The sequence below is a fragment of the Shewanella electrica genome (assembly GCF_022321485.1).
Lineage (GTDB): Bacteria > Pseudomonadota > Gammaproteobacteria > Enterobacterales > Shewanellaceae > Shewanella > Shewanella electrica.
The window spans coordinates 346,030-402,409 of record NZ_JAKOGG010000001.1 but is presented as its reverse complement, the minus strand read 5'-3'; the positions used below and the strand labels follow the sequence as shown (position 1 = coordinate 402,409).

Below are 56,380 nucleotides of genomic sequence, written 5' to 3'. Positions count from 1 at the left end.
CGACAATCGATCAACACCGCATTGCCCTGCTGGCCCTGCGCCGAGATTAACTGATCCATGATGCCGCTGTTACACCCCACAAAATGGTTCTCGGCTTGCTGCCCAGTCAGCGCGATCTGCGCTAGGCTCATTGGCTGCTCGGCCAGCGTGGTGAAGGTCAACCCCAGCGACACTTCCAACGCGGCGGATGAGCTAAGGCCCGCCCCCTGCGGCACGTTACCGCTAATCGCCAAATCACAGCCAACCAGCTCGATATTCTGCCGTTGCAAACTCTGCACCACGCCACGGACATAGTTAGCCCATTGATAATCTGCATGATGTTCAATGGCCGCAGTTAGCGGGATTTCGTCCTGTTGATTGTCATAATCGGCGGCCAGCACACGGATCACATTAAGGCCGTTCTTGCGTGCCAGCACATGGGTATCGAAGTCGATGGCACAAGGCAATACAAAGCCGTCGTTATAATCCGTGTGTTCGCCAATCAAATTGACTCGGCCCGGCGCGCGGAAATGGTAATCGGCAGCAGCCTTAAAATGTGCAGAGAATAGCTGATGGAGTTCAGCGACTGTCAGACTCATACGTCACCTTTTTGTACTGATTTATAATGAATTGGAGACTGTTGACGCAAACGTTCAGCCGCTTGCTCAGGGGTCATATCCCGTTGGGTTTCCGCCATCATTTCATAACCCACCATGAACTTTTTCACGGTAGCTGAACGCAGTAGTGGCGGGTAAAAATGGCAATGCATTAACCAGTGTGCACGCGCGGACGCTGCTTGATATTGCGCAGTGTAAGGTGCGACGTGCCAGCCCATTGAATAGGGAAAGGCGCACTGGAATAAATTGTCATAACGGATAGTAAGTTGTTTGAGAATATCGGCCAGCGCTTGCTGCTGCGCGGGCGATAACTCTTCCATACGCGTCACATGTGTTTTGGGCAACAACAAGGTTTCAAACGGCCACGATGCCCAATAAGGAACTACCACTATCCAATGCTCGTTCTCCACCACAGTGCGAGCGCCATCGGCAAGTTCGCGCTCGACATAGGTCAGCAGCAGGTTTTTACCGTGTTCAGCTAAATATTGGCGCTGTGATTCATCGGTTTTTGCTGGCAGCGTTGGCACCGCTGAACAGGCCCAAATCTGACCATGGGGATGCGGATTGGAGCAACCGTTGATGGCGCCTTTGTTTTCAAACACCTGCACCCACGCATACTGCTGCGATAACTCACGATATTGTGCGGTCCACTCGTGGATGACGGCCGCAATTTGCGCATTGGACAACTCAGGCATGGTCAAGCTGTGATCTGGCGAGTAACACACCACGCGGCTGGTGCCGCGCTCAGATTCCAACACAAACAAACCATCATCATTGCGGCTCGCCGCTGGCGTGTCTTGATGCAACGCGGCAAAATCGTTAGTAAACACAAAGGGTTTACTGTAGTTCGGATTAATATCGCCGGTGATCCGCTTGTTGCCGGGACACAAAAAACAACTGCTATCGTAATGGGGAATATCATCGGTGGCAGGTGCTTCGACCTGTCCTTGCCATGGGCGTTTGGCACGGTGCGGCGACACCAATACCCAGTCCCCTGTCAGCGGATTATAACGACGGTGGGGATGATCTTTTACGTCAAACTCTGACATACAAACCTCAACTTCTGTCAATCTTTAGTACTGCTGTAACCTGCTGGATTGGTTGACTGCCAATGCCAACTTGATGCCACCATGTCATTGAGATCGCGCGTCGCTTGCCAGCCCAGCACTTCACGCGCTTTCGTTGGGTCAGCAAAGTACTGCGCCACATCACCAGCACGACGCGCGACAAAACGATAAGGAATGTCACGGCCGCAGGCGGCTGCGTAGGCTTGCACCATCTGCAATACCGATATGCCACTGCCAGTGCCAAGATTGAACACATGGCAGCCATAGTTGCCGTGCAGTTTTTCAACTGCTCTGACATGGCCCTCAGCCAAATCACACACATGGATGTAATCGCGTACGCCGGTACCATCGATAGTGGGATAGTCATCACCAAACACTGACAGCTCAGGGCGGCGTCCAATCGCCACTTGGGCAATGAACGGCATCAGGTTGTTAGGAATGCCGTTAGGGTCTTCACCAATCAGCCCACTGGGATGCGCGCCAACCGGATTGAAGTAACGCAGCACAATGCCGGTAAAACCTTGGGTTTTCGGCGACGCGCAATGGTCGCCAATAATCTGTTCCACCATCAGCTTGCTACGGCCATACGGGTTGGTGGGCAGCAAAGGAAAATCTTCCACAATGGGAACGGTATGCGGATCGCCATAAACGGTCGCAGAAGAGCTAAACACTAGCGTTTTCACGCCGCAGGCAGTCATGGTTTCAATCAGCGTTTGACTGGCAGTCACGTTGTTACGGTAATAGAACAGTGGTAGTTCCACCGATTCACCCACCGCTTTTGCCCCCGCAAAATGGATCACAGCGTCGATCTGTTGTTCAGCAAAAATCTGCTGCAGCAGCGATGCATCGCCCACATCGCCTTGATACAAGCGTACCGATTGGCCGCTAATCTGCTCAACTCGCGCTAATGCCTGAGGCTGGCTATTGCTGAAATTGTCCAGCACCACCACTTGGTGTCCCGCCGCCAATAACGCCACACAGGTATGGGTCCCAATGTAGCCGGCACCGCCAGTCACTAAAATCTGCATTACTGATTCTCCTTTTCTAACATCAATGTCGCTGGCGGTAAGCCTGCTGCCGTTACCGTGACACGGGCGTCCTTGAGGGTGTTACCAATACGGATCAGCAAGGCCGCTTGTCCCATCGAGGTGACAATTGGCTCCTGATTAAGTATTTCAATATCGCCACCAGCGGTTGCTTCCATTGGGATATCATTGTTCCACAATGGATTTCCGGCATTATCACGCAATTGAGCGTAAACAAATAGTACATCGTTGCTGCCGGTTACTGGCGCTACGCCACTGGTATCCAACTGCAAGTCGATGCTAGCCGCTTTACCGGGCGTGGAGACTTGATGAGTCGCCACCACTTTGCCGTCGATAATCGCATCGGCGCGCAGCGTTCCCGGCACAAATTTGCTCAGGTTAAAAATAAACGGCGGATGTGGCAAGTTCGTTGAATAGCTATTGCGTGTAGGCGTTTGCTGAGCGACCAACTGATCATTTAGGTACAGCGCAACTTCGTCGGCATTACTAAAGACGCGGACATCGAGGCTAGAGTCTGGCTGCCATTGGCTAGCAATATGTACCATCGGGCCACTGCTAAATAGCGGGCTGACCTCACTGGCATCACGCTGGCTGGCAAAAAAGTAGTAGCTGTATTTCGGCTGGCGAAACAGGCTCATAATGCCGGAGGCTTCTAAATCGTCGATATAACCACGGTTATAGTCGAACATCACCCAATAGCCATCGGCAAAAGCGGGGACGTTATAGTTATCGTTATGGGCTTCTTCAAGATTAAGCGCTTGCTGCAATAACCGTTTTTCACCGCTGTTCAGCAGTTGACGACTGCTGCGTTCTTCCTCTTTCAGGTCGCCCCAACTGTCTTGGTTAAACCCAGCGTTCTGCGCGTAATATTCCCAGTCACCGTATTCTGACACCGCATAAGGTTGGGTGGGTGTTTCGTAGTGCAATTGGCGATGTTGCCGCGCTTGCAGGAAAATGTCGTATCCCTTAGCCCAGCCCGCCGAATAGCTGCCCGGAAACTCCTGATGCACCGTGTCGTGCAGACGTGCGATCAACTGCGGTGGCATTTCGGTTTCATTGAGTGAGCATTCCCATGCCACCACGCTTGGATGATTACGATCACGACGGATCAGATCGCGGCAGCTTTTCACCACCTGTTCATCAAATGCTGGATCAGGGTTGTAATATTGCCAACCTAACACCGCGTCCAGCAGCACTAACCCGAGTTTATCTGCCGCCGCCATAAACGCGGGCGAATGGGGATAATGCGACAAGCGCACATAGTCGAACCCAGCCTGTTTGATTTTGACCGCATCGCGATAATCCGCCTGTGGCGATAATGCGTACCCCACGAACGGATATTCCTGATGACGGTTCACCCCGCGCAGAAACGCAGGCTCGCCATTAATCAACAACTGGTGCTGGTCGTTGAAAGTGAAACTGCGAATACCTATCTGCCGCTGTTGTTGTTCAATCAACTGATCGCCGCTGAACAATGATGTTTGCAGCGTATATAAATGCGGGGTTTTGGGGCTCCACAGCGCTGGCGTGGTCACGGTCATTTGCTGGGTGAAATCCGCCGTTGTTCCCGCTGCCAAATGATATTGCTGCGTCGCACTGGCAACGGTTTTGCCTTGCCACAATAGCGTTTGTTGCAGTTGTAGGGTTTTATCTTCGGCGTACTGGTTTTGCAGTTGGGTTTTCACCGCTACGCTTGCGTGCTCGGCAGAAACCTGCGGATAGGTCACAAACACACCGCCACCCGCAACATCCTGCGCGAGCATCTCGTCGGTGATCATCAGTTTGTCTTTAACCTGCAACGACACGCCACGATATAAGCCGCCGTAAGTATTAAAGTCGAGCAGATGCAATGGCTTAGGGCCAGTAATGGCATTATCACGGTTATCTAACCGCACTAATAATGTGTTCGTACCGGGGCGTAAGGCCGAACTTAAGTCCAATGTAAATGGCAGATAACCGCCCAGATGGCTGCCCACTTTTTGTTCATTCAGCCACACATCGGCCTGATTCATGGCGGCCTCAAAGCGGATCTGTACCACTTTATTGCGCCAGTCAGCTGCCGCCTCAAATGTTTTTTGATACCACGCAATACCTTGCCACTGGTCATCCACCACGGCTGGCTCAAGTCGCGGCGTATGTGGTAAGCGCACCGACTCCCACGGCGTAGTGATTTGCGCTAATGGCTGGTCATCAGCCGATTTTTTAAATAGCCATTGTTGGTTGAAATTGATGACTTTACTCTCAGCCTCTGGCGCGTTCTGCACCGCTGAAGCAGCGGTTTCAACGTCTTGGCTTAAGCAGGCACTAAGAATAAATGTACTGAAAAAAACGGCTGATAGTTGTTTGTTCAATCGCACCCTGAAAGTCCCTCTTTCCATACTAATGGTTTAACAACATAAAAATTCTTGAAGGAAAACAAGTCGCAGCATTTACCAAGGCAAATGCTGCGACCATGCGTTACATGCTCAACTGGAAGCCAAGCAGATAGCGCCGACCCCACTCTGCGTACCCGCGAGGGCGAGAAGGATCGTTATCAAAGTAGGAAGTTGATGCTTCGTTGGTCAGGTTTTGCCCTTGCAACATTACTTTGAAGTTTTCGGTTAACTGATAGGAGATGCTGGCATCCACTGTCGCTTCCGAGCCAATGGTATACAGCTCTGAAGGGTCCCAACTGCCAACGCGAGTATATTCACTGCGGTAGTTGTAGGAGACTTTGGCATCCACATCATATTTTGAGTACCACAGCGTCAGGTTACCCACATTTTTCGACAACCCGCCCAAAGACAGTGGATTATCTGCTGGTTCGAATTCCTTAACATTGCTGTTGGTATAGCTGTAATTGGCATAAATACCTAAGCCATCGAAAGGTTCTGGCAGCATGGTAAAGGCTTGTTGATACAGCAATTCAAAACCACGAATTTGCCCGCCGTCACCATTGACTGGCGCGGTGAGTTGATAATCAACGCCGGCCACATTCATGGTGCTGGTAGATTGACCGATATGCGTTTTCAGGTCTTTAAAGAACAGCTGCACGGTAAAGGCGGCATCATCGGCGAAATAATATTCGTAGCCTAAATCGACCTGATTGGCGACAAACGGATTCAGCAGCGGGTTACCTTTAGAGGCAGTGTTGACGGTGGAAGATTGGTTCAACCCCAATCCTGAACGCATCTCCACCAGTGGTGGCCGTGACATGGCACGGGACAATCCCAAACGGATCTGCGAATCTTCAGTCACACTAAAACGCAGATTCAACGACGGCAGGATCTCATCGTAATCATGGTCAAACGAGACAGGTACCACAGATTCGGTGCCGGGAACTTGGTCAAAACCGCTGGAGGTGGATTCAGTTCTGACATAGCGCACGCCAATATTACCGGTGTACGGGATATAGCCCAGTTCACCACTCAGCCCAAACATCAAATACAGGGCACTATTGGTTTCTTTAACGTTCCAATTGTCCAGATAATCGCTGGTCTGCTTATCGTGTTGATTGCGGTTGTCGATGCCACCAAAGGCGTTGTCCACGACTTGCGACCAGTTTTTGAAGGTGTACATCACTGGCACATTGTAGCCGCTGCCTAAGCTGTAGGTGTTAGCGTCAACATTGGCATCGCCATCAAGCACCGCTTGTTGCCAACTGACCACATCGTTATCTTTTTCGCGGTCAGCCCAGCGACCACCAAAGCTCAGCTTATCTATGATGCCGAAATCGACGATGCGCGAGAAATCCAACCGAGCATTAATCATGTCGTCTTTCAGGTCACGATCGCTGTTAACTTGCAGATAATCCATCTGATAATCGGCAGTATTGCCAATATCATAGGCGGAACCGATAGCGAGTTTTTCACCGCGAGCATCCCAGCTGTAATCCATACCATTGGCGACGGCGTCTGCATTTTGGTAGGAGGAAGAGATATTGACCCACTTGGATTTGATGGTAGCTTGGGAATAACCGACATCAGCAACAATGGTCCAATCATCGCCCTGCCATTCGGCATTTAACCCGGTACTGATCAAGGCGTTTTTCTGAAACCAAGTGGAGTTGTTAGCGGTATGGCTGCCGCCGTATAACATGCCGCCAGCGACAATCTGCTCACTGCCATCGGGCTTGGTAATAATCTGTGCAGGGTTGCTGGCGTTTTGATAGTTCCAGTTACTCTCGCCACTCCAGTTGCCCCAACCGTCAAACCACAGTTGGTCTTCACGCTCTTCAATATCGAACTTGGAGTAAAACAGGTCATATTTCAGTTGTAACCGATCGGTTGGCAGCCACTGCAACACGGTCATGGCACCAATACGCTTGTTGGTGCCACCTTTAGTGGCGGTTTGTGCGCCCCAAGGTGCCGCTTCCGTCACGCCGTTGCCGTTCACATCGCCCTGCTCTGCCGCCAGTTTGTTGTAGGACCACGAGGTCACATCACGCTGAATGGAAGGCTGATCTTGATAGGCCACACCAAAGGCCACCCCAAATTTGTCAGTAATTGGGTCAACGTAACTAAAGCTTGTGCGATAACCATCATGGTCAGCGGTAGGAATATCATCGGCCAGCGGGTAATCCATCACATGCCCGCTGATGTTGACTTGCCGTTTATCTCTATCCAGTGGATCGACAAACTTCATGTTCACCAACCCGGCAATGCCACCTTCGATATTGCTGGCCAGCGGACTTTTATACACTTCTACCCCATTGATCAGTTCCGCTGGGAACTGCTCAAAACGCACGCTACGGCTAGGTTCACCACTGACAATCTCACGACCATTCATGGTCGCCAAATTGAGTCGTTCGCCCAAACCACGGATAGAGATAGTACTGGCATTACCGCGATCACGCTCGGCAGCAATCCCCGGTAGCCGCGCCAGTGTGTCAGTGATGGTCACGTCGGGTAGTTGACCAATATCATCGACAGAAATCACCTCGACGGTGGAGTCTGCCAATTTTTTATTTTGCAGTGAACGCTGTAGGGTGGCTGCAAAACCTTGGACGGTCAGTACTTCGATATCCTGCAGCTTTTTCGCCTCTTCGGGCTGTTTTACCTCAGCGCTCTTGGTGGTGTTATCTTGTTGTTCTTTTTCTGTTTCCTGTGCTTGTGCAGATGCCAGCGACAAGCATTGAGCGATTGCAAATGCAGTCAAACTCAACTTGAATTGTCGTTTCATTTTGACCCCTTTTATTAAGCAGGCAATGGTTCTTATTTTCTAGGGGCTGTTGCTCTTTCGCGCTTCATTTTTGTTCAATACAAACGCGTGAACAACAAGGCGCAGCCAGTGCGACTTAGTGAACTAAGCCAACTAGCTACAACAACGTTCAACAGTCCCAGAAATGTAAATACTTGGCGAAAATTCCCCAACCACGCCAAATATGGTGTTTTTTATTTATAAAGGTATGAGCGAGTTCAACACCGGAAACAAATCTACAACAACATTAGGTAAACGTTTACTATACAATGGTCTAAACAACTATCACTTATAATTTATCTTATTGATTTATCGACTATTTTAAAAAGAAAACGATTACAATTTATATGGTAAACACATTAAATAAACGTCGTTTATTTGTACTAACCACAAGATAGTGAGTTCGCCATATCTAAAAAAATTAACAATCGCAACCGCTGTAACTGCCTGTGCTAGGCAGCACCGAGTATGAGGAAAGGCGCAAATACGCGCAGTGAGAATTGACTTAAGTATTCAACGTCATAACCTAGTGGATGTGTACAACCAAGTACGGTATTGATCTCATGAAGGACGACGATCAGATTCTCCCAGGGAAGTTACTTAAGAATGTTGCCAACGAACTCCTCAGACACTACGAGGCTATTCTTCGTCCTTATGGGCTCGGTGCGGCGGGGGCGCCGGTGTTGTATTACCTCAGTATGGGCATCGCTAATACCCAGTCCGCCTTAGCGGAACTCACACATGTTGAACAGCCATCGATGGCGCAATGTTTGGCGCGACTCGAACGCGATGGTCTGATTGTGCGGGTCGCTAGCCATCAGGATAAACGTGTCAGAGAGATCCAACTGACGGATACCGCCAAAGCGATAGTCCCCGACGTTGCCATAAAGTTGAGTCACTTGAATGACCGCATCCTTGCAGGATTTTCACCGCAAGAAACCACTCAGCTTCGTCACCTGTTAAAACGTATCTTGCATAATTTGCTGTTAGAACAAAGCAACAGTTCTACGACAAATGAAACACCTTAAATAAGCGCGTATAACACTTTGTTATCAGCAACAACGACCGCAACGCTTTATTTTTTAGGCTACTCACAACACCGTGTACTTTATCGTTCTGTCTTTTGTATAGTGTGCTCTTCGCAGCAGATGAGGGATAATCAATGAATAAACCGTCGGTACTAAGTGGCGCTTTGCTGGGCATATTTGTCGCCACAGGTCTCTATCTTTTAGGGCATACCATCAGCCGTGGTTTGCTGGACTTTCGCGCGCTCGACCGCGTGGTCACTGTTAAAGGGTTAGCCGAAGAGGAAGTGAAAGCCAACGCCGCCATTTGGCCTATCACCTTCAATCAAGTCGATAACAATCTCAATAACCTCTACAGCGCGGTGCAAGGAAAAACCGACACTGTTATTAAGTTTTTGAAAAAACAAGGTTTTACTGAAGACGAAATCAGCGTTTCGCAACCTGCAATTGATGACCGCCAAGCACAAGGTTATGTCGACCCAAACATTAAGTTTCGCTACATCGCTAGCGTCACCGTGTCGGTCTACACCAACAAGGTCGACAACGTGCTGCAAAGCCGCAATCAGTTGCTGGAGCTAGTCAAAGATGACATCGCGGTAGCTCAAAATTATCAAAATCGTACCGAGTTTATCTACACCGATTTAAACACCATCAAGCCAAAAATGGTGCAGCAAGCCACTGAAAATGCACGCGAAGTGGCCGAGAAATTTGCGCATGATTCCAACTCTTCTATCGGCAAGATCAAAAACGCCAGCCAAGGCACCTTTTCGATTGAAGACCGCGATAGCACTACGCCATACATCAAGAAAATCCGAGTGGTATCGACAATCAGCTACTATTTGAAAGATTAAACCAACACATGGGGCGATGGACGCATGTTGCTTATTTGGCGCTAAGCCAACACAGCAAATGTTCAACGCCCCTGTCATTGTCCTCATCACCAACCACCTTTTGCACGGCGCCTATTCTAATGGCGAATAACCACTCAAAACCTATGTAAAGAGCCATGCTCTTGTGCATACAACTATGTTACCGTGCAATCCTGAAATACTGAGTGGCAGCCCCTAGCGACCGCAACCACTCAGAAGACGTATTCACGGAAGAACATGGATGACATCACCAACGCTACTTTACCCGCATCTTCTGCGGCATTGTGCCCGCTCATTACGCCCTCGTGGTACAGCAACTCACTTGCATATGTGGTAAGCCGATGCCGACCATAGACGAGTTACTACAAGCACTCAGTGCTAACCAACTGCTTAACAGCGAACTGTTTGCGGTGCAGGATCTTGATGCCGTGCTCGACCTACGTGATAGCGAGCCGTTTGATAGTGCGTGGATGACCAGTTTTAACACCATTGCCAGCCAATGGCAGGCCGCCGATATGCCGCTAACCGCGATAGATGCACTGCGACAGCAAGCGTTTTTGCATGCTAGTCGTCACACCCAACAACACGAAATTGCCAGCTATATCAGCGATGACTTTGAGCTAATTGGCAAAATGTTGCTACTGCAACTTGATGAGCCGTTTATCGCGCATCTGCTCCATGAATATCAGCAGCACCGCCTGCCAACTAGCATCGCCACAGCACAGTAAGAGGTACACCATGTTTGACACACTATTTATCGTCCCTTGTCAGAATATCGATAGCAAGGCGCTGATGACACTGAAAAAACTTACCGGTGCCAGCCTTGGCGACATCAAACACGCCTGCGCTAATCAGCAACCCATTTGGCAACTAGCGGAAGCATTTAGCGGCAGTTGGGAGGATGACAAATTGATACTCGCCCAATGTTATCAAGCGCTGAACGATGGCAGTTTGCAGGTTTTTGAAGGTGATGAGTTTGCCGAGGCGCAACCGCTGGATGCCGAGCAGTTTTATCAAGGATTGGCCCAATGGCGCGAGATAGAACTCGAACAAGCCCAGCAAACAGCACTGGAAATGGGTGAAATAGACAGCCCCGATGAGTTCGAGGCGGATGAAGCTGACAACTGGTTACCCGCCAGATAAACACGACCACTGAGGCAATATTCCGTATGAAGCTCGCAGCGTAATTACGGCCGCAACTTGATGAAAAAGTACCTATTTAGCTCGCTACTGTTTGCCGCTGTCGGTTATCTGTTTAGCTGTTTTCTGGTCAAAATCGGCGGCGAATTGCCATTAGCCATGCATGCCGCCGACTATCGTTTTGTGTTTCTCAATCCGCTGGCGTTGCCCTACGCTTTGATGGGATTAGGATTTGGTGCGTTGCTCACCTTGATACTGAATAGCTTGTTGCGGAAGTTTATCTTTATCGCCGAATAAGCTCGCGATCAATAAGGCTGCCAAGCGGCAGCCTTATGAGCGGTTATCCATTGCATGCTAACTGTCGACCATGCTCGCCTATGACTAACTGGTAATGGCTCTCTTCCGCCTGCGGCCACTGTAGTTTGGCTAACTGTTGCTGCAACACCTCATCACTCACGGCATAAGGCCGGTTGCGATTCTGCCGTTTGAGCGTGGCGCTATCCAGATGAAAAATTACCATGGTAATTAATGCACCGTAATTCACCGCAAGACTGGTGAGCGGTTCGCGAAAATCCTGCCGAAGATTAGTTGCGTCCCACACCACATCTTGCCCCGCCGCCAGCGCCTGCTTGAGCCGCTGTTTTGCCAGTTGCAGCATCTGGCCGCGATTTTTTTGATTACCGCGCTGGCCGTTAATTTCAGCGCGGATCTCATCCAGTGAAATCACCAGCCAATCATCGCGACGCTGCTGCTCAATCCAACTGGATTTGCCACTGCCACTAGCACCAAACAACATATAGAACTGGCTGTAATGCTGGCAGCGTTGATAGGTCCGCGCCAATGCTTCCACCGGCATGGCAATATCGCCTGTCAGCAACTCGCGCAGCGCGTAACCATCGACATAACGCTGCGCTGCGGTGGAATCCTTCTGTTGAATATCCGCCAACAAATGCTGTCGAAAATCGCTTTCCCAGACGCCATATTCCTGCGCGAATAAACGAAATTCGGCTAACAGTGACAACTGTTGTGGTAAATCGTCACAAATCCGCCCCTGCATATCGGCGCGTTCTAACCAGTAAAGCAGTTGCATATCAGCATTCAGTGCGAGTTTCAGATACTCGGCATAATCTGCATTGCGCACCACCAGCAATTTAGGTAACTGATGGTAACCCACCAGCCCCATAATGGTTTGCACCACGGAATACGCCAGCGGTAACGACATTAACGGCAGCGCGATCAGATTACGACCTAATGCTTCATGCCCCGGCGCAACGATACGGATGTCGCCGTCTCGCTCACGCGGCTGAGTGGTTAGCGGTTTGCCAATATCGTGCAGCACTGCACCAAGGATTAATGCCTGCCGCTGCTCACCGGTAATATGCTGCGCTTCACTAGCTAATAACTGATACAGCTCCGTTAGCACCAGTTGCGTATGAATGGCGACATCGCCTTCTGCATGCCAGCGCGTATCCTGCGGCGTGGCGGCAAATTGATGCAGCAATGGGAATAGCTCGCCCAGATACTGCACAGCTTCGGCAAAATCAGGCGTGCCAGTGGTTTTTAAGGATTCAAGCCACACGTTAATGTTCATCTTGCCCTCCTAAACCATTGACGACCATCTCGGCGTTCATCCAATGTTTATCGGTATTCACATGGCCTTTACGCACCCATTTACCCATGCTGTTAGCAAAATCCGCGAAAGCAAATGCATCGGCTCGTCGCACCACATAACCTTCTTGGGTTTGGGTATCCAACGGCAATTGGCGGATCAGCGTTTCATGCCACGGGCCGCGATACAGTTCAGGCACTACGGTTAGTCCAAGGCGTTGGGCAAAGGTCTGGGTATCGTCCCAGCTCAAGCAGCGGTTTTGCTCATCCCACACCGAAAACACCATAAAATAGTCCGGTAGGTTGTGGTAGCTGATGGAGTGCCGCGCATATAAGTTTTCGCCACAAATGCGCCAGCCTTCGGGGATCTGCCAGCCAATCTGGCCTTGCAATGCTTTGATGACCGCACGAGATGGATGATAACGGCTGTCGATAGAACGGGCATGGCTGCCATCGCGATACAGCGTGGTATTTTCGCCGTCCATTTTTTCGGTCACCACCACCTCTACGCCAGCAAAATTAGCGGTATCCAGCAAGCGTACATCATCGCTGCTGACACCTTCTGACCAAGGCAGATGTGGGGTACGGGGATATTTGGTTCTCATAGTCATTCCCTCTGTTAACTTAACAAAAAATCCAAGTAAACAGGCACCAGCAAACCTCCCGCCAAGAGGCAAGATTCATACTGATGCGAAGCGAGGGATTACATAACCATTCCTTTGATGCAGCGTGAGGAGCGCAGAGAAAGCGGCTCATCCATGACTAAAAACGGCCACAGAGTGCCGATATCGAGGCCAAAAGTCAATCAAGTTAGCTAAGGGCTGTGGACTTTTCATGCCTGATTTTTTGTTCAAATTAGCGACGCATAGTCAACTAAGCAAGCTGGGGTCAACAAGGTTTAGGAGGCGTTTAAATGAACCCTTCGGGCAGCGGCAAAAACAACCAGCAAAGATAAACCGCCCTTAGGGTTGCAGTCGTTAGCCACTCTTATACAATAGCGGCCCTGCGCACCGAACAGTCAGCCACACTGGTCAGACTCAAATTAGGCTGTGGTATTGAAAACGCGCCGTTTAACCACCACATCGCGTAAGTAGCACCAAGAATAACAATGGATTTTGACGCCGTATTTCACCACGGCGAGACCACTTTTTACCGCAGCCAACGCGAGTAATCAGCGGTCAAACATTTAGGGACATGGATGCAAACCCAACGAATAAGCGACCCGGTCAGCGTTAACCCGGACGACGTCGCGGCATTGATTAACGCCAATATCACCCCCATTATTCAGTTCAGCGAAGCGCCAAGCAGCAATGCACTGTTAGCGCAGGTCAATCAGCTCTGCCAACGCTTTGGTGTACAACTTGAAATCCGTTTTTATGGTTTCTATCGGCAACCACAGGGCTTTGATGGCCGCCTGTTACAACACTTACCTGATGTCGCCAACCTGTCGCTAGATTGCTTGCAACAAGCGACTCAGTTGGAGCAACTGCAGCAGCTATCAAAGCTGACTAAGTTACGGCTGGGCATCTATCATTTTGACCAGCACGAACTGCTTAACCGCCTCAATCTGAGCCAACTCACATCGTTGTCGCTGACGGAGAATCGCCAGCGTAATATTGATTTAGCCTTCATCGACCAGTGCGACCAGCTCAAGCAGTTATTCATTCAAGGCCACAGCAAAAATATTGACGCAATTAGCCAATTGCCGCAGTTGCAGTCGTTGGCGCTCAGCGGCATTGGCAATAAGCAATCATTGGCGTTTATCAATGCTCTCAACAGCTTGCAATCGCTGTGGCTGATGCTTGGCAGTCGCGATTCCGTCGCCGAAATCACCCTGCCAGCGCTACAACAGCTTGAACTTGTCCGCATAAAACAGTTAACCGATGTGGGCGATTTAAGCCGCTTTAGCCAACTGCAACAACTCAAAATTGAAGACCAAGCCAAGCTCAGTCAACTTAGCTTCAGCCAACCTAATCACACGCTGACAGCAATGCGGCTGTGGAATGTTAAACAGTTACAAGCCATCAACGGTCTGTCCCAGTTATCCGCGTTAACTGCACTGGATATCGATACCAGTCAGCTTGAGTTAACCGACCTGATGGCAGCCTTACCGCCATCACTACGCCAGTTCGACTTTAGCACCAGCAGTGTCAAGCAGAACCGTCTGCTACAAACACAGCTGCGAACAATGGGATATCAATCCAACCGTCCGCAATACCAAGAGGCAGCATGCAGCAACTAACCCTTATCGAGCGCTACTTTGAGCACCTACTGCCAGCCAGCTACCGTACATTTCTCGCAAGCAATAGCAGCAGCCCTAACGACGATATTTTGCTCTACAACGCCAGCAACGTTATCGAACGTAACCATTGCTATGAAACCAAAACCTACGCGCCCGGCTTTATTAACATCGGCGATGATGGTGGCGGTATGGCATTTATCCTATCGTTAACAGCGGCCGATCCTATGGTCTACCGTGTTGACCATGGTTCGATGGACCCACAGTATGCGGAATTGGTGGCGCACAGCTTTAGCCAGTGGCTGGCGGACGGTTGTCCGGTGGTAGAGGAGTAGGAATCACGAGTCACGAACGGCGAGTGTCGAGTGTCGAGTGTCGAGTGTCGAGTGTCGAGTAGCGAGTAGCGAGTAGCGAGTAGCGAGTAGCGAGTAGCGAGTAGCGAGTAGCGAGTAGCGAGTAGCGAGTAGAATGATGAGCAAAACGGAATTGTTTGTCGATGCCTCAGGCATCTGGTGTATGGGCGCGCAGCCATATGGCATTGCATGGGCCGACCTGTATCAAGTGTGGGGTTACACGCTGAACTATCCAGAAATCGGGCCACAGCTCGAACTGGAACTGACCACCAAACATGGCGCTAATTTGATTGTTAACGCGACTTGGCCGGGGTTTGATAAGGCACTAGCCGCGATCAGCGAATATCTATTTTTACCAAATAATGACTGGCAACAACGCGCCAAAGCCGTCACAGCGAATGAAGCGCCCTATCTGATTTGGAGCCAGAATGCCCAGCACTGAACCCCAAGCAGCACAGTTGCCCGCCATCCCCGCTAGCGACGTTAACGCTGCCGTAGCGCATTTTATTCCAGGGAGTGCTTACTGCATTGCCCAAAGCTTTAGCGATAGTCACGGCAACAGTTGGCTTAGCGCGGGCTTGCTGCACTTTTGTGGCAGCGAGTTTACTGCCAATGAACAACGGCTGACACTGCATTTTAACGAGGACGATGCGCCGCTTTCGCTCACCTTAGCTTTGGATGATGTCGCCCAGCGCCAAGTGTTGCAGCAGTTTGATGTCTATTTGCCATTAGCGTTCACGCTTAACGACGCGCTGATAAAACAGCTGACACCGCTGTGGCAAGCCGCACAGCAACCCACAAAACCGCTACAGGTCGCTGATTTCGCGGAGTTGCAAGCCACCATTCCTGATACAGAGTTGCTGTTTACCGAAGTGTTTCTACAGGATGAACTGGCAACTATTGCTGCGCGCTTTGCGCCGTTTCTCTATCATGTGCACTATCTTCCGATCATCAGCAGCGATTATGAGCAACTGATTGTGCTTGGCTACGGTGCAGAAAATGCCGGCCAAGTGGCGTATTTCGATTTTGACTTTGGCCTGTGTCCGCTTAATTGTGACTTACCGCAATTGCTACAACAGCTGCGAGCTTGACCAGAGGGCTTATGTATATCAAGTGCGATAATTGCCGACAAATCTACACGACTGGCTATAGTGCGGGTTTTACTAACGCGACTGATTTCCATGATGTAGCACATCACTGACTAAACAAAAAATCGAACAACGTCTCACCGCAATGCGGTCAACCAAGTAAGCTGCGGCATTTTCACAATTAACCATTATCAAGCCAAGGAGTGATAAATAATGGAAATCAAACAACTCTATTTTAATAGCAATGAGCTAGTGATCGCGTTTAGCAATGGCGACATCAGACGGTTTGATGAGCGGGAGTATTTTAAAGACAGCTTTAATCTACTGGTGCTGCCGCAACGTCGTCGACGAGTTGATATCAGCGCCAGCCAGCTACATTGGCCCAAAGTGCCAGGGCAAACCCTGTTGTGGCGTGACACGAATTTGTGGGACTGTGAACTGGCCTTATCCGCCGAGCAGTTGTATCAACACTCGCAGTCAATATCCGCTGAAGACCTTGAGCGCGTGAACTGTTATTTGGTGCAAAAAAATATTGCCCCCACCAAAGAAGATGCCAAGCACCATGTGCTATTCGTCATGCTCTATCCGTTTCGCGATCCCTATTTTTTGTTTGGTGAAAACATCCATGGCGGCATGGGCGACCGCGGTGGAGCAAGTTGGTTATCAGTCGAACAGATACTGGCCGAGGACTTCTGGCGACAACACTTATTACAAGCGGATGGTGAATGGCTGTATCACATTATTGCCGAGCACCATGCCGAACGTGACACCATGATTAGCAAAATCATTCGCTATCACAGCCAGCAAACTCACTTTTAAGTAGCAGTTGTTAAGGCGCGACAGCTAACCACGTGTAAATTGCCGCCAGCGCTGATGCTAATTTGCTACTATAGCGGCCACCCAGCCGCTGGCTGTGCCGACAAGGATGGCAACCAGAACTAAACTTAGCTTAACCGTGCCGATATCGGCATTTATCACAAGGAAGTGTTACTGTGCTCCATAGCCACAACCCTCACCAGTTTCCGTTAAAGAAACTCAAGCAACTGGCACATAGCTTGTGCGATAGCTTTAACTCCCGCAACAACGATGCCGATGGTTATTGGGCATTGGGAGTGCTGTACCAATTAGCACAGCAACGGCGCAGCACCAACGTCTGCTTAGATTTGTACCAATGCCAAATCATTCCCGATAGTCCCGAGCTACATCCACTATTGCTGTGTTGGTTTCGCAAACTTGAGCATACGTTGCAGCAGTTCGATATTCCGTCGCTGCTGATTAAAGGTGCCATGATTGAGGTCGAATTTGCAGTGCCACTGCCACAACACTCGCCCGCTAACGTCGCGCACTTGCTCGATCGCTTTATGCAACTGCCCACGTCCAAAGCCTGCATTATTCGCTGTACCCTCGAAAACGTATTTGGCGATGTGCGAGTTGCTGAGCGCTACAGTAGTTGCTGGCCGCACAATGCTAACAGAGAGACGCGGAGTATCCGCCGTTTCAGTGAAGGTTGGCTGCGTGAATAATCATCCGTTTCCCACATGTTAGCCGTCCGCTAGCAGCACAATTTCTCAAGGTTCAGGTTATATGAAGTCCCTCGAACAACTGATAGATACACAGGACGATGCCATCGTTCAAATCCAAGCATGGCAAAAAGATGCTCAGCTTGCCGTCACCCTCCTGCCTGCGGCCGCTAACAGTGGTGCCCAGTTGCAGCAACTGCAAATCACTACCCACTCGGTACTCGGCGCCTTGGTGTATCACACGGGCGGCGTGTTGATTGCCGATGGCTGGCTGCGATTTTTAGGCTCAGGCAGTGCACAACTGCCGCGTGATGTGGTGAGTTGGAATAGTGACAACAGCGGTTACTTGCTGGTTGCCGATGATCTCGTCGGCGGCTTTTTTGCCATCAATGGTGGCGCACTGGGCAGTGATGTGGGTGCGCTCTATTATTTATCGCCAGACTCTACCGACTGGGAGCCACTCGAAGTGGCCTTTAGTGACTTCTTTCAATGGTCAATGAGCGAAAACCTACTGCAATTTTATGCCGATTTAGGCATTGATAGCCTGCTCAATGAATATCGTCATATTAGCTGTGAACAAGCACTGCATTTTTACCCGCCGCTATGGAGCCAAGAAGGCAACATTAGCAGCAGCAACCGCCGTTTAGTGCCAGTGACTGAACTGCGAGCGCTGAAGCTTGCCTAACGGTAACTAACCCACCCGTCACTCAATAAGGAGTTTTTGTGAATTTAGCGCAATATCAACAGCAATTTAGTGAAGATGATGCACCGGGCTGGGATGCCATTACCCATGCCCTCGAAGCCCTTTATCCGGGCCAACAACCGCAACATTACGGCACGCTGATCAAATACCAATTTGGCGGGCCAGATCCGCTCGATGGTATTAGTGTGTATCGCAACGAAGATCATCTTCACCTTGTCAGTTACGGCTTTTCTAACCTGTATTACGATGAAGAGGCGTTAGATAAAGAATACAGCAACTTTGGCTTTGAACTCACCATGCGCTTACCGCTGAGCGAAGATGAGCCATATTGGGCAATGAATTTAATGCAAAACCTCGCACGTTACATTTTTGACAGTGGCAAATGGTTTGAAGCAGGCCAATACATTAGTGGTCAAGGCCCGATTAAAGTGGATTCAGATACCGCGCTATCCTCGCTGGTGCTGATTGAAGATCCGCAACTCGACGCCATCGATACGCCGCATGGTCGAGTGGAATTTTTGCAACTTTATGGCATCACCGCGACGGAACTGGAACGGGTGTTAAGCGACAAAAATGCGCGCCCCTTGTTAGCAGAACAGCAGCAACATAACCCGCTATTGATCACTCAACTCGATCGCCGCTAAGCGCCATGACAGTACACACGGTGCGGATAGCTTTCGCACCGTTTAATCCCATTAATGTCAGTATATTGCACTACATCCTGCCGTCATTCCGTCCCCCAATGCTGCGCAACAGCAGAGTAACAACTTAGAAAACTATCGTTTAAAACTTAGCCAGTTGTCGTCAAATTTGGCGGTTGCGGCCACGACAGCGTATTTTTTTGCCTCTCACTGTCATATTATGTCAGCCGCTTTGGTCAGCTTCGCGCTGTGTTGTTAATGACCAAGTTGCACCCTATCCGCTTTACCGTACAAGGAATTGGTACATGTCAGCATCATTTATTCACGCCTGCGCCGAAGGCAACCGCCGCATAGCGCAACTGCTACTCGCTCAAGACAGTGATATCGACCCAAGTTACAGCGACGAAGATGGCCGCACCGCGCTGCACTACGCCGCCGCCAAAGGCTTTTTGGACATCGTCACCGCGCTGGTAGAGAAAGGCGCCGCCATCGATTACGAAGATCATCAAGGGCAAACGCCACTGCTGCTTGCCATTGCCGCCAGACAAAAGCAAACCGCACAATACTTGCTGGAGGCAGGGGCCCGTCCTGATATCAGCGATAACCAAGGCAACAGCCTGTTGCATTTAGTCGCCAGTACCGGCCAACATTACCTGCTGCCCGCGCTGCTGGATGCAGGGCTGGACCTCAACTTAGCCAACCAAGCCGCCAATACCCCGCTGCTGTTAGCGGTCAACAACCGCAAACGTGATGTGGTAGAAACCTTACTCGCCCACGGCGCGGATGTGGCGCAAAGTGATGAAGAAGGCAATAGCGCACTATTGCTGGCCACCGCGCAGGTAAACAAGCCAATAATGAGTTTGCTGTTAGCACATGGCGCTGATATCAACGCCGCCAATGACGACGGTTACACGCCGCTGTTTACCGCCTGCATCAAGCGCAACAACATGTTGGTCAAATATCTGCTTGAGCAAGGTGCCGATGCGCTGATTGAATCTAACGATGGCCTGTCGCCAGTATGGCTCGCCTGTGCCAACAATCAAAAAGATGTGGTCAGTGCCTTTATCGATAGCGGCGTTGAGGTGAATTATGCCAAGAGCACCGGCAGCCAATTTGCGCTGCAATCCTATCTGGAACGCTTGATTGAGTTCGCCAACCAAAGCCGAGAAAACTATGCCAGCATGAGCTGTGATGGCGAAACCTTGCTGCACGTTGCCAGCAAACAGGGCCACTTGAGCATGGTCAAACTGCTGCTAGACAGCGGCGCCGACATCAACGCGGTGGATGCCGCTGGCAATAGCGCCCTGCACTACGCCGCCGTGGTTGGCAAAAAAGATATCGTGCAAGAACTGCTGCGCCGCCACGCAGATAGTAGCCTGAGCAACAAAGCCGAACAGCAAGCCATTGACTACAGCAACCGCAAAGGCTTTAACGAAATCACCGAGATGCTACTGGCACACAAGCAGGAGCAAGCTCATGGATAGAAAAGAACGCCCGCTGTTAGAGGTGATCGCCCGTGATATGAAAAAGGGCTATTGGAAAGCCGCCGATGCCGCGCGCTATGCACCGATGCTATTTCCGCAAGTGCCGCCCAGTGATAGCGTGCGCCGCGCCGTCGCCGCCATTCACCAGCAGCAATCTCGCGCGGAACAGCTAAAAGCATTGCAGGCGTTGGTGCTCAAAGAACGCGATGGCCGCGATTTTCTAAAAGAGTTTGAAACCTTGCTCAGTGGTAAGCGTGATCCGCTGTTGAGCAGCAATGATAAACAGCAAGACAGCAGCCAATACCGCGACATCATCATGATGTTACTCGCAACGAATTTTGCCTCGCAGAAAACCAGCGTAACGGTCAGCGCCGATATCAGCGAGCTGTATCAACGCATTTATGGTGACGCCGATGACGAATTTGGCAGTGCCCAAAGTGCTGAAGCGGTGCTGACCGAATATATCGCTAGCGCCCTGCTAACGCTTGATGCCAGTTTAGTGTGACGAGGAGATGCCATGAGTTTACTTGACGCACTAAAAACGGAAGATTACCCACTCGCCACGGAGCTGGCGGCCAGCAGCAGCGATGCTGACATTCGCCAAGCGTTGCACGACAGCTTTTTTATGCAGAACCTGCACCGTCACTGGTGTGCGGTAGAGTTGTTGATAACGCTCGCACAACGCGGCATTGTGTCGCTGTCATTAGGCAAAGATCAAAGTAACGAGCACACAAGTAACAAGGGCGATAGCAATGATGAGCCGAGCTTACCGGCGGAGTTGCTGGCGGCATTAGAACTCGATACGCCCGCGCCAACAGCACCCGCTTATGCCATCGCGCCAGAGTTGCTACAACACCTCTTTACTGCATTACAGCGCCAATCTCAGCAAAACGACATAGAGCAACAACAGCAAACGTTGGCACTACTCACGGGGCTACTGCCCAACGTGACGCAACTCGACAGCGACCATGGTGAATTACTGCGGGATGCGATTCGCCGCCAACTGCCATTAACGGTGATCGAACAGCTGATTGCAGCAGGTTGCTCACCATTGGCGTTGGCGCGAGATCAGTCCAACTATCTCAGCCAAATCGTGCGTTCTGTGGCGGTGACTGATGGCCGTTTTGCCGCGTATATGGCCTATTTTCTCGCTCAAGGGCTGAATATCGATCATGCCGATGTGGTGCGTGACACGCCGTTATCGCTGGCTGTCAAACAAGGTGATTGCGATAAAGTCGCGTTACTGCTCGATTTAGGCGCTGATACCTACCTACTGTTTCGCGATGATGCCAGCTTGCTAGCACTCGCCTTGGCAGCCAATCATGCCGAGGTCATCAAACTGTTGCAGCAACACGGCCTGCAGTTTGATTTTGATAGCGTTGATCGTGAGCAACAAACACTGCTGTATCGCTTTTTGAAAGGCCCGGGGGATGTCGACCTCAAGTTGTTAGCACTATTGCTCAAAGATATGCCAGATCTCTATCAGCCGAATCGCGATAGCTACCGCCAGTCACCACAAGCCACCCCCATGCAGCGCTTGCTGGAAAAATCTCCGGCAGCACTCCAATTAGCGCTGCATCTGCTGCGGCCAGATCTCAACCAAACCGACGCCGATGGCAACAGCGCCTTGCACTTAGCGGCGGCAAACTATGTTAATTACGAGCAGCGCCGCGCCGATGACATTCTCGCCCGCGTCAAACTGTTAGTGAGTTATGGTGCCGATGCCACCCTGCGTAACCATCAAGGCCTAACGGCCGCCGAGGTTGCCAGCGACGATGATTTAAAAATCGAGGTTGTTACTTGGCTGAAGCAACAGGAGAGCCATACATGAGTCAATTCCCCTATTTTGCCGATCCTTATCATTTCAGTTATCTGCTCGATGAACCGCAGCCGTGTGACTGTTGTGGGGCAGCGGCAGAATTTGATGCCAGCTTGTTTAGCGGCATTGCCGAGATTGAGGCGATCTGCGCCGCTTGTCTGGCAGCGGGCAAGCTAAAAGCCCTTGATATTGAAACCAATCAACCCAGCTTTAGCGATAACATCGAGGCGCGCGACACCATTCGCTACTGCACGCCTAAACTGCCGAGCTGGCAAGACATCTTTTGGCCGTGTATCGATGGCGAATATCCGCGTTTTGAACGCATCGCCAGCCAAGCGGATTTTGATGATATCGACGACTTCAAACGTAGTTTCAGCGCCGAGACCTTGGCGGTAACCGATATCAATTACCTATGGCAATGCATGAGTGACACGCCAATTGACTCGATGGCCGAAGGCGGCGATATCAGCGTTTATCTGTTTAGCCTCAATGGCCGTAAGCACTGCCTGTGGGATGCCAATTAATGACCTTTGATGAAGCGACATTGCGGGCGATTATCGACTGCCAACCACGTGGCGATTTGGGCCCGTTTGCCGCTGGCGATGAAGCAGCGGCAGAAAACTATGCCTGCCAACTGCGTGCTGCGATTGCTGCATCAAATCAGTTTGCGGTGTATCAGCATGCCGATGAATACGGCTCGGGCTACGCATCGTTTTTTGATCTATTTATTAGCAAACAACCGTTGCACACCGCGCTCGCTGATGGCGAAAGCCGCACCATTGATGGAATTGCTTTGTATATCAACCGACTAGCGCCCATCGCAGTATTTGGCCCGGAGCAGGTTGCCGTTAAACAAAGCAGGCCAGGCACTATTCAAGGTTGGCGCGGGCATGTCCCCGTTGCCCAACTAAACCAGTTGCCGAGCGGGGATTGGCAGGAAGAACTCGCTACCATCAACTATTGGCTGCAACAGTATGGTTATCGCCTACTCGACCAAACAAGCGCGCAGCAGCCGCTACCGTTTAACGCCGCAGATGTTGGTTATACATGGAACCTGTTTGGCACTGGCAGCGTATACGATGCACTGTTTTATTGGGTCGATTGACCACGGTTCAGCAACATATGATAGGAAATCTCATGGCTAATGGATTGACCTTTTTTACCGCCCAGCCCGGTTTTATCCCGTTCCCTGCGGCAACCGAGGTATTTACCGAGCAGGCTGAACAATATACGGAGCAATTTATTCCGCTTGCCACTGTGCAGTTAGAACAGTTTTTCGATGACCTTCATGGCACGGTGCATTTTCTGCTGCCCACCAGCATTAGTGTCGATGAACAAGCACAGCAAATTCATCAGCTCGCACAGAACAGTTATAGCAAGCACGACTACTGGCTCGCCTGCCAAGTGGTTGATGGTCGCTATCAGATGAGCTTGCCACTGCAAGCCGAATACGCGCTTAGTCAGCCAAGATTTCAGCCATTAGCCGCCGCACTGCAACAGCGCCGCGCTCACTTGCTCGCGACTGGCGCGCTGCATCATCCTTGGGCCAAACCAAATAAGATAGGTCATTACCAAGATGGTGATCGCGTCGAGTTAATCAGTCAGTTGGCGGGTCACAGCGTTTTCGGCAACTGGAGCAGTTGTAGTAGCCTGCCCATCAAACAATGTGGCAGCGCGATAGATGAAGATGGTGATGAGATGCCCATCGAGCTACCGTTGACCGACGATGGCCGCCCGTTCGTATTTATCGGCCGAGTGACAAGCTACCACTATCTGCATCACACACCAGATGATATTGGCCTTGTCGAGGCTGACATCCTGCTGTTTTATGATCCGATCAGCCACATGGCCTTGAGCACGTTTGAGTTTTCCTAAGGAGATTGGTAATGAGAAAAATTTTGATTAAAGCGCAGTGGTTTACCACGCTGGCGCTGCTCGCCAGCCCCGCCATGGCCTGCCAATGGAGCGCCGAACAACTGGTCGGTGCTTACACTGCCACCGAGCAAGCGGGCTTTTTTGAAACATTCGCCCTTGAGGCTGACGGCAGTTTTCAATCTTGGCTGCATGAACGGCCAGAGCTGAGTGGAAAATGGCAATTGGACGAGCAATGTGTGCTGACTATCAGCAGTGACACCATGGATAATCCCTTTACACTGACACTGCAATCACTCACCGATAGTAGTGCAGAATTTACTGAAGAGGGTCAGCCAAGTCGTTATCAACGCTTAAGTAACTAAGCCGATGAGTGAGCAGCAACCATACCCGCTCGCCGCCCAATTGGAATTGGCGCTGGCGGCGGCATTTAGCGAAGCCATTAGCCTTGCCGAATTGCAGCAGTGGGCAGAAAGGCGCGTTACCGAGCTAGACAATCCGCCAGACTATTTACTGGAATTGCTGACATTTGATGGTTCATTGGCGCAGCTGGAGTGCTCACTGACCGACGTCATCACAGCGGAACTGACCCATGTAGAACAACAAGCCTTAGCAGGCATTGCCGATCTGCGTGATATCAATCGCTTTGAACAATCGCCATCGCCCGCTCAGGCCGCCAAAGCGCTGCAACAGTCGCCGCAGCTACTGGCGCGGTTTTGTCAGCAATTTCCGTTTATCGTGTTGGAGCAACCATGAATGATGTGGCAACGAATAGCTGCAGGTTAACGGCGAACAGTCGGGACTGTGCTGCAACAACAGGAGTCATAACACTTTGATATTCGCTGTAGATTGCCAATATGTTGAGCACCATGCCGCAGTCACTGGCGCGATAAATACTAGCGCCACCGCTGCCGGCATTCTGTTTAACCGTTGGGATGATGCGACGCCTAGCCACACATTCGTCAAACAGATAGATGACGTAGCGCCCTACGTGCCCGGACAGTTTTACCAACGTGAACTGCCGTGTATTGTGGCGTTACTTGCCGAACTGAAACAGCCGCCGAAGCTGATTGTGGTAGATGGTTATGTCACCCTTGGTGAAGCAGCAAAGCCGGGCTTAGGCTGGCACCTGTATCAGGCAGTAGCACAACAAATACCAGTGATAGGTGTAGCGAAAAAGCCGTTTATTGGCACGCCAGCCACAGCCGAGATTTTTCGTGGCAACAGCCAAAATCCGCTTTACGTCAGCAGCATTGGCGTAGCGTTACCCCAAGCTAAACAATGGGTATTATCCATGCATGGCAAGCATCGGCTGCCCAGTTTACTTAAATATGTGGACCAATTGGCCCGCGGCATCGTGAGGGAAACATGAGCCGAAAAAATAAACGCGAAGACCATTGCCTTAAACCACTACCCAACATTGAGCATGAGCTAAAGTTAACCCGCCAGCAAACGGTGCAATTGATAGATGCATTGCTATACGCTCGGCTCAACACCGTAACCCCCGACATAGGTTATCAGGCGTTAACTGATGAGCTAAAACAGCACACCATCGGCAAACTGATCGCGAGTGCATTATTTGACAGTGATATGGATGCACTTGACCAAGCAGCGCGACTGCTGGCACCGAATACCCCCAACTATTGGGTGGCCTTAATGCGCGGCTAGGCTGCTAAGCCACATTCTTTTCATTCAAACATGGTTAATTAGCTTGTTATGGAATCAACCACTACGGCATCTCGCAACGTCAGCGAGTTTGAACAGCTTTATCTCAAGCGCATTCGGCGCATCAGGCAGTTTGAAGTCAATCTGCTGAAAACACTGAGCTACCTCTTTTTGCTGGTCATATTGCTCATCCCCATACTCAAAGCCATGTCGGGCGATCTGCAATGGGTCATCGCGCTATCGTTCACCCTACTGCTGGCGGTGGTACTCAAATTTCTGCTGAGTTGGATCAATCACGGTCTGGACGTCAAAACCATATTCGACAGCGACGTGCAGCACTTGAGTGGCACATTGCGCCATCAAACAGAAATCACCAGCTTACCGAGCGGAAGCCAACAAAACATCGAGCACTTTTATATCGACAATCATTGGCTGATTACCCCGCCAGAAAGTGACGATTTGCTACACCGCTACATTGGCAAACCACTGCAAGCCAGCGTCGTGCGTTGTCGCGATATCAAACACTTTCAACAAACCGGTGAACGGGTCAAACGGCAGCAGTGGTTATTACTGTCTCTCTCCGGCAGAGAGCCGATTATCGATATCCACCAACTGTACCAACATCATGGCCGCTGGGTATTTGTCGCCTTGTACATCAGCTTATTACCCATGTTTGCCATCATGGCTGTGGTGTTTGGCGGCATATTCTACTGGTTAATCCAAAGCAAACTGCTGCTGACATTAGGCTTAGGTTGGGTCTTATTACTCCTGCTTGCGGTGGCGATTATCGGCGCAGGCTGTGTATTTTTGCTATTCCAAGGCTATGAATTACTGCGTAAAAAATGGCAGCCCCAGTATCAATCGCCGCTGTTGTCTTACGAGGAAAAGCTGCGAGGTAAACATTAACTCAGACCAAACGACGCGCTGACGTTGGAAATGCTGGATAAAGTGTGATCATTATCACGTTTTGATGCTTTTTTAAACACATCTAGCGTAACGCTAATATCGAGTGAAAAATGTTGTCCATACTTGTGTAGACACTGTAATGAATCGACACAAGGAAACGTGTTATGCACACATCACTTCGGCGGTTAACGCCGCTCGCGTCTTTAGTATGTTCTCTTATCTCCACCGCAGCCTTCGCCAAAACCGACCAACCCAATATTGTGGTGATCTTTGGCGATGACATTGGCTGGCAAAACGTTAGTGCTTACGGCATGGGGACGATGGGCTACACCACACCCAACATCGACCGCATCGCCAACGAAGGCATCAAATTTACCGACCACTATGCCCAACCCAGCTCAACGGCGGGGCGCGCGGCGTTTATCACCGGTCAGTATCCGATTCGCTCAGGCATGACTACCGTAGCCATGCCCGGCGGTGCCTTGGGGATTAAAAAAGAATCGCCATCACTAGCCGAAGTGCTGAAAAAAGTCGGCTACGCCACCGGGCAATTTGGTAAGAATCACTTAGGCGACCATAACTTTGCCCTGCCAACGGTGCATGGTTTTGATGAGTTTTTCGGTAACCTCTATCACCTCAACACCCAAGAGGAACATGAGCAACGCGACTATCAAAACTTTGCCAAAGCCTATTCCGGCTCGGTAGAAGCCTATCAAAAGAAATTTGGTACTCGCGGCGTACTGCATTGCTACGCCACCGATAAAGATGACAAAACGGTTGACCCGCGCTTTGGTGTCGTCGGCAAACAAAAATGTACTGATACCGGTCCGCTCGGCGGCGAACGCATGAAAGACTTTGACCGCACCGAAATGCTGCCTGCCGCGCTCAAGTTTATTGACCAATCGCTCAAACAAGACAAACCGTTCTTTACCTGGATCAACACCAGCCGCATGCATCTATACACCCGCCTAAATGATAAATGGCGTTATGCCGCTGAAAAGTACAGCAGCGAATATGACGTGCATGGCAGCGGTATGATGCAACATGATGACGACATCGGCTTTCTGCTCAACGAGCTGAAAAAACGTGGGCTGAGTGAAAACACAATTGTCATTTACACCACAGATAACGGCCCAGAGCACTCCTCATGGCCACACGGAGCAACCACACCATTCCGCGGTGAGAAGATGACCACCTATGAAGGCGGGGTGCGGGTGCCGATGATGGTACGTTGGCCGAAGATGATCCCTGCAGGTCGCACACTTAACGGCATTCAGGGCCACCAAGACTTGTTCGTGACCTTAGCTGATGCCGCTGGCGTCAAAGACGTTAAAAAAGAGATGATGGACGAGAAGAAACAGTATATCGATGGCGTAGACAACCTTGCCTACTGGGAAGGTAAGAGCGATACATCTGCCCGCGATCATATTCTGTACTACTTCGAAGGCCAGTTATCCGCGATACGCATGGGACCATGGAAATTCCACTTTGCCGTGGCCGAGCATTACTACGACAACTTACTGCCACTAGCCAAACCACGGGTGTTTAACCTGCGGGCCGATCCGTTTGAAAGCTACGATAGCGTGGACGCCAACGGCCATCTGACCCAAAAAATCTCGTGGATGCTGGCGCCAGTGAAAGAGATCGTACAACAACACGTGGAATCTCTTACCAAATATCCACCTACTCAAGGTGGGACATCGTTTGATATGACCAAAACCATTGAAAAAGCGATGAGTAAAATGCAAGAGTAACCGCTATAACCTCTGAAAGATCTCGTGCATCTTAGTGGCATGAGATCTTTCTCTTACCAAAGGATTGGATATGAGGCGCATGCAGACCAGCGATACTACCCGACTGGCCGTAGTTCCGCTAAAAACCGCCAGCAGAGATCTCAACGGTCATCCGGCTTATCAACGTAATTTTCACGTGATGGCTAAGCCCGGTGGCTCCAAATGTAATATCGACTGCCAATACTGTTTCTATCTGCATAAGCAGGAGTTATTAGATCATCCCAAACAGACGGTCATGGATGATGACACGCTGGAAACCTACATTCGCAGTTACATTGAAAGCCACGACACGCCGGAGATTGTGTTCTCATGGCAAGGTGGCGAACCCACGCTATTGGGGCTGCCCTACTTTGAAAAAATCGTCGCGCTACAGCAAAAATATCAACCCGCTGGCGTAACCATTCATAACGACCTGCAAACCAATGGCTTGCTCATCAACGATGACTGGTGTCGTTTTCTCAAACAGCATAACTTCTTAGTTGGCTTGTCGATCGACGGCCCACGTGAATTGCACGACAAGTACCGGGTTACTCGCAGCGGCAAGCCCACCTTTGATGCTGTGATGCAAGCGGCCGCCCGCCTGCGCCAACATCAAGTCCCGTTTAATGCGCTCACGGTGATAAACCGCCACAACGCCAAACATCCTATCGAAGTGTATCGCTTTCTCACCCGCGAACTCGGTGCCACCTATATCCAATTCACTCCATGTGTTGAACCCAAAAGCTACCAAAACACCGCGCCACAGTTTTGGCCAGAAAGCTCAGTGCCCGTGATTGGTAGCCCAGCCGCAGCACCGGGGAACCCGATGTCAGTGGTTACCGATTGGTCAGTGGATGCCCGCGATTGGGGACAATTTTTGATCTGCGTATTTGAAGATTGGGTCAATCACGACTTAGGCCAGGTATTGGTCAATCTGTTCGAAACTGCGGTGGCGCAAACCATGGGGCAACCGGCACAAACCTGTGTAACCTCTGAGTTCTGCGGTAAGGCATTGGCTATCGAACACGACGGCAACGTCTATTCATGCGATCATTTTGTGTATCCCGAATATCAACTGGGCAATATCAATGATAAGCCACTCAACCATATGGCGTTTTCCATTCGGCAGGAAGCCTTTGGCATGTCAAAACGTGACAGTTTGCCGGAGTATTGTCGCCAGTGTCCGCACCTGAAACTGTGTTGGGGCGAATGTCCGAAAAACCGCTTACTCAAAACTCCAGATGGCGAACTCGGGCTAAGTTATCTCTGCCCCGGTTTACGGACATTTTTTGATTATGCAGCGCCAATATTGGTCGGCATCACGCAGGTGTTACAGCAACCGGAGCCCGCATAGCTATGCGGGCTATCATCGGCAAAATGTGAATCAGTGGCAGGCTGTATTAGCAAACTAATAACAACCATCCTTTACCCAACAGGGTTGTGGCGACAAAGATTGCACTTTGCTGCCATGACCGACATAATGCCCACACTGACATAAAATGACATATCGTACCGATGCATTACTTGCTATATGGAAATGGCATAACGCACAACCACTCGGTTAGCTGCGCCAATATCAAAGAGTTACTGCCGCTCAAAATCAGTTTGCCAGCGCCCATTAACGGCGATTTCCCTACGTTGGAATTTACCAGTCAGGGCAAATTTCCCCTGCCCGACTACTTACGATTTGGCGCACTCCATATCGTTAGCCAACCACTCGCCGCCTTGCTGCAACAGTTTGATATTCCGCATCAATGTTTTGCGGTTAATTGGCAACATAATGGCGAGCCACAACCACGTTATGTGGCGCATTTTCTCGGTGAACATGCCGCGCAAGATGAGCAACAATCGCAACTCGTGCGTGATGAAGAGGGTTTTATCGATAGCATTGATAAACTGGTGCTGGACGAGCAACAACTGACCGATGTGCATTTAACCCAACTGGCGCAATGTTGGAACGCCATTTATATCGTCAGTGATGCGTTTCGTCAGGCAGTTAAGCAAACACAATTAACCGGCATGGTGTTTAAACAGCCACAGGACGGCCAAGAATATGGATATTAAACAGCTTATCGTTCGCAATGGTGCCGACATTGACGTCAGCCACCAGCAGGGTGTGAAACTTACCGATGAGCCGATACTGACACTCAGCGCCGCAGGTTATAACAACATTATCAGTACCATCTACGTCAACGGCACACCGCTGGCGCGACTGCATTGGGCCAATCATTACAGTTTTGAGCTGCTCTACGTGCCTGCCACCCAAGTGCTGTTTGTCGGTGCTGGTAGCCTTAGCGCCCGTATTCACCTACCGACTGCCCGCGTGATTGGTCAATGCCACCCCTTTCTATTTTGGGGATTTAGCCAAGTGCACGAGCAGCAATATGTGCTCGAGCAAGGTGAAGTCGAATGCATGCTGTATCGGCCCGATGGCGAAATCATCACCCGCGCACCGTGCGACCCACCCTACGAGCTGGATGTGACCGAACGAGGCGTCAAACTGACCTCAGATCTATTTGGCGAAACGTGGTTGGAATTTCCCGACGACGCTGCATCGCGCCGTAGCGACAAAGGGTAACACTCATGCATCAATATCGACATGCTGCCTCGCCGTATGTATCGACAATAACGCTAGATAATACCCTCGCCTTTAGTGCTGCCCACCTTGAGCAGTTGCTGCAACAGCTTGACCAAGGCATTGCGGTTTATGGTTTTACACCAAACATTCACTTAGTGGTTAATGCTAGTTATTCCCATTGGCCGAGTTTAGACAAATTAATCAGCGCCATGTTGACGGGCAAATTAGCGTTAGTCTGCGCGAAGCATTCGCAACTGGCAGACACCCTCGGCCATTGGCAGCAATTAAACCCAAACATTGGTATCCGCCACTATTTACCATCGCAAGCCAGTCACGCGCGACACTGGCTCAACGAGTAAGCTGCAACTAAGGAATCACGTGTTAATGCACCCATTTGACCAACTCGTCTTTAAAGATTTTGACTGGAATCTCGACCTGTACCACCCATTGATGGACGCAGAGATCACCCTCAGCGTTGATACCGAAGATGAGCAACCACCGGCTGCGTGGCAACGGGCGGTATACGATGAGTTTATGCAGCACAGCGAGCGCTTAACCATCGACGTCTTTCAAGCCATTTTTGATTACTACCAAAGCGTTGCAGCGGAATATCGCCAGCAATATCAACATGGGGATTGGCAACAAGCATTACCGGAGATTAGTCAGGTTGATGAAATTAAACCGCTGCTCACCCCCACAGGCATCGTGGTGCCAGAGCTGTTTCCTGACGACCGAGAAATCGGCCTACTGTTTGAGTGCAGTTGGGAGCCAGAACATGGACTAGCGGTGAAAATTCAACACAATCAAGTCGTCGAAGTCGGCTTTCAGGATATCTGTATTTAGCCTGCGCAATGAACCACAACATAAACAGATCATTATGAGTAACACTCACAGTAACGACATCAGCATCGGCCCAGAACGTTGGATTACCGTTGCCAACACCACCCCAAGCGGAGCACTGTTCGAGTTAGATCCGCTCATGGATGCACTACTGCCGATGTGGCAAGCATTAGAAACAGCATGCGTCGCCGCCTGCTGTGGCATTGATGCGTTTGGGTTATGGCCAGAAGATGTACTTGAACACACCGCACATCTACCAAAAGCTGAATTGCATAACCAACTTAGCGCACTCATCAACAACATAGAGCAACAGCCAGACGCCAACTATTACAGCCGCATACTCAATAACTGTTTTAACCGTGCGACGCTGTTGCAACTGCTGCAACATCTCCAAGCGATTTATCAACCGCAAGTTTAACGGTGCAAGATAAGGAATGATGATGCAAACACAACCACCTGCCGCATGGCCAACATTTAAATATCATCCTGATCCTATCGCCTCGGGCGTCATCGTCCGCATTAACGGCACTTGCCCTTGCTGTCAGCAACAACGTGGCTGGGGCTATGTTGGGCCGTTTTTCTGTGTAGATGAGGTAGAAAACATCTGCCCATGGTGCATTGCCGATGGCCGAGCGGCAGCGCAATTTGACCTGACGTTTATCGATGCAGATAGCATGGAACTACTCGGTGATGATGCCAAAGACAGTGAGCTGATACAGCGAACGCCCAACTATTTTTATCTGGCGATGAATGACAGTTGGCCGCACCACTGTGGCGATTATTGCAAAATCACCGCAACAAGTGCGGCGCAAATTAACGCTCACAAGCAGCAACTGGCAACCGATATCCACCGCATCTGCCAAGAGAACGATCTGACTGAATACGAGTTCAACGCCTTAATTGCTCGTGACGATGCGCCGTTCACGGTGCAACTGTTTCAATGTTGCCATTGTGATGAAGTTCGCTTGGCTGGAGGCTTTGAGTAAGTGGACGTCGCGGAACATATTGATGCTCATAACGCTGCACCGCCAGCGTATCCGCAAGTGACTCATTAGCGATAAAAAGGAAAGATCATGTTATTAGCCCTAGCCATCGGTGATGCTTATGGCGCTGGCTTTGAATTTGCCGAGCGCAGCAAAATCGAGCAGCACAATAATCTCACCCACTATGAACAACACGGTTTAGGTATTAAGCCAGGCTGCTATACCGACGATACTCAGATGTCACTGGCGATTAGCGAACTGCTTATCGAGCAGCAGCCATGGACGCCGCTAAACATCGCTAATAAATTTGTGAGCTGCTACAAGCGTGACCGCCGCTTAGGATATTCCAGCGGTTTTCAGCACTTTTTAGATAGCATTGAAGATGGCGCCGAATTACTGGAAAAGATCAATCCCCACAGCGACCGCAACGGCGCGGCTATGCGCGCGGCACCTATCGGCATTATTGCTGACATTGCGCAGCTGTTGCAGTTTGCCAAAATGCAGGCACAAATCACCCACGATACGCCGGAAGGCATTGCATCAGCACAAGCCATCGCCCTCGCCGCTCACTACTTTATTTATGCGCTTGGCGATAAATCCGCGCTGACCGCCTTTGTCAGTGAGCATACCGCCACCATGTGGGATGACACTTGGCAAGCCGAGGTGCCATGCAGCGCGTGGGAAACCGTTAACGCGGTGCTGACGTTACTTAGTCACTGCGACAGTGCCGAGCAAATTTTGTTGCAAGGAGTTAATTTCGGCGGCGATGTCGATACCGTCACCGCGGTTGCGCTAGCCATTGCCTCACAAAGTACGCAATATCGGCAAACACTGCCCGAATTTTTAACTCGCGATTTAGAACGCGGCGTCTTTGGGCACGATTATCTGGCGCAACTGGGTGAGCAGTTAATGGCGCTCAAGCGATAAACACGCTCACTAGGAACATTCGCATGCAGTTCAAATACATTACCGACAACGCCCTGCCTGACTTAGCGATTCAAGAGCACTGCCAATGTTGTGACGAATATAAGGCCATCTATCGTTTGGGGCGTGAAGTGCTCATCAACGGACAATGGCAACAGGTCGACGAGCTTTGTGCCGATTGTCTGCAACACGCCACTATCGAAGCGGATTGCTGGCTCAATATTGAAGCCGTGCAGCGCATGCTTAACCACTATTATCCCAAAGGCAGTTTTTCCAAAGGCAGTATCGATAAAGCGCAGAAAAAGGCGCGCGCGACCGCAATATTAGATGAGCTATTACATACGCCAACCATCGTACTTGAACTGAGTGACTGGCCACATTGCTGCGCAGATTACGTGCCATTTTCAGGCAAAGTCGGCCGCAGCTATCAGGGCGAACTCCAGCAACTGATGCCATGGCCAGCGCAAGACGCAGATACCGAACACCTGCAAACCTTGACCAGCCTGATCGCTGGTGAAGCCCCCGTACTGACCTTTAGCTGCCCACACTGCGGTAAACGCTATTGGCTGTGCCAACCAAGTTAACAGGCCATTGAATGAATCACCCATTAACTGAAGCGGAACAACAGCTGGTGCATCAAGGCGATATCAAAAACGCCACGTTACAGCTGCGCGATCGTCTCGGCATCTCGCTTAAACACGCCAGCGATGCCATCAAGCATTACCGCATTGAAGTTGAGCTACTCATTCCCCCAACGATCGTCGGCATGGATCATACGCCGTTGAATTTTCGCGCCTTAGTCTGCTTTCACAGTACGCTGGCCGCTGCCGAGCTCGCCCAGCAGCTCGGTACGATATTGGGCTGCCAGTTGATCCGCAATAACAGTGGCCGCTTTGAGGAATTCATCACCTATGAAGGGCAAATATTGGGTATCCCGCTGACATTGCAATTGAATGACGCCGCAACGCAGCAGTATTTACTGGAGATCACGCCGCGCGCTAAGGCTGATACAGCCACACAAACATGGGTGGATTTGAGTCAACATTTAGCCACGCAGCTAACCCAGATTGAAACGATTAGCGCGGTCAGCTGCCCAAAAGATGAGGCGTATTAAATGACGAAGGCGCATATCTTGGATAACAGCGACCAAATAGCCTTACCACTGCGTTTACTTCAGCAACGCTTTGGTGACGAACAGTGGGACGAAGCAGCGGATGCCATTATTGAGCAACTCAATATCATTCAGCCGGGTAAGTCCATTGCCGTAGCGTTTGAGTTTGATGCTAGCCACAGCAATCCGTGGTTTCATAGCATGGTGGTAACCATCACAGGCGCAACAACCACTGAGTTGGCGCAGTTAACCACTTGGCTGCACCAGCAAGCATTATTGGAGCCGTAAGTATGGCCTACGACCTTCACACGGGTATTAGCCGCCGTCAGCAGCAAAGTGCTGAACTACTCTCCCTGTCCAAGTGGGATTTATTAGCGCAGTTCTACGGCGAACTCGTCACCTTCAAACACTCAGCAATCCATAACGAATAGGATGCCATGCAATGCAGTACAGCAAAGAAGATATTGAAGACCTTATCGACGGATTTAAATATACCGAAGGCGTCGAACTCGACAGTAAAACCTATGTCGGCAAACATCCTTATGAGTCACCGATGTTGCGCTGGTGGCGGCCATGCATTTTGGTGCAAGATCATAGCTTTGCCAAATTAGATCTGCATCCAAATGAGGATGAGGTTTATGCACGCGCCTCCGCAATGTTTTGGCAACGAATCCAACAACATTTCGATATTTCCCAAGGGCTATCTTTCAAAGCCAGCGTTAACAGCTGTGAGTTCTGGATGAACATGCGGGTAGCCCCTCATGCCAATTTTGTTGAAGCGTTTAACCTATATGAACAACATGCCGAGTTAGTGGCGGTCGATGAGCAGCACCAATTATTGATCGGTGTGATGACCGAAGATCCAACCGAACACCAAGAACAACTGTGGCTGTTCCTGCTGCGTTATCAACTGGATGAACAAGGGCAACCGCATTTTGAGCAGCTAGCACCAGTGGATAACACCCAACAATATCACGGATATGAGTAATGAACATGAGCCGATTTTCCCACTTAGCCACACAACTCGCGCCATTTGGCCAACTGCAACCACAAGTAAGCAGCCATTGGCGTGGTGATTTTCCGCTGCCGCAAACCTTAATCGACTTTTATCAGCAGGTAGGTCCCAACAATTTACAATTGAGCTGTGATGAATTAGTCGAAATGCCTAGCTTAGCGAGGCTATGGGACTATCAAGCGGGCTACCGTTGGCATGGTCGCAGTGGTGAAGCTATCAACAGCTGGCTACCCAACTGGCTCGTCATCGCTGACAATAATGCTGATCCCATCGTATTTGATCTAAATACTGAGCAGATCCTGTTTGATATCCACGGCGGCGAGTGGCATTTTCAGCGACTAGCTATCGACTTAGCAACCGCACTCGGCGCTTTTGCCACCATGGCACAAGCCATTGCAGAATGTGACGCCGATGAATACTGGGACGATGACGAATGCTGCTATACCCAGCCAGCATTGGACTATCGCTTTACTAAACTCAGTGAATTTTTGGGTGGCCACCAAGCGGCCAGCGATTTTCTAAACGTACTGGCATGGTAACTTAGCCGCTCATCGCCGCCGCACATAACGTCTCAGCATTTATCGACCAATTGCTTTATAATGCCGCCGCGGTACTTATCGCCCAGCAGTGTAGATAAGCCGCGGTTTATATTACCCAGATTTTGCTCAGCAGCCATAGCTGATGCCACAAGGACGTTATCCATGCCAAATTACCCGACTGTTCGTCAGTTGTTATCGCTATTTTCCGTTGATGTCGGTCTAGAAGAAGCCGCCGCCAAAGCCGCACTCATCAACTGGCTTAGCGAACAACAACGGCGACAACAATTGAGCAGTGAGTTACAAGCGCTGATGCAAGACAACGAGATCTCGTTAGTCGAGCTATTAGATAACCGCGAGTTTGTGGTTTATCCCGCCGACGATGAACAAGATGCCCGTCAGTATATTCTGGCCACACTGTGGCAGCCGTTGATGAAAATGACGCCGTAACATTACCGCCCTGCATTTGCCCAACAATTGTTTTATAATGCCGCCGCGAACCACCCGGTGGCTTATGTAACGTAGCAAGGCTACGACCAAGCCAGCCGCATCTTTTGCCACAACTCAACGGTTTTACATGTTCAGACTCAGCCACTTCCCCGGCCTCATGCCGTTACATCAAGGTCTGTATGGTCATGCCTAAAGTACCGCTGCGCAAATTCGCGCGCCGCTTACATTTGTGGCTCGGGCTGTCTGTCGGTGTGTTGCTGACGGTGATCTGCCTGTCTGGTGCGGCGGTGATGTTTTACGTTGAACTCGATCAATGGCTGCACACGGAGCAGTTAACCAGCACGACCAATAATGCCCGCACTGCACCAGATTGGGATCAGGCACTCGCCACCGTGCGACAACAATTTCCGGATAAAACGGGCCCGTGGCGCTTTGAAGTCACTCCCAGCGGCAGTCATATTCCCGCCCGCTACTACAACCCACCAGAAACCCAAGGTGAAGGTTTTGCGCCGCTGCTAGTATGGCTTTCCAGCGATGGTAAACAGCTACTACGGCAAGACTATTGGGGTCATACTTTGATGACCTGGCTGTATAACCTGCACTTTCAGCTGTTACTCGGCGACACCGGCACGCTGCTGGTAGGCTATATCGGCTTAGTATCGCTACTACTGCTTATTTCAGGTTTAATCGCATGGTGGCCGAAACGCGGCCAATGGCGTAAAGGGCTGACCTTTAAACCGCGTAACAACACTGTGGGATGGTTATACGACTGGCATAAACTCATCGGATTAGCGGTGAGCCTGCCGCTGCTAACACTCACAGCCACCGGCGTGATGCTTGCACTGCCCAAACCGACCGCTGCGGTGTTATCCAGCTTACCAAATCAGCAGCCACAACCATCGCTGCTCAGCGGCAAACCTGCCAGCGCTCAAGCAACGCCAGTGTCATTAGCCAGCGCGATTAACACCTTGCAGCAACACTATCCGCACAGCACCCTCGCTTGGATTGAAGTCCCGCCCGCCAGTGGTGGCTATTATAAATTTCGACTGCAACTGCCGAGCGATCCATCGCGGCGCTTTCCGCACAGCTACGTGCAAATCAACCCATACACCGGCGCGATTGCCGCCACGCAAACCATCAACAGCGCAGGCAGTAAAGAGGTCATCCTCAGTTGGCTGCATCCGCTGCACGATGGTTCAGTGGGCGGCCTAACCCTGCGGCTCATTTGGCTTATCAGCGGGATGCTAGTGGCGGTGTTACTGGTATTGGGCTGTTGGCGCTATGTTTATCGGCGTCAACGTAAACCGCGCCCACAGCCAACAGGTAAAGCGCCAAACCAACAAGACACCATCCATTGTTAAAAGGAATTTTATGGACCAGCTCAGCTACCAACTGGGGCAAATTGACGGGCAACTTATCGCCTTTGCCAAGCTCAACGGCAAAGTGAATCATGAATATGATTTCGCACTCACGCCATTGCCCGCTGGCACCAATGCCGAACAAGCGATGCGGCAATGCCTGCTCCCCTCTTACGACGATGCCACATTTGCATACCAACCGCAGCCGGACTGGCAAGCAGCACTAAACAAGCAACTCAACGACTGGCTTTTTAGCTTTCAACCGCAATTTGACGATGCCGAGCAAGCGCTGCGGGGTGGCTGCGGCTCATCCTTTGCCTGCTTAAAAGACGTGGACGCCAGTTTTATTTTGTCACGTGCCGAGGCGCGCACCGAACTTGTCCAACAATTGATGCAGCAGATTGACGCCGCCATCAAGGTTAAGCGGCTCACCAGCGTGGTGATGGATAGCGCACATTGGTACGAAGCTTGTTGGAATGACTTTGTCATTGAAGGCGAACACGCCACGCTATTTTTACATTTGGGCGTGTCGGACTAAGCCCATGGCAATGCCGTTGTGGTGTTAAATATGGTATGCTCCAGCCCCATAAATCAGCATCTGCATTGACGTTAGCAAGGACCGCGAATGACTCAGCGCCAAACACCACAGCAAAAGAAAGTACTGGATTACGTTAATCACAGTAAAAACAGCTACGGCGAAAACGATAAAAGCTCACGCAAAGCGATCAGGTCCCGCAAAGCACAGGTAAACCGCCAATTCCGCCGTGAGCAAACCCAGTTATTGCAGCAATACGACGATGCCGACGAATTAAGTGCGGCGTTGCAAGCACAACCTCGACTCAACTGGAAAAAAGCCGCCGATGCGCCATTGATTGCACACATCGCCAAACGGGCCAAACCTGTATTAAAACCGATGAGTGAAGCGCAGCATCAAGCACTGCTGAAGTTGCGTAAACAAGCGCGGCCTCAAAGCAGCTAGAACAGTGACTAACTTGAAGCCAGCAATTTGCCCAATCACGCCGCAGACGCGGGGGTGATTCAGCAATCAGTCAGCGCCTTTTTGTTATCACTTTACCCTCAACGCTCGCTGACAGTTTAAGCGAGCTTTTTAGCGCATTAACTCTCAAGTTGAACAGCGTGTTACCAGTAGTCACCCAGCAAGGACGTCACAGCGTTAAGGAAACATCATGCAGTTTGAATTATCCGCCAATGACCATTGGATCTGTGACCGACTGAACCGCTTCTTCCCAGGTGATTACTCTATAAATATGTCATTTCATGCCTCAGGCGAACAAGCTTTAAGCGAGTGCGTTCAGCAATGTCCGATCGAGGCCAGATCGCCCTTGGATGTGCCACTGCCCCTGTGGCAGAATGCCGCCCTTTTCACCCAATAATCAGCTTGCAGGAGCCACGTACTGGTGATGACAGACACTTTCCTAACCGTATCGCAACAAGCGGCGCTGCAACAGGCGTTGATTGACGCCAAATTTGTTAAAGACACAGCCGATGCTGCTGACGCTGAGGTATCGCCACTGCATCAAGCCTTTGCTCAGATTGCGGTCGCGCTCTATCAGCAAGGGATTAAGAAAACCAAGTGGGCAACGTTCTTGAAAAAGGCCATCAGCGCTATGGCGGACGTATGCCAATGGTTACACCAAGAACTGCTGCGCTGTCAGCAAGAATATAAAGCGCAGCCCACCAGCATAGTCGCCGGCGAACAAGCGGCGTTTGCCAGTGGCCTGTTTGCGGAAGAACTGGCGTATATTGAACATCGAGTCGCGCCCAAAATAACACTGCCACTCACCGATGAATAAGTAACGACAATGGAGCTTCACACATAATGGATTATGCAAAGCATCTCGCGGCACACACCTTACAGGGCGGCTTGAATGTCGACCCGACAGAGAGCATCCCAGCAGCGATGCACGGTGCACCAAACAGTAACGCACCAGTGTGGGCGCAAGATGACTGGCGCGAATGGCATACCGTTGCCAGCCCGTTAACGGCCACCGATATCGAGGCATTTGAACAGCAATTTGCCGTCGCGCTCCCACAGCAGTTTAGGCAGTATTTGATGGCTTGCTGCCATATTTTTAGTGAGATGCCAGCGGCTAGTTTTGCCGAAAGTATCTATATCGCCAACACGCCGTCGAATGCGCCATTAACGCCTTTGACTCACATCATCAACAGCGCTGCGCGGCTGTTAGATGCGGGCTACCTGCCCATTGGCGATTGGGGGCTCGGCTATGGCCCGTCTGTTTTGATGTGGGCCAACGCGGCGCACAACTGGACGATGAGCAACTTCAGCAGCGCCAGTCACTCGCACCATTGGCGCAGCCTTTATACAGCTCGTTTGTGGCATGCTTTGCTGATACCTACGCCGCACCAGCAGTTGAACAACTCACGGAGCTAGCTCGATGAAGATTGACGATATTGAACATTATTTGCAGCAAGCCGCTAACCAAGGCGATGACATCTGGCGCAGCCAACCGGCATCCGCTGCAGCAGTCGAGCAGCTACAAGCGGCTATCGATTATCCACTGCCCAGTGCCCTAACCCAATTTTTACTTAGCTATGGCGCACTAGGCGTGAATGACCGTTTTATTAGCGGCATTATCGATAATCAACCACTGGCGTTGGAGGGTGGCAACATTCTGGCCGACACGGCATTTTTGCGCGAGGAGCAACCATCGCTGCCGCCGCACTTTATTGTGATTCAAAGCCATGAAGACGGCGCCTACTGCTTGGATTTATCTCAACCCGACCCTATATCAGTGGTGAATTTTGAATGGGGTCATAGCCATCCATTCGCCGATAGTTTTGAACAATTTCTGGAGCACTTTTTTTATGCCGAAGATAATTTCGAGGACGACTAACCTAACCGCAGCCATATGCTGTGCGGCATTGTTTACCTTTGCCAGCCATGCTGCCCAAGACGTAACATTTTCTAACTATGACAGCGCCTTATCGCTGCAGCAAAAAGATGTTGAGCATAGTCGCTACCATTTCAGTGGCCCGGTGACACTCACCGGTGAGTTGCACATTAGCTTAGATATGGAAACGCCAACGCAAGCCAGTGGTGATGTCATTGCAATGCAATTTGTGCCGGATCAAGAAGAACTGCCAAAGTTGCCGAAAGTGATCAAGGGTCCATATAGCGCCCCGATCAAAGCGATTGCCGTGCATCTTACTGATGAACAACTTTATAATGTGTTCGGCAGTGAACGCCAATGGCAGCAACTGAGCCACGGCCGCGATCATCTGGTACGCCAGCGAGTATCGGTGATGTTGCGTGACTTTGATGTATCAGTAGAATGCGATAACCGCAGTTACGCAGCAAATCTCGACAGCATTAGTACCATTTACGATAAGAGCTTGGCCGATAACCGCGATATTGATATCGGCACCTGTTAAACACTCGTCGCACGACAGAAAAGGAGTTTCTAAGTGCCCAACGACCACATATCCAAACTGCTCAGCTTAGTGCTGAGACACCAACCACAGCAGCTTGGCATCGACCTTGATGCTGGTGGTTGGGCCGATATTCAACAACTGCTCAAACAGTTCAATACCACCGGTGTTCCCCTTAATCATCAGCAGTTGTTAACCCTAGTGGCCGACAGCGATAAGCAACGTTTTGCTATTTCCGCCGATGGTCAGAAAATCCGCGCCAACCAAGGCCACTCGTTCCCCGTTGATTTAGATCTCACGCCACAAGTGCCACCCGATGTACTGCTGCATGGCACCGCTAGCCGTTTTTTAGCGGCGATTCAAACTGAAGGTTTGCAAAAAATGGCGCGCCATCACGTGCATTTGACCGAGCATATTGATGCCGCCCTTGCGGTAGGACAACGCTATGGCAAACCGGTACTGTTACAAATTGACGCCGCAGCAATGGTTGCCGCCGGGCACACCTTTTACCAAAGCGCGAATCATGTGTGGTTAACCGATAATGTGCCGCCAAACTTTATTCACATATTAGAGGACATTCCCGCATGATCCGTTTTGTCGGTGCAGTCAACGACACATACGATTGGTTTATTCTGGCCGATATTGCCAATCTTAATCGCCTGCAACAGCAACATCAGCTTGGCAGTGATCTGCTCGAAGTGCTCACCACCACTGATATCGGCGACGAAGTGGTAGAACAGGGCGTGATGCTACCGCTGATGGGCATCGCTAACCTGCCCTACACCATCTTGTTTAATCTCGGTGAAACCTCAGCATTTACCCAAGCGGATGTGGCAGCAACGCATCAACAATCCGGCTATGTCATCGAGGTGATTAGCGGCCAGTTACACCTATTCACCGTGCCGTATTTGCAAGACTGGTCAACACACAGCCCCAGTCTTATCGAGTTAGCCCAACAGCAACTGCGGCCGTCAGTCCAATTGGCGAATGGTTGGTACAGCGTGACCGTCAATGCCGGTGACATTGAGGCAGAAGAATGCACCAGCGTAATTGAGTTTTGCTTGCAGCCGATGCCGCAACAACCCGCGTTCACTGCTGATGTGAGCTACCAATTTGCGCTTGAGTGATGACAACGGCTTAACGTCCAAGGATATATAACGATGGCAGTACACAAACTATTTTCCCCGACACAAATCGCGGTGGCGACGTTCATTGGTGGGCCGTTAGCCGCCGTGTACACCATTAAAGAAAACTATCGCGCCATGGGGCTGCCAGAGCTGCATAAGGCCAGCATGATTTATGGCCTATTGCTGACGGTATTGATATTCACCATCATTGGGTTTTTACCGGAGAACTTTCCCACAATAGCCGTTAATCTGCTCTACATTGTCGCCGTTCGCTATTGGGTTGAAAAAAAGCAAATATCCCGTGAACAGATTGAGCGAGAAGAACAGTTCGATTTCCAATCCAACGGCCAAGTCTTTGGCATTAGCATCGTCGCCATGTTTGCCACGCTCGCCCTTATTTTTGGCATCGTGATGAGCTTAATTCCAATGGATGAGCTATCTCCAGCCATGGGAGGCTATTAAGCATATGTCGTTTCTCACACCAGCCACCCAACGGATGGCCAAACTCACCGCCGCCGGCGTTGAGCCGCGTTTTTTGGCGGCCATTGAAGATGCAGCAACATTAGGCAAGTTGCAGTATCTGATTAAAAACTGCGATGCCGCCTATGACTTTCTGCCATCGATTCTCGACGACTATGACTTTCTAGCTGGCTATGAAGTGACGCCCGTATGTAATGGCGCGGGCGATGACGAGCTGTATGTCTTGCTCAGTAACGCGCACGAACATCGTTTTGTGCGTTTCGAGCTAGAAGCCGATGAGATTTATCACGATTTTGGTGCCAGTTTTCAGCGCTTGCTGGCCTACATACTGTTGGAATATGTCGGTTTTGATGAGCAGATGACCATCGACGACCACCTCGCCTTAGCCCAACGTTTTGGCCTGCCTAATGCTCAAGCGGTCTACAGCGCGTATATGAAGCTGTCGACGTACTCTGAAGTCAAAGCTTGGCAACAACATGAATTACCGCAACTATTGGAGCAACACCATGCATGAAGCCAGTCTCAACATTGCATATGAAATGGATGACACCACCAGTGAAACCTTAGAAAAGGTATATCAACAGCTGCCCGGTTGGCAGGGATACGATGCCTATGACAACTGCCCCCGTTGGCGTTTGCCGCAATGCGAAGTTATCGCCTCGGTTGAGCCGTCTGGCTTACATCTAAGCAGTTTCCCTGAAGCCGATATTAGCGCGTGGATTGAACAGTTCTGCCAAGTCGCTAGTAGCGAACTCGGTTTTGCTGTGCACGACGCAGCCGAGTAACTATTGATGCATCAACGACAACTCGACAAGTTACGTCAAAGCGCGCAAGCCTCGCTGATGAGTAACGCCAAATGGCGCAAGCTGTTTGAAGCAGCGGCACAAATGCAGCCCAAGCTTGGTGGCGTGGAATGGCAACTGCTGGGCAACGATAGCACGGTGATCGCCGAGCTAGATGTGGCCGACGCATTAGTTGCCGATAACAGCCGCTTTGACGATTGTTTGCCGTTTCCGTGTATGGAACTGCGCGACATCGACTGGATTTTTGTGCCCAAACAATTTGCCGATCCGCGCAGTGACGCCAAGCGGCCATTGCCAGCGAAAGACAATGATGTGGCAGGGTTCATCGCACTGCTGGCACAGATGGGCCAGTTCCCATTGCAGCAAAATGCACAGGGTGTCACCATTTTTGGTTACCAATGGTGAGCGGCCTAGCTCACCACACATTCATACCAGTATGATTATTTTGTAAATAGGTATTATTAATTGAATTTTATTTCATTACTTATCATACAGTTAAATAAATAACCAACACAGACAACCTACATCAGTAATACTAAATCAATAATAGTGTGATCTAATCACTAGCGATTTATCGTCATTCAGGAAAGAATAGCCGTACATTTTTTGGTTCTTTCTTATTGTTGCACATGACGTTTTCTGCACTTAAACAGCCATGGATATTGGCACTTAGCTTAGTGAGTTTGCTAGGGCTTTCCGCCTGCACACAACCACCCGCCAACGATTTGCTGACCATCAGCGGTCCCTTTGAGCCCATCAGCTTAGACTTAGCCAAAGCTGGCTACATTTACAGCCGCATGCAAATTGTAGAAACCTTAGTGGATGTCGCCGATAACGGTGAACTCATCCCCGGCTTAGCGCAAAGTTGGCAAAGCAATGCCGACGCCACCGTGTGGCAATTTACCCTCAAGCCCAAGGTGAAATTTCATAATGGTGCGCCTGTTACACCAGCGGCAGTGATTAACAGCCTACGCATTGCCATGGGTAAACCAGCGCCGTTTGATACCGGGTTAATTCAAAGCGCTAGCGAACTCAATGATCATCAAGTGCAATTTACCCTTACCCGCCCCTATCGCGCTTTTGCGGCGGTGCTGACCAACTACACCACCGCGATTTTGGCACCAGAATCTTATGACAAACGCCGTCGCATCACACAGTTAATTGGCACCGGCCCGTACCAACTTACCGCGTTTGATCCACCACATTCGGTCAGCGTGACGCGCTTTAATGATTATCACGGCCAAGTCGCCAAGATTGTCAACGCCACCTATATCACCGGCCACCGCGCCGAAAGCCGTGCCTTGATGGTACAAGGCGGCAGCGCTGATATCGTGTACAACCTCGACCCCGCCGCCGTACAACTGCTGCAACATAGCCAGCAGGTCACGGTAAACTCCACTGCCATTCCGCGCTCCATTCTGATAAAGCTCAATGCTGGCCTGCCCGCACTGTCATCCACCTCGGTACGACAAGCGCTGAGCCTTGCCATCGACCGCCGTGGCATTGCCGAGGGCATCATGCATCTGCCGGGCTCGGAAGCGAACCAAATCTTTGGCCCCGCCATGGGCATCTGGCACGTCAAGGATCTGCCCACCATCGAGCAAAACCTCACTCAAGCCGAAGCGTTGCTGGCTCAAGCGGGCTGGCATAAAGATGCCAATGGGCAACTGATGAAAGACGGCCAACCACTGCAACTCAGTATGGTGACCTACGCTAATCGCCCAGAGCTGATTGTGATTGCCACCGCCATTCAAGCGCAGTGGGCCAAGCTTGGCATTGCGCTTGAAGTGCAGATGGAGAACGCCAGTGCCATTCCGTTAGGGCATGTGGAAGGCACACTGCAAACAGCCCTCATGGCGCGTAACTTTGCCAATATTCCCGATCCGCTCACGGTACTGCTGGCTGACTTTAGCAGCAAACAAGGTGGCGAATGGGGGCCGATGAATTGGCAAGACGCGCCATTTTTTAGCGCGCTACAAACGACCGCCGACAGCCAAGGCGCCGCTTACCAGCAGGGCGTACAACAATTATCGCGCCATCTGGCGGAAGAGCTGCCGATGATCCCGGTGCTGTATTACGTGCAGCAATCGGCCGTGGCCGCGCGGGTGCACGGCTTTAGCTTTGATCCGTATGAACGCTCGTTCCGCATCTCACAGATGGAGCTGCGTTAATGAAGCAGATCCTCATTAAACGCTTGCTGCAACTGATCATGATGATGTGGAGCGTCGGCACTATCACCTTTATTCTGAGCCGCTTACTCCCCGGAGATATGGCGTATCGTATCGCCGCAGGACGTTACGGCGATGACGCGGTATCGGCCGCAGCGGCCAGCGCGGTGCGGCAAGAGCTGGGCTTGAACGACCCGCTCTGGCAGCAATATAGCCACTGGCTGTGGCAACTGATGCAGCTGGATTTAGGCGACAGCTTAGTCAGCGGCAACTCGATTATCGCCGAGCTACAGCACCAGTTGGGTTACACCCTGATCTTGGCAGTGGCCGCTATTTTTCTGTCGGCGCTCATCGCAGTGCCTTGGGGTTTAGCCTGTGGTTTTCGCGCTAATCGCACGCTCGATCGTGTCAGCTTAGTGGTGTCCACGCTACTGCGCTCACAACCGGTATTTTGCTTAGGCTTGCTGATGATTTTGCTGTTTGCGCTAACGCTCAACTGGTTTCCGGTGGCCGGATATCAGCAGCCCGCCCATCTGTTTTTACCCGCACTCACCTTGGCGCTGAGTTTGGCGGCACTCTCAAGCCGAGTGATCCGCAACAGCACCGCTAAAGTCATCAATAGCGACTTTTACCTGTTCGCCAAAGTTAAAGGGTTGAGCGAATGGCACAGCTTCAAACGCCACGGCATCCGCAATATCGCCTTGCCAGTAGTGGCCTTTATGGCGATGCAACTGGTGGGTTTGATTGAAGGAGTGATCATGGTCGAGAGCCTATTTGCTTGGCCCGGCATTGGTCATGGCCTGTCGCATGCGGTGTTCTCCCGCGATATTCCTATGCTGCAAGGCACCGCGCTCACCTGTGGGGCGCTGTTTGTCATCATCAACACCTTAGTGGATAGCCTGTGTTACCTGCTCGATCCTCGGAGTCGCCGCGCATGAGTCGTTTGTTTCACGCATTAACCTTGGGGCAGCGTTGCGGCGCCTTGTTGCTGCTGAGTTTATTGGCTGCGGCTTGGCTAGTGCCGCTATTTGGCTACAACCAACCCAATGTGCAACACCTCAGCGCGGCGTTTGCACCAATATCTGCCGCGCAGCCGCTGGGCGCCGATCAGTTTGGCCGCGATATGTTGGCGCGCTTGGCGGCAGCGGTGCGGCTGTCCTTTGGATTAAGCCTGCTGTGTGTTGGCTCGGCGGCGGTGTTTGGCATTTTGCTTGGTGTGGTCGCGGCTTGGAGTCAACCTTGGTGTGACAAGCTGCTGAATTTTATTGCCAATACCGTGATGGCTTTGCCGGGGTTGGTGCTGGTGTTGCTGATTTCTGGCATCGCGCCCGGTTCATTCATTATGCTGTATCTGGGCATCGCCTTGACCTTGTGGGTGGAGTATTTCCGCGTGGTGCGTGCCACGGTGCAGCCGCTGGTGCACAGCCCTGAGATTGAATGCTCGCGGCTACTCGGCTTTGGCCGTTGGTATCTGTTTAAACGTCATATCTGGCCTGCTATTGCCAGCAATGTGCTGACCCTCGCCGCTTTTGGCGCAGCCACATCGATTCTGATGATGGCTTCCACCGGCTTTGTTTATGCCGGACTTAAGCCACCGACAGCCGAACTAGGGCTGATGATTGTCGAGCTGTTCCCTTATTTTGCCGAAGCGACCTGGGTGCTGATCCAACCGCTGTGTGTGCTGGTGTTGATGGTGTTGGGCTTTAACTTATTGGCGGGGCAAAAAGCATGAGCGCATTAATCACTCTCGACAATGTGACCGTGGCCGCCGCTGATAACGTATTAGTGCAGCCACTATCGCTCAGCGTTAACCGCGGCGAACCGCTGACTATTCTCGGTGAAACCGGCTCGGGTAAAAGTTTGCTGGCGCAAGCGATTATGGGCACCTTGCCCGCGAGCTTAACCATGCAAGGCACGGTCAGCATTCAGCAACAACCGCTCGATATTGCCGCACGGCGACAGTTATGGGGCAAGCAGATTAGCATGCTGCCGCAAGAGCCGTGGCAAGCGCTTGACCCGGTGATGCCCTGCGAGCAACAAGTGAGCGAAGTGTTTCGTTACGTTGGCAATGCTGCTGCAGCATCGGCGCAGCTTGCCGCGCGCGCCCAGTTGGATCAAGTGGGTTTAAGCCAAGTCAGCCGCCAACTGCCGCAGCAGCTGTCTGGCGGCATGGCACAACGCGTTGCCTTTGCCGCCGCCACCGCCGCTGGTGCACCGATCATCATTGCCGATGAACCGACCAAAGGTTTAGATACCAGTCAACGCGATGGCATAGTGCAACTGTTAAAAAGCCAAACCCAACATGGCGGCCTGCTGACGATTACCCACGATGTTGATGTCGCGCGTCAACTCGGTGGTCGCATCATGGTGATGCGCCACGGCCAACTGCTCGAAAGTGGCAGCGCCGAGCAAGTGCTCAGCCAGCCACAAGCCGAATATACCCGCGCATTGATTAACGCGCAGCCGCAGTTCTGGCCAGCTGCGACCCCAGCCACAGCGCAACAGCCATTACTGGACGTGACCGATTTAGCGCAGCACCGTGGTGAGCAATTACTGTTTCAAGGCTTATCGTTCAGCCTGAGCGCGGGGGAAATCCTCGGGGTTTATGGCGACAGCGGCTGCGGTAAAAGTACGCTCGGTGATACCTTGCTGGGTTTGTTGCCGCCCGCTAGCGGCCACATCAAGTGGCAACAACCGCTGCACCGCTCGCAGATGCTCAAGCTGTATCAAGATCCGCCCGCCAGCTTTAGCACAGCGGTGACGATTGGCACCCTGCTCAAGGATCTGCTCAAGCGCCATAAACTCGCGGCTAGCGCTATCGCACCGTTACTAAGACAACTCAACTTGGATGCGGCATTGCTAAATCGCACTGCCAAAGATGTTAGCGGCGGCGAGCTGCAACGCTTAGCGCTACTACGCACCATGCTGCTATCGCCCAAGTTTTTGGTGGCCGATGAGCCTAGCTCACGGCTCGATCCGATCACCGCCCAACAGCTGACCCAACTGCTAGTCAGACTAGCGCGCGAGCAACAGTGTGCGCTGGTGCTGATCAGCCACGATAAAATCCAGCTGCAAAAAGTGTGTGATCAGATCATCGATCTCAAGGACTATCAATTAAGGGAAGTTCAAGCGTGAACATATTAACCACGGCTCAACGCCATGCGCCACTGCGCTTAAGTTTGCTCACTTTGGCGCTGATAAGCGCTGCCGCGCATGCAGATGACGCGCCGCGTGATGATATCGAACATATTGCTATTTCGGCGCAGCGACTGCCATTTCGTGGCGATGCACCACTCAACTCACTGCCACAAGCGGTCAATGTGGTGGAAGCCAGCCAACTGGCCAGCCAAGGGATTAGCACCTTTCAAGACAGCATCGATCTGAGCAGTGGCATTTCGCGGCAAAACTCGCTTGGCGGCATGTGGGACAGCTTTGCTATTCGTGGTTTTTCTGGCGATGAAAACCTGCCCGGCGGCTATTTGATCAACGGCTATAGCGCAGGCCGCGGTTATAGCGGGCGGCGCGATACGGTGAATATCCAAAGTATTGAAGTGTTAAAAGGCCCAGGTTCAGCGCTGTACGGCCGCAGCGAACCGGGCGGTACTATCAATATCATCACCAAAAAGCCGCAATATGAGCCAGAAGGTTATCTGCAATTGTCACTCGGCAGTTACGACCATTACCGCGCCGAGGCCGATTACACCAATGCCATAAATCAGCAGGCGGCATTTCGCGTCACCGGCGCTTACGAAGATAACGGCAGTTTCCGCGATACGGTCACGTCGAAGAAATGGTTTTTCTCGCCCTCGTTGAACTACCAATTAAGCGAGCGCACGACGCTCAATTACGAGCTAGAACTGCTGCAACAAAAAATACCGTTCGACCGTGGCGTAGCGGTGCAGAATAACGATTTTTCGGCGGTGGATATCCATACTTTTTACGGCGAACCGAGCGATGGGCCGATGCAGATTGACGCTCAAGGCCACCAGCTTAGCCTCAACCATGAACTCGCTAATGATTGGCTATTGATCGCTGGTGTGGGTTATCGCGACTCGCGCTTAAAGGGCTACTCCACCGAAGCGGATTTGTCTGGCTCGCGGCAGTTGTTAAATCAAGATGGTCATACCTTGTCGCGGCAACGGCGTTATCGCGATTATCAGGCAGAAGATCTCTCTGCCCGCGTGGAACTGTCAGGCTCTGCCACTTGGTTAGTGACCCATCACCTACTGATGGGGATTGATGGCTACCGCTATCAACTCGATTCAGAGCAACAGCATTGGCGCGTGACGGCTGGCGATGACAGCTATAGCGTCGAATGGCATCATCCCGAGTACGGCCAAATCGCGCCACTACTGACGCTGACGCAAAATGACCACGAGCAACAGCGTGCTTATGGCATCTATCTGCAAGATCAACTGGATCTCAGCGAGCACTGGAAGGCGCTACTGGGCGTACGCTTTGATCACTTCAGTCAAACCATTGATAACCATATGCTGCTAACAGGCAGCCGCCAACATCAAGATCAGCTCAATCCTCGTGCGGGGCTGGTCTATCAAGCCAGCGATGACATCAGTTGGTATGTGAGTTATGCCGAGGGGTTTCGTCCCAACACTGGCCGCGATATTAACAACCAAGCGTTTGATCCAGAGAGTAGTAAATCAATTGAAGCTGGGGTGAAATTCGCGCTATTTGAAGGTTCGCTCAGCGGCACCTTAGCGTTGTTCAGCGCCGAAAAGTCGAATATTTTGGCGGCCGATCCGCTCAACGCCGGTTATACCGCCGCGCTCGGTGAAGCCAAAAGCCAAGGGCTAGAGTTAGACGCCAACCTGTGGCTCAGCGATAGCACACAACTGGCTGTCGCCTACGCCTACACCGATGCGCAGACTAAGAATGCCGTCACCAATGCCGATTGGGGCATAGATATTCCGGCTGGCAGCCCGTTGGTGAATATTCCCAAACATAAGCTCAACCTGACACTGACCCAAGAATTACCACTGCTCAGCGACAGCGCCAGCGTGGGCGTAAATGCCATGTATGTTGCCGAACGTTTGGGCGATACCGTCACCCCAAGTTATCAGTTACCGAGTTATACCTTGGTGAGAGTGTTTGCCAACCAACCATTGGGACGCCACTGGCAACTGCATCTATCCATCGACAATCTGCTCAACAAAACCTACTTTGCTAGCTCCTACTCACCGCTGTGGACACAACCGGGTGAACCACGCAGTGCCGCGCTGAGCATCAAATATCAGTTTTAATACTGAGCAAGTTAACTCACTCCTTCAGGACATACTGCACAGGAGTGAGTTAAGTCTCAGCAAAACACTGCCAGCTATAAGCTATTCGCACCATATATCGACACACCAAGGCGTGGGTTACATTTTGTTGGTCTACAACTGCAACAAGGCACCTGCTACCCGCTGATTCTCAATATCTTTCTTGGGCGGCAAACCATACAAACGGCGATATTCACGGCTAAAATGCGACGGGCTTTCATAGCCCACTTGAAAGGCTGCCGATGCTGCATCTAAGTGTTCACTGATCATCAAACGTTTGGCTTCGTTTAAGCGCAACCACTTTTGGTATTGCAACGGGCTCATGCCGGTGAACTGCCGAAAATGCTGATACAGCGATGAGGTACTCATCTGCACCAACTCAGCCAACATGGTGATGTCCAACGTTGCCGCATAATTGAGTTTGAGCCAATCAATTGCTTTAGCAATCCGTTGCCCATGGGTACCATGTAGTGAAATCTGCCTCAAGCGATGGCCCTGATCGCTCTTGAGTAAACGGTAATGGATCTCTTTATGCAGTAGCGGCGCCAGAATATCAACATCTTCCGGGTGATCTAACAACTCAAATAAGCGGCAAAACGCGCTCAGCAATGGCGCATCAAAACTCCCAAGGCCAAAGCTGTCTTTATCGCTGCTGCGCGGCGGTGGGTTGGGAGTAACGCCTTGAGCAGACAATTCCGCCACCAAGGCAAAATCAATGCCGTACGAGAAGCCCAAACATGGTTGCTGTTTCGAGGCTTGCAGCACCTCTGAGTAACCTGGGAGTTCCACAGACGTTAGCAGGTAATGATCAACATCGTATTGATATGCTTGACCAGCAAGCCACATCTGCTTTACGCCCTGCAATACCGCCACCACCGTAGGTTGGATTACGCAAACGTTTGGCGTCATGGGTTCGGGACGTTTAAATACCGATAAATTGGCAAGTTGGGTGGTGCGATCTTCAGCACCAGAGGTGTAGCTATCAATCCACCTCGCCAAGTTTTGTAGGTTTAACTGCTTATCTGCCGACATAACAACGCCTGGGCACCACCTGACTTAGTTGTGATGCCATCTTTGTATCACGCAGCAAAAACCTACCCAACACTATTTCGGCTAAAGCGCTATCATTTGGAGGATTAGGCAATAAATCTGGCTATATAGACAAGTTGAACGCCAAAGTTAGCGGCATTTGGCAATACATTTTAGCAGGATTACAACAGCGCTAACTGCTGCGGCTGCGGAAATTGCGCGAGGCTGACCGGCTCCCTTAAACCAACGCTCACCCCCAGCAAACGAATCGCCTTGCCCTGCCCGCGAGCAACCGCTTGGGCGAGCAGTTCATAAGCTAATACATCATCAATCTGCTCACTGCGGCTTTCTACGGTGGTTTGTTGAAAGTTAGCAAACTTCACTTTGACAACCAGCTTGTGCACCGGCCGTTCCTGCTGATATTGGCCGTAACGCCGTTTAAGTTCAGCAAGTAATTCCGGTAAGGCCGCATGGGCCGCGGCGAGATCGGGCAAATCCTGCTCATAAGTGGTTTCCACACCAACGGATTTACGGATGCGGGTTGGATTGATAGCGCGTTCGTCAATGCCACGCGCACGTTGATATAACACGGCGCCAAACTTGCCAAACATCAGCGAAAGCTGCTCTTGGCTCACGGCCTGTAATTCACCACAGCGGGTCCAACCGTGCGCAGCCAAGCGCTCAGCAGTTACCTTGCCGACACCCGGAATACGTTTGAGCGGCAGCTGTAACACATACTCGGCCACCTCGCTCGGGGTAATAACAAAAATACCGTTGGGCTTATTCACATCCGATGCTACTTTGGCGAGAAACTTAACCGGCGCCACGCCAGCCGAGGCGGTTAAGCCCGTTTCGCGCAGAATATCAGCGCGAATGGCCTCAGCAATGCGCGTGGCGGAACCTTGGTAGAGTGAGCAGTCACTAACATCCAAGTAGGCTTCATCTAACGATAACGGCTCGATAATGTCGGTATAACGTTGAAAGATCTGTTGGATCTGCTGGGAAATCTCTCGATACAACGCCATGCGTCCGGGGCGCATAATGAGGCCCGGGCATAACTTAAACGCGTAACCCGTTGCCATGGCTGAACGGACACCAAATTTACGCGCTTCATAGTTACAGGTTGCGATAACACCCCGCCGCTCGCGAGAACCGCCGACAGCAATAGGCTTGCCACGTAGCTCGGGAAAATCCCGCATCTCTACCGCTGCGTAGTAGCAATCCATATCGATGTGGATGATCTTTCTCATGCAGATATCAGCTCAACAACTTTCACCCATCAAGAATACTGTATAAAAAAACAGTGTCAAATAAATATGATGTTGTGAGTATTTCACTCCCCGATGCCAACCTAGGACATTCCGCCACCACACCACATTGCGGCGTAAAAAAGGGAAGCCTTTTGGCTTCCCGTGGGTGGCAATCAACACCTTAATCTAGCTTGCTTTGTTCACTCTGTGTAACTGGCGCTACGCGTTCATAGCACACTTAATTTGACGCAACAGCCACACTCAAAAATGCCACAGCTCTAGCTGATTTTAAACCGTTGTACATTAGCCGCTAACGCATCACTCAACTGATTAAACTGATGCATTTTTTGCGATAGTTCTTCGCTGGCTTGTGATGATTCATCGGAACGTTCGCGCACATGTTCCACATTGGTTGCGACTTCGTCAGCCACCACCGCTTGCTGACCAATTGCCGTAGTGATGGCAATGGTTTGCTGCTGAATTTCATCAATCGCTTCAGTGATAGCCATCAGCGCTGCATCCACCTTGTCGGTGTGTTGCATCCCTTGCTGCGCTTCTCGTACACCCGCTTCCATCACTTGCTGCGCTTGAAGTGTTTGTGCCTGCAATGTTTGAATGATGCCTTGAATATTGCTGGTAGAATCTTGGGTGCGAGACGCCAAGGTTCGCACTTCATCAGCCACCACGGCAAATCCGCGCCCTTGTTCCCCCGCTCGCGCGGCTTCGATGGCGGCGTTCAACGCCAGCAGATTGGTTTGCTCGGCAATGGCGCGGATCACGCCCAAGACTTCGCCGATCTGCTCAGAACTGGTGCGCAGCTCACCAATCACCGTGGCGGCGCTATTCACTTGCTCTGATAAGGCACGAATGCCATTCGCCGCCTGCTCGACAGTGGCGGTACCTTCCGCTGAACGTAGCTTGGCCGCATCGGCAAAATCAGCGGTGCGTTGCGCGTTGGCTGCCATCACTTGACTGGTTTGCGCCAGTTCCGCCGCGGCGGTGGCAACGGAGTCAATTTCAGCCTTTTGTGCTTTCACCGACGAATAAGCCCGATCACACACGGCGACCGCCGAATCTACACTCTGCTCGACCCCGCTAGCCAAATCACGCGTTTCTACCAGCATGCGCTGCACCTTGGCGGCAAACTGGTTAAAAGCATTACTCATGCGGCCTAGCTCATCTTCGCGTTTGAGGTTAATACGACGGGTTAAGTCGCCATCACCATTAGCAATATCTTCCATGGCAAACAGCAGCGCATCGATATTCTTTCTAAACGGCACCATCAGCGCCCACACGGTTAGCGCTACCAGCAAAATAATGCCAATAGCTATCGCGGTGGTGGTCATCAAATTCGTACGCACGGGAGCAACGGCGACACTTTCTGGCAGCATAAAACCGAGCACCCAATGCAGCTTAGGGTAGTCACTATTGATCGCCACAAAACGCACTTGCTGCGCCTCACCTTGGTAAGTCACACTGGCGCTACCATGAGTTTGCTGCAACATGGTTGCTTTCAACTGTCGAAAGCCTTGGTTATCGCCAGCTAACTGTTCCACCGCACTGATATCAGTCCCTGGGGTGAATTGCTGATTAAAACCGGGGAAATAAACTAATTTACCTTGATCTGTCATCAAAAACGCTTCACCCGCGCCTTGGTATTTGATTGAGGCGAGTAAGTTCTTGCCGATGGTATCAACCAAAATATCCATACCACCGATGCCAATAAAGCGTCCTTGTTGGTTGTGAACCACAGTTTTAACGGTGGCAGAGATTGAACCATCATTCGCATCTACCGCTGGGTCAGCCACATACAGACCGCCTTTATCGATGCCCTCTTGCCACCATGGTCGCTTATTGGTGTAGTAAGTTGGGTCGCCGTCATAACGTCCGCTCAGGTCAAAATATTCGAAAGTGTTGGCTGAGCCCAAAAACACCGATTTGATGTCGTGGTCTTTTTCAGAAAAGAAATGGAAATATTTAACAATCTGCTGATATTGCTTATCGTTACTCAAATCAGCACCGCGTTGTTGATAATCTGAGAACCATTGCAATACGTTGGGGTTAGCAAAAATAGCGTGAACGATTTGGCCTTTAGCGTAAAAGTATCCACGGATCTCTTCGGCTTTCAGCTCGATCATGGAGGAGATATCGTTATCGATGCGTGACTTGGTTTCTTCGCTATCATTTTTGACCAAAACCACAGCGACTATCGATAGTAACACGGCCAAGGCACCGACAATCGACACCACCAGCTGCATACTGAGTGAACGTCTGACAGAAAACATCAAAGCTCCTTTTCTTAGAGTTTTTATTCGAGGCGTTTGACACTTTAGCAGAAGGTGAGACTAAGGTAGTAGATGCAATTAGGTAAATGGTGAATAAAAAATAAGTAAAAGGTGGGATTTTTGCGGACTAATTGTAAAGATCGAGAATAAAACGTAACTCTTCGT

General features: G+C 51.0%; 70 protein-coding genes (2 of these 70 running past the window's edge). 59 read left to right on the top strand and 11 right to left on the bottom strand.

Translation table 11 applies throughout. From position 1 onward, the window contains the following. The 5 genes from galK to L9G74_RS01890 form a co-directional block, all read right to left on the bottom strand. Window positions 1-578 carry the 5' portion of a galactokinase gene (gene galK / locus L9G74_RS01910; RefSeq protein WP_238894587.1) on the bottom strand. Its footprint begins 583 nt before the window's first position, so the window shows 578 of its 1,161 coding nt (coding positions 1-578); it begins with the start codon at window positions 576-578; its stop codon lies beyond the left edge, outside the window. After that, on the bottom strand, window positions 575-1,645 hold the full coding sequence (locus L9G74_RS01905) for a UDP-glucose--hexose-1-phosphate uridylyltransferase (RefSeq protein WP_238894586.1): 1,071 nt from the start codon (window positions 1,643-1,645) through the stop codon (window positions 575-577). Before L9G74_RS01905 ends, galK begins: the two co-directional genes overlap by 4 nt. A 17-nt stretch (window positions 1,646-1,662) precedes the next feature. Continuing rightward, the gene (gene galE, locus L9G74_RS01900) at window positions 1,663-2,691 is read right to left on the bottom strand and encodes a UDP-glucose 4-epimerase GalE (RefSeq protein ID WP_238894585.1); all 1,029 of its coding nucleotides are present in this window, start codon (window positions 2,689-2,691) and stop codon (window positions 1,663-1,665) included. Next, window positions 2,691-5,060: a glycoside hydrolase family 2 protein gene (locus L9G74_RS01895; RefSeq protein WP_238894584.1), complete on the bottom strand. Its 2,370-nt coding sequence runs from the start codon at window positions 5,058-5,060 to the stop codon at window positions 2,691-2,693. The genes galE and L9G74_RS01895 overlap by 1 nt, the downstream gene beginning before the upstream one ends. A 106-nt stretch (window positions 5,061-5,166) precedes the next feature. After that, window positions 5,167-7,869: a TonB-dependent receptor gene (locus L9G74_RS01890; protein WP_238894583.1), complete on the bottom strand. Its 2,703-nt coding sequence runs from the start codon at window positions 7,867-7,869 to the stop codon at window positions 5,167-5,169. A gap of 581 nt (window positions 7,870-8,450) precedes the next feature. On the opposite strand from L9G74_RS01890, the gene L9G74_RS01885 reads away from it, so the two are divergent. From L9G74_RS01885 to L9G74_RS01865, 5 genes are all read left to right on the top strand, one after another. Then, the gene (locus tag L9G74_RS01885) at window positions 8,451-8,915 is read left to right on the top strand and encodes a MarR family winged helix-turn-helix transcriptional regulator (RefSeq protein ID WP_238894582.1); all 465 of its coding nucleotides are present in this window, start codon (window positions 8,451-8,453) and stop codon (window positions 8,913-8,915) included. Window positions 8,916-9,049: 134 nt separating this feature from the next. Next, on the top strand, window positions 9,050-9,763 hold the full coding sequence (locus L9G74_RS01880; protein ID WP_238894581.1) for an SIMPL domain-containing protein: 714 nt from the start codon (window positions 9,050-9,052) through the stop codon (window positions 9,761-9,763). A 359-nt stretch (window positions 9,764-10,122) separates the two neighbouring features. Continuing rightward, complete coding sequence (locus tag L9G74_RS01875) at window positions 10,123-10,509, top strand: immunity protein PIM1 family protein (RefSeq protein ID WP_238894580.1); 387 nt, start codon at window positions 10,123-10,125, stop codon at window positions 10,507-10,509. 10 nt (window positions 10,510-10,519) lie between these two features. Next, window positions 10,520-10,924, top strand: coding sequence for a hypothetical protein (locus tag L9G74_RS01870; protein WP_238894579.1), 405 nt, complete (start codon window positions 10,520-10,522; stop codon window positions 10,922-10,924). A gap of 60 nt (window positions 10,925-10,984) precedes the next feature. Then, window positions 10,985-11,218 (top strand): hypothetical protein, encoded by a 234-nt coding sequence (locus tag L9G74_RS01865; RefSeq protein ID WP_238894578.1) that lies wholly within the window; start codon window positions 10,985-10,987, stop codon window positions 11,216-11,218. A 43-nt stretch (window positions 11,219-11,261) separates the two neighbouring features. On the opposite strand, the gene L9G74_RS01860 is transcribed toward L9G74_RS01865, so the two are convergent. Next, a complete protein-coding gene (locus L9G74_RS01860; RefSeq protein WP_238894577.1) occupies window positions 11,262-12,512 on the bottom strand; it encodes an AAA family ATPase in 1,251 nt (416 codons plus the stop codon). Further along, window positions 12,502-13,134: an RNA ligase family protein gene (locus tag L9G74_RS01855; protein WP_238894576.1), complete on the bottom strand. Its 633-nt coding sequence runs from the start codon at window positions 13,132-13,134 to the stop codon at window positions 12,502-12,504. Before L9G74_RS01855 ends, L9G74_RS01860 begins: the two co-directional genes overlap by 11 nt. Window positions 13,135-13,727: 593 nt before the next feature. On the opposite strand from L9G74_RS01855, the gene L9G74_RS01850 reads away from it, so the two are divergent. The 54 genes from L9G74_RS01850 (at window position 13,728) to L9G74_RS01585 (ending at window position 51,633) form a co-directional block, all read left to right on the top strand. Then, complete coding sequence (locus L9G74_RS01850; protein WP_238894575.1) at window positions 13,728-14,771, top strand: leucine-rich repeat domain-containing protein; 1,044 nt, start codon at window positions 13,728-13,730, stop codon at window positions 14,769-14,771. Beyond that, complete coding sequence (locus tag L9G74_RS01845; protein WP_238894574.1) at window positions 14,759-15,103, top strand: SMI1/KNR4 family protein; 345 nt, start codon at window positions 14,759-14,761, stop codon at window positions 15,101-15,103. Before L9G74_RS01850 ends, L9G74_RS01845 begins: the two co-directional genes overlap by 13 nt. Before the next feature lie 133 nt (window positions 15,104-15,236). Beyond that, the gene (locus L9G74_RS01840) at window positions 15,237-15,563 is read left to right on the top strand and encodes a hypothetical protein (protein WP_238894573.1); all 327 of its coding nucleotides are present in this window, start codon (window positions 15,237-15,239) and stop codon (window positions 15,561-15,563) included. Next, complete coding sequence (locus L9G74_RS01835; RefSeq protein WP_238894572.1) at window positions 15,550-16,212, top strand: hypothetical protein; 663 nt, start codon at window positions 15,550-15,552, stop codon at window positions 16,210-16,212. Before L9G74_RS01840 ends, L9G74_RS01835 begins: the two co-directional genes overlap by 14 nt. Before the next feature lie 210 nt (window positions 16,213-16,422). Then, a complete protein-coding gene (locus L9G74_RS01830) occupies window positions 16,423-17,028 on the top strand; it encodes a hypothetical protein (protein WP_238894571.1) in 606 nt (201 codons plus the stop codon). A 173-nt stretch (window positions 17,029-17,201) separates the two neighbouring features. After that, entirely contained in the window at window positions 17,202-17,732 is a 531-nt protein-coding gene (locus L9G74_RS01825; protein ID WP_238894570.1) for a hypothetical protein, read from the top strand. Window positions 17,733-17,793: 61 nt separating this feature from the next. Beyond that, entirely contained in the window at window positions 17,794-18,414 is a 621-nt protein-coding gene (locus L9G74_RS01820; protein WP_238894569.1) for a DUF2625 family protein, read from the top strand. A 38-nt stretch (window positions 18,415-18,452) separates the two neighbouring features. Beyond that, a complete protein-coding gene (locus tag L9G74_RS01815) occupies window positions 18,453-19,076 on the top strand; it encodes a suppressor of fused domain protein (RefSeq protein WP_238894568.1) in 624 nt (207 codons plus the stop codon). Between the two features lie 302 nt (window positions 19,077-19,378). Beyond that, window positions 19,379-20,557 (top strand): ankyrin repeat domain-containing protein, encoded by a 1,179-nt coding sequence (locus L9G74_RS01810; RefSeq protein WP_238894567.1) that lies wholly within the window; start codon window positions 19,379-19,381, stop codon window positions 20,555-20,557. Then, the gene (locus L9G74_RS01805) at window positions 20,550-21,062 is read left to right on the top strand and encodes a hypothetical protein (RefSeq protein ID WP_238894566.1); all 513 of its coding nucleotides are present in this window, start codon (window positions 20,550-20,552) and stop codon (window positions 21,060-21,062) included. Before L9G74_RS01810 ends, L9G74_RS01805 begins: the two co-directional genes overlap by 8 nt. Window positions 21,063-21,074: 12 nt before the next feature. Further along, window positions 21,075-22,388 carry an ankyrin repeat domain-containing protein gene (locus L9G74_RS01800; protein WP_238894565.1) on the top strand — a complete coding sequence of 438 codons (1,314 nt, stop codon included), beginning with the start codon at window positions 21,075-21,077 and terminating at the stop codon, window positions 22,386-22,388. Then, window positions 22,385-22,900: a CbrC family protein gene (locus tag L9G74_RS01795; RefSeq protein ID WP_238894564.1), complete on the top strand. Its 516-nt coding sequence runs from the start codon at window positions 22,385-22,387 to the stop codon at window positions 22,898-22,900. Before L9G74_RS01800 ends, L9G74_RS01795 begins: the two co-directional genes overlap by 4 nt. After that, entirely contained in the window at window positions 22,900-23,481 is a 582-nt protein-coding gene (locus tag L9G74_RS01790; protein WP_238894563.1) for a hypothetical protein, read from the top strand. The genes L9G74_RS01795 and L9G74_RS01790 overlap by 1 nt, the downstream gene beginning before the upstream one ends. Window positions 23,482-23,513: 32 nt before the next feature. Continuing rightward, complete coding sequence (locus L9G74_RS01785) at window positions 23,514-24,251, top strand: hypothetical protein (protein WP_238894562.1); 738 nt, start codon at window positions 23,514-23,516, stop codon at window positions 24,249-24,251. An 11-nt stretch (window positions 24,252-24,262) separates the two neighbouring features. Next, complete coding sequence (locus L9G74_RS01780) at window positions 24,263-24,613, top strand: hypothetical protein (RefSeq protein WP_238894561.1); 351 nt, start codon at window positions 24,263-24,265, stop codon at window positions 24,611-24,613. Window positions 24,614-24,617: 4 nt separating this feature from the next. Beyond that, window positions 24,618-25,004, top strand: coding sequence for a hypothetical protein (locus L9G74_RS01775; RefSeq protein WP_238894560.1), 387 nt, complete (start codon window positions 24,618-24,620; stop codon window positions 25,002-25,004). A 76-nt stretch (window positions 25,005-25,080) separates the two neighbouring features. Next, entirely contained in the window at window positions 25,081-25,620 is a 540-nt protein-coding gene (locus L9G74_RS01770; RefSeq protein ID WP_238894559.1) for an endonuclease V, read from the top strand. Continuing rightward, complete coding sequence (locus L9G74_RS01765) at window positions 25,617-25,916, top strand: hypothetical protein (protein ID WP_238894558.1); 300 nt, start codon at window positions 25,617-25,619, stop codon at window positions 25,914-25,916. Before L9G74_RS01770 ends, L9G74_RS01765 begins: the two co-directional genes overlap by 4 nt. Window positions 25,917-25,964: 48 nt before the next feature. Then, a complete protein-coding gene (locus L9G74_RS01760; protein ID WP_238894557.1) occupies window positions 25,965-26,819 on the top strand; it encodes a 6TM ABC transporter family protein in 855 nt (284 codons plus the stop codon). Between the two features lie 164 nt (window positions 26,820-26,983). Further along, on the top strand, window positions 26,984-28,573 hold the full coding sequence (locus L9G74_RS01755) for an arylsulfatase (protein ID WP_238894556.1): 1,590 nt from the start codon (window positions 26,984-26,986) through the stop codon (window positions 28,571-28,573). Window positions 28,574-28,652: 79 nt separating this feature from the next. Further along, the gene (locus tag L9G74_RS01750) at window positions 28,653-29,945 is read left to right on the top strand and encodes an anaerobic sulfatase maturase (protein WP_238894555.1); all 1,293 of its coding nucleotides are present in this window, start codon (window positions 28,653-28,655) and stop codon (window positions 29,943-29,945) included. Window positions 29,946-30,106: 161 nt separating this feature from the next. Further along, the gene (locus L9G74_RS01745) at window positions 30,107-30,655 is read left to right on the top strand and encodes an imm11 family protein (RefSeq protein ID WP_238894554.1); all 549 of its coding nucleotides are present in this window, start codon (window positions 30,107-30,109) and stop codon (window positions 30,653-30,655) included. Beyond that, window positions 30,645-31,169 (top strand): hypothetical protein, encoded by a 525-nt coding sequence (locus L9G74_RS01740; RefSeq protein ID WP_238894553.1) that lies wholly within the window; start codon window positions 30,645-30,647, stop codon window positions 31,167-31,169. The genes L9G74_RS01745 and L9G74_RS01740 overlap by 11 nt, the downstream gene beginning before the upstream one ends. Window positions 31,170-31,174: 5 nt before the next feature. Next, on the top strand, window positions 31,175-31,528 hold the full coding sequence (locus L9G74_RS01735; RefSeq protein ID WP_238894552.1) for a hypothetical protein: 354 nt from the start codon (window positions 31,175-31,177) through the stop codon (window positions 31,526-31,528). Between the two features lie 25 nt (window positions 31,529-31,553). Beyond that, window positions 31,554-32,012: a DUF6985 domain-containing protein gene (locus L9G74_RS01730; RefSeq protein ID WP_238894551.1), complete on the top strand. Its 459-nt coding sequence runs from the start codon at window positions 31,554-31,556 to the stop codon at window positions 32,010-32,012. 34 nt (window positions 32,013-32,046) lie between these two features. After that, complete coding sequence (locus L9G74_RS01725; RefSeq protein ID WP_238894550.1) at window positions 32,047-32,427, top strand: DUF6331 family protein; 381 nt, start codon at window positions 32,047-32,049, stop codon at window positions 32,425-32,427. A gap of 22 nt (window positions 32,428-32,449) precedes the next feature. Beyond that, the gene (locus L9G74_RS01720) at window positions 32,450-32,995 is read left to right on the top strand and encodes a CbrC family protein (protein WP_238894549.1); all 546 of its coding nucleotides are present in this window, start codon (window positions 32,450-32,452) and stop codon (window positions 32,993-32,995) included. Between the two features lie 87 nt (window positions 32,996-33,082). After that, a complete protein-coding gene (locus tag L9G74_RS01715; protein WP_238894548.1) occupies window positions 33,083-33,919 on the top strand; it encodes an ADP-ribosylglycohydrolase family protein in 837 nt (278 codons plus the stop codon). 23 nt (window positions 33,920-33,942) lie between these two features. Continuing rightward, complete coding sequence (locus L9G74_RS01710; RefSeq protein ID WP_238894547.1) at window positions 33,943-34,500, top strand: CbrC family protein; 558 nt, start codon at window positions 33,943-33,945, stop codon at window positions 34,498-34,500. 11 nt (window positions 34,501-34,511) lie between these two features. Beyond that, window positions 34,512-35,030 (top strand): hypothetical protein, encoded by a 519-nt coding sequence (locus L9G74_RS01705; RefSeq protein ID WP_238894546.1) that lies wholly within the window; start codon window positions 34,512-34,514, stop codon window positions 35,028-35,030. Next, window positions 35,031-35,315, top strand: coding sequence for a hypothetical protein (locus L9G74_RS01700; RefSeq protein ID WP_238894545.1), 285 nt, complete (start codon window positions 35,031-35,033; stop codon window positions 35,313-35,315). Window positions 35,316-35,317: 2 nt separating this feature from the next. After that, entirely contained in the window at window positions 35,318-35,458 is a 141-nt protein-coding gene (locus L9G74_RS01695) for a hypothetical protein (RefSeq protein WP_238894544.1), read from the top strand. A gap of 11 nt (window positions 35,459-35,469) precedes the next feature. After that, entirely contained in the window at window positions 35,470-36,015 is a 546-nt protein-coding gene (locus L9G74_RS01690; protein WP_238894543.1) for a hypothetical protein, read from the top strand. 5 nt (window positions 36,016-36,020) lie between these two features. Then, window positions 36,021-36,581, top strand: coding sequence for an SMI1/KNR4 family protein (locus tag L9G74_RS01685; protein WP_238894542.1), 561 nt, complete (start codon window positions 36,021-36,023; stop codon window positions 36,579-36,581). A gap of 162 nt (window positions 36,582-36,743) precedes the next feature. Next, window positions 36,744-37,028, top strand: a complete 285-nt coding sequence (locus L9G74_RS01680) for a hypothetical protein (RefSeq protein ID WP_238894541.1) — start codon at window positions 36,744-36,746, stop codon at window positions 37,026-37,028. 185 nt (window positions 37,029-37,213) lie between these two features. After that, complete coding sequence (locus tag L9G74_RS01675) at window positions 37,214-38,389, top strand: PepSY-associated TM helix domain-containing protein (protein ID WP_238894540.1); 1,176 nt, start codon at window positions 37,214-37,216, stop codon at window positions 38,387-38,389. A 10-nt stretch (window positions 38,390-38,399) separates the two neighbouring features. Then, window positions 38,400-38,924 (top strand): hypothetical protein, encoded by a 525-nt coding sequence (locus L9G74_RS01670; protein ID WP_238894539.1) that lies wholly within the window; start codon window positions 38,400-38,402, stop codon window positions 38,922-38,924. A gap of 87 nt (window positions 38,925-39,011) precedes the next feature. Then, window positions 39,012-39,365 carry a hypothetical protein gene (locus L9G74_RS01665; RefSeq protein ID WP_238894538.1) on the top strand — a complete coding sequence of 118 codons (354 nt, stop codon included), beginning with the start codon at window positions 39,012-39,014 and terminating at the stop codon, window positions 39,363-39,365. A gap of 208 nt (window positions 39,366-39,573) precedes the next feature. Continuing rightward, on the top strand, window positions 39,574-39,780 hold the full coding sequence (locus tag L9G74_RS01660) for a hypothetical protein (protein ID WP_238894537.1): 207 nt from the start codon (window positions 39,574-39,576) through the stop codon (window positions 39,778-39,780). A 27-nt stretch (window positions 39,781-39,807) separates the two neighbouring features. Continuing rightward, on the top strand, window positions 39,808-40,200 hold the full coding sequence (locus tag L9G74_RS01655) for a hypothetical protein (protein ID WP_238894536.1): 393 nt from the start codon (window positions 39,808-39,810) through the stop codon (window positions 40,198-40,200). A gap of 26 nt (window positions 40,201-40,226) precedes the next feature. Next, window positions 40,227-40,799: an SMI1/KNR4 family protein gene (locus tag L9G74_RS01650; RefSeq protein WP_238894535.1), complete on the top strand. Its 573-nt coding sequence runs from the start codon at window positions 40,227-40,229 to the stop codon at window positions 40,797-40,799. Window positions 40,800-40,803: 4 nt separating this feature from the next. Continuing rightward, window positions 40,804-41,262 (top strand): SMI1/KNR4 family protein, encoded by a 459-nt coding sequence (locus L9G74_RS01645; protein ID WP_238894534.1) that lies wholly within the window; start codon window positions 40,804-40,806, stop codon window positions 41,260-41,262. Next, window positions 41,234-41,800 carry a hypothetical protein gene (locus L9G74_RS01640; protein WP_238894533.1) on the top strand — a complete coding sequence of 189 codons (567 nt, stop codon included), beginning with the start codon at window positions 41,234-41,236 and terminating at the stop codon, window positions 41,798-41,800. The genes L9G74_RS01645 and L9G74_RS01640 overlap by 29 nt, the downstream gene beginning before the upstream one ends. Before the next feature lie 33 nt (window positions 41,801-41,833). After that, window positions 41,834-42,385, top strand: coding sequence for an RNA 2'-phosphotransferase (locus tag L9G74_RS01635; RefSeq protein WP_238894532.1), 552 nt, complete (start codon window positions 41,834-41,836; stop codon window positions 42,383-42,385). Continuing rightward, the gene (locus L9G74_RS01630; protein WP_238894531.1) at window positions 42,382-42,924 is read left to right on the top strand and encodes a hypothetical protein; all 543 of its coding nucleotides are present in this window, start codon (window positions 42,382-42,384) and stop codon (window positions 42,922-42,924) included. Before L9G74_RS01635 ends, L9G74_RS01630 begins: the two co-directional genes overlap by 4 nt. Window positions 42,925-42,957: 33 nt before the next feature. Then, window positions 42,958-43,386 carry a hypothetical protein gene (locus L9G74_RS01625; RefSeq protein ID WP_238894530.1) on the top strand — a complete coding sequence of 143 codons (429 nt, stop codon included), beginning with the start codon at window positions 42,958-42,960 and terminating at the stop codon, window positions 43,384-43,386. 4 nt (window positions 43,387-43,390) lie between these two features. Beyond that, a complete protein-coding gene (locus tag L9G74_RS01620; RefSeq protein WP_238894529.1) occupies window positions 43,391-43,918 on the top strand; it encodes a hypothetical protein in 528 nt (175 codons plus the stop codon). Next, window positions 43,911-44,189 (top strand): hypothetical protein, encoded by a 279-nt coding sequence (locus L9G74_RS01615; RefSeq protein WP_238894528.1) that lies wholly within the window; start codon window positions 43,911-43,913, stop codon window positions 44,187-44,189. The genes L9G74_RS01620 and L9G74_RS01615 overlap by 8 nt, the downstream gene beginning before the upstream one ends. A 6-nt stretch (window positions 44,190-44,195) precedes the next feature. Beyond that, window positions 44,196-44,612: a hypothetical protein gene (locus L9G74_RS01610; protein ID WP_238894527.1), complete on the top strand. Its 417-nt coding sequence runs from the start codon at window positions 44,196-44,198 to the stop codon at window positions 44,610-44,612. Between the two features lie 224 nt (window positions 44,613-44,836). After that, window positions 44,837-46,378, top strand: a complete 1,542-nt coding sequence (locus tag L9G74_RS01605; RefSeq protein WP_238894526.1) for an ABC transporter substrate-binding protein — start codon at window positions 44,837-44,839, stop codon at window positions 46,376-46,378. Then, window positions 46,378-47,313, top strand: a complete 936-nt coding sequence (locus tag L9G74_RS01600; RefSeq protein WP_238894525.1) for an ABC transporter permease — start codon at window positions 46,378-46,380, stop codon at window positions 47,311-47,313. Before L9G74_RS01605 ends, L9G74_RS01600 begins: the two co-directional genes overlap by 1 nt. After that, a complete protein-coding gene (locus L9G74_RS01595) occupies window positions 47,310-48,107 on the top strand; it encodes an ABC transporter permease (RefSeq protein ID WP_238894524.1) in 798 nt (265 codons plus the stop codon). Before L9G74_RS01600 ends, L9G74_RS01595 begins: the two co-directional genes overlap by 4 nt. Next, window positions 48,104-49,510 (top strand): ABC transporter ATP-binding protein, encoded by a 1,407-nt coding sequence (locus L9G74_RS01590; protein ID WP_238894523.1) that lies wholly within the window; start codon window positions 48,104-48,106, stop codon window positions 49,508-49,510. Before L9G74_RS01595 ends, L9G74_RS01590 begins: the two co-directional genes overlap by 4 nt. Next, window positions 49,507-51,633, top strand: coding sequence for a TonB-dependent siderophore receptor (locus tag L9G74_RS01585; protein WP_238894522.1), 2,127 nt, complete (start codon window positions 49,507-49,509; stop codon window positions 51,631-51,633). Before L9G74_RS01590 ends, L9G74_RS01585 begins: the two co-directional genes overlap by 4 nt. A 132-nt stretch (window positions 51,634-51,765) precedes the next feature. Here L9G74_RS01585 and L9G74_RS01580 read toward each other — a convergent pair whose 3' ends face one another. The 4 genes from L9G74_RS01580 to L9G74_RS01565 all read right to left on the bottom strand — a co-directional run. Then, a complete protein-coding gene (locus tag L9G74_RS01580) occupies window positions 51,766-52,683 on the bottom strand; it encodes an AraC family transcriptional regulator (protein ID WP_238894521.1) in 918 nt (305 codons plus the stop codon). A gap of 179 nt (window positions 52,684-52,862) precedes the next feature. Then, on the bottom strand, window positions 52,863-53,930 hold the full coding sequence (dinB, locus tag L9G74_RS01575; RefSeq protein ID WP_238894520.1) for a DNA polymerase IV: 1,068 nt from the start codon (window positions 53,928-53,930) through the stop codon (window positions 52,863-52,865). Between the two features lie 278 nt (window positions 53,931-54,208). Then, window positions 54,209-56,215: a methyl-accepting chemotaxis protein gene (locus tag L9G74_RS01570; protein ID WP_238894519.1), complete on the bottom strand. Its 2,007-nt coding sequence runs from the start codon at window positions 56,213-56,215 to the stop codon at window positions 54,209-54,211. 127 nt (window positions 56,216-56,342) lie between these two features. Continuing rightward, window positions 56,343-56,380: the end of a hypothetical protein gene (locus L9G74_RS01565; RefSeq protein ID WP_238894518.1), read on the bottom strand. Its footprint extends 127 nt past the window's final position; only the last 38 of its 165 coding nucleotides appear in the window; the start codon falls outside the window, past its right edge; it ends in the stop codon at window positions 56,343-56,345.

Coding starts and splice junctions, on each gene's coding strand:
- L9G74_RS01855 (WP_238894576.1), bottom strand. CDS start 13,134: ATGAGAACCAAATATCCCCGTACCCCACATCTGCCTTGGTCAGAAGGT.
- L9G74_RS01715 (WP_238894548.1), top strand. CDS start 33,083: ATGTTATTAGCCCTAGCCATCGGTGATGCTTATGGCGCTGGCTTTGAA.
- L9G74_RS01610 (WP_238894527.1), top strand. CDS start 44,196: ATGCATCAACGACAACTCGACAAGTTACGTCAAAGCGCGCAAGCCTCG.
- L9G74_RS01695 (WP_238894544.1), top strand. CDS start 35,318: ATGGCCTACGACCTTCACACGGGTATTAGCCGCCGTCAGCAGCAAAGT.
- L9G74_RS01705 (WP_238894546.1), top strand. CDS start 34,512: ATGAATCACCCATTAACTGAAGCGGAACAACAGCTGGTGCATCAAGGC.
- L9G74_RS01590 (WP_238894523.1), top strand. CDS start 48,104: ATGAGCGCATTAATCACTCTCGACAATGTGACCGTGGCCGCCGCTGAT.
- L9G74_RS01750 (WP_238894555.1), top strand. CDS start 28,653: ATGCAGACCAGCGATACTACCCGACTGGCCGTAGTTCCGCTAAAAACC.
- L9G74_RS01785 (WP_238894562.1), top strand. CDS start 23,514: ATGGCTAATGGATTGACCTTTTTTACCGCCCAGCCCGGTTTTATCCCG.
- L9G74_RS01720 (WP_238894549.1), top strand. CDS start 32,450: ATGCAAACACAACCACCTGCCGCATGGCCAACATTTAAATATCATCCT.
- L9G74_RS01845 (WP_238894574.1), top strand. CDS start 14,759: ATGCAGCAACTAACCCTTATCGAGCGCTACTTTGAGCACCTACTGCCA.
- galE (WP_238894585.1), bottom strand. CDS start 2,691: ATGCAGATTTTAGTGACTGGCGGTGCCGGCTACATTGGGACCCATACC.
- L9G74_RS01755 (WP_238894556.1), top strand. CDS start 26,984: ATGCACACATCACTTCGGCGGTTAACGCCGCTCGCGTCTTTAGTATGT.
- L9G74_RS01840 (WP_238894573.1), top strand. CDS start 15,237: ATGATGAGCAAAACGGAATTGTTTGTCGATGCCTCAGGCATCTGGTGT.
- L9G74_RS01630 (WP_238894531.1), top strand. CDS start 42,382: ATGATCCGTTTTGTCGGTGCAGTCAACGACACATACGATTGGTTTATT.
- L9G74_RS01745 (WP_238894554.1), top strand. CDS start 30,107: ATGCATTACTTGCTATATGGAAATGGCATAACGCACAACCACTCGGTT.
- L9G74_RS01710 (WP_238894547.1), top strand. CDS start 33,943: ATGCAGTTCAAATACATTACCGACAACGCCCTGCCTGACTTAGCGATT.
- L9G74_RS01740 (WP_238894553.1), top strand. CDS start 30,645: ATGGATATTAAACAGCTTATCGTTCGCAATGGTGCCGACATTGACGTC.
- L9G74_RS01650 (WP_238894535.1), top strand. CDS start 40,227: ATGGATTATGCAAAGCATCTCGCGGCACACACCTTACAGGGCGGCTTG.
- L9G74_RS01680 (WP_238894541.1), top strand. CDS start 36,744: ATGCCAAATTACCCGACTGTTCGTCAGTTGTTATCGCTATTTTCCGTT.
- dinB (WP_238894520.1), bottom strand. CDS start 53,930: ATGAGAAAGATCATCCACATCGATATGGATTGCTACTACGCAGCGGTA.
- L9G74_RS01690 (WP_238894543.1), top strand. CDS start 35,470: ATGCAGTACAGCAAAGAAGATATTGAAGACCTTATCGACGGATTTAAA.
- L9G74_RS01860 (WP_238894577.1), bottom strand. CDS start 12,512: ATGAACATTAACGTGTGGCTTGAATCCTTAAAAACCACTGGCACGCCT.
- L9G74_RS01800 (WP_238894565.1), top strand. CDS start 21,075: ATGAGTTTACTTGACGCACTAAAAACGGAAGATTACCCACTCGCCACG.
- L9G74_RS01645 (WP_238894534.1), top strand. CDS start 40,804: ATGAAGATTGACGATATTGAACATTATTTGCAGCAAGCCGCTAACCAA.
- L9G74_RS01775 (WP_238894560.1), top strand. CDS start 24,618: ATGAGTGAGCAGCAACCATACCCGCTCGCCGCCCAATTGGAATTGGCG.
- L9G74_RS01810 (WP_238894567.1), top strand. CDS start 19,379: ATGTCAGCATCATTTATTCACGCCTGCGCCGAAGGCAACCGCCGCATA.
- L9G74_RS01605 (WP_238894526.1), top strand. CDS start 44,837: ATGACGTTTTCTGCACTTAAACAGCCATGGATATTGGCACTTAGCTTA.
- L9G74_RS01620 (WP_238894529.1), top strand. CDS start 43,391: ATGTCGTTTCTCACACCAGCCACCCAACGGATGGCCAAACTCACCGCC.
- L9G74_RS01850 (WP_238894575.1), top strand. CDS start 13,728: ATGCAAACCCAACGAATAAGCGACCCGGTCAGCGTTAACCCGGACGAC.
- L9G74_RS01735 (WP_238894552.1), top strand. CDS start 31,175: ATGCATCAATATCGACATGCTGCCTCGCCGTATGTATCGACAATAACG.
- L9G74_RS01765 (WP_238894558.1), top strand. CDS start 25,617: ATGAGCCGAAAAAATAAACGCGAAGACCATTGCCTTAAACCACTACCC.
- L9G74_RS01580 (WP_238894521.1), bottom strand. CDS start 52,683: ATGTCGGCAGATAAGCAGTTAAACCTACAAAACTTGGCGAGGTGGATT.
- L9G74_RS01905 (WP_238894586.1), bottom strand. CDS start 1,645: ATGTCAGAGTTTGACGTAAAAGATCATCCCCACCGTCGTTATAATCCG.
- L9G74_RS01880 (WP_238894581.1), top strand. CDS start 9,050: ATGAATAAACCGTCGGTACTAAGTGGCGCTTTGCTGGGCATATTTGTC.
- L9G74_RS01670 (WP_238894539.1), top strand. CDS start 38,400: ATGGACCAGCTCAGCTACCAACTGGGGCAAATTGACGGGCAACTTATC.
- L9G74_RS01795 (WP_238894564.1), top strand. CDS start 22,385: ATGAGTCAATTCCCCTATTTTGCCGATCCTTATCATTTCAGTTATCTG.
- L9G74_RS01790 (WP_238894563.1), top strand. CDS start 22,900: ATGACCTTTGATGAAGCGACATTGCGGGCGATTATCGACTGCCAACCA.
- L9G74_RS01890 (WP_238894583.1), bottom strand. CDS start 7,869: ATGAAACGACAATTCAAGTTGAGTTTGACTGCATTTGCAATCGCTCAA.
- L9G74_RS01780 (WP_238894561.1), top strand. CDS start 24,263: ATGAGAAAAATTTTGATTAAAGCGCAGTGGTTTACCACGCTGGCGCTG.
- L9G74_RS01600 (WP_238894525.1), top strand. CDS start 46,378: ATGAAGCAGATCCTCATTAAACGCTTGCTGCAACTGATCATGATGATG.
- L9G74_RS01700 (WP_238894545.1), top strand. CDS start 35,031: ATGACGAAGGCGCATATCTTGGATAACAGCGACCAAATAGCCTTACCA.
- L9G74_RS01660 (WP_238894537.1), top strand. CDS start 39,574: ATGCAGTTTGAATTATCCGCCAATGACCATTGGATCTGTGACCGACTG.
- L9G74_RS01865 (WP_238894578.1), top strand. CDS start 10,985: ATGAAAAAGTACCTATTTAGCTCGCTACTGTTTGCCGCTGTCGGTTAT.
- L9G74_RS01640 (WP_238894533.1), top strand. CDS start 41,234: ATGCCGAAGATAATTTCGAGGACGACTAACCTAACCGCAGCCATATGC.
- L9G74_RS01870 (WP_238894579.1), top strand. CDS start 10,520: ATGTTTGACACACTATTTATCGTCCCTTGTCAGAATATCGATAGCAAG.
- L9G74_RS01885 (WP_238894582.1), top strand. CDS start 8,451: ATGAAGGACGACGATCAGATTCTCCCAGGGAAGTTACTTAAGAATGTT.
- L9G74_RS01835 (WP_238894572.1), top strand. CDS start 15,550: ATGCCCAGCACTGAACCCCAAGCAGCACAGTTGCCCGCCATCCCCGCT.
- L9G74_RS01685 (WP_238894542.1), top strand. CDS start 36,021: ATGAGCCGATTTTCCCACTTAGCCACACAACTCGCGCCATTTGGCCAA.
- L9G74_RS01830 (WP_238894571.1), top strand. CDS start 16,423: ATGGAAATCAAACAACTCTATTTTAATAGCAATGAGCTAGTGATCGCG.
- L9G74_RS01820 (WP_238894569.1), top strand. CDS start 17,794: ATGAAGTCCCTCGAACAACTGATAGATACACAGGACGATGCCATCGTT.
- L9G74_RS01625 (WP_238894530.1), top strand. CDS start 42,958: ATGGCAGTACACAAACTATTTTCCCCGACACAAATCGCGGTGGCGACG.
- L9G74_RS01615 (WP_238894528.1), top strand. CDS start 43,911: ATGCATGAAGCCAGTCTCAACATTGCATATGAAATGGATGACACCACC.
- L9G74_RS01760 (WP_238894557.1), top strand. CDS start 25,965: ATGGAATCAACCACTACGGCATCTCGCAACGTCAGCGAGTTTGAACAG.
- L9G74_RS01665 (WP_238894538.1), top strand. CDS start 39,012: ATGACTCAGCGCCAAACACCACAGCAAAAGAAAGTACTGGATTACGTT.
- L9G74_RS01805 (WP_238894566.1), top strand. CDS start 20,550: ATGGATAGAAAAGAACGCCCGCTGTTAGAGGTGATCGCCCGTGATATG.
- L9G74_RS01725 (WP_238894550.1), top strand. CDS start 32,047: ATGAGTAACACTCACAGTAACGACATCAGCATCGGCCCAGAACGTTGG.
- L9G74_RS01675 (WP_238894540.1), top strand. CDS start 37,214: ATGCCTAAAGTACCGCTGCGCAAATTCGCGCGCCGCTTACATTTGTGG.
- L9G74_RS01875 (WP_238894580.1), top strand. CDS start 10,123: ATGCCGACCATAGACGAGTTACTACAAGCACTCAGTGCTAACCAACTG.
- L9G74_RS01570 (WP_238894519.1), bottom strand. CDS start 56,215: ATGTTTTCTGTCAGACGTTCACTCAGTATGCAGCTGGTGGTGTCGATT.
- L9G74_RS01730 (WP_238894551.1), top strand. CDS start 31,554: ATGCACCCATTTGACCAACTCGTCTTTAAAGATTTTGACTGGAATCTC.
- L9G74_RS01655 (WP_238894536.1), top strand. CDS start 39,808: ATGACAGACACTTTCCTAACCGTATCGCAACAAGCGGCGCTGCAACAG.
- L9G74_RS01595 (WP_238894524.1), top strand. CDS start 47,310: ATGAGTCGTTTGTTTCACGCATTAACCTTGGGGCAGCGTTGCGGCGCC.